The 57,671-nt window shown below is 52.0% G+C and carries 52 protein-coding genes (1 of these 52 only partly in view); 21 read left to right on the forward strand and 31 right to left on the reverse strand.

What is annotated here, in order from left to right; all coding sequences use genetic code 11:
* The 5 genes from fnr to MON40_RS10510 form a co-directional block, all read left to right on the forward strand.
* Positions 1-436 carry the 3' portion of a fumarate/nitrate reduction transcriptional regulator Fnr gene (fnr, locus tag MON40_RS10490; RefSeq protein ID WP_039862757.1) on the forward strand. The gene continues 299 nt to the left of window position 1, outside the view, so the window shows 436 of its 735 coding nt (coding positions 300-735); its start codon lies off the left edge, out of view; the stop codon is at positions 434-436.
* Positions 437-515: 79 nt separating this feature from the next.
* Entirely contained in the window at positions 516-1,589 is a 1,074-nt protein-coding gene (locus MON40_RS10495; protein WP_242925904.1) for an MBL fold metallo-hydrolase, read from the forward strand.
* Between the two features lie 547 nt (positions 1,590-2,136).
* The gene (locus tag MON40_RS10500; RefSeq protein ID WP_003776691.1) at positions 2,137-3,729 is read left to right on the forward strand and encodes an L-lactate permease; all 1,593 of its coding nucleotides are present in this window, start codon (positions 2,137-2,139) and stop codon (positions 3,727-3,729) included.
* Between the two features lie 93 nt (positions 3,730-3,822).
* Complete coding sequence (locus tag MON40_RS10505; protein ID WP_003756620.1) at positions 3,823-4,173, forward strand: helix-turn-helix domain-containing protein; 351 nt, start codon at positions 3,823-3,825, stop codon at positions 4,171-4,173.
* The gene (locus MON40_RS10510; protein ID WP_242925905.1) at positions 4,077-4,973 is read left to right on the forward strand and encodes an IS3 family transposase; all 897 of its coding nucleotides are present in this window, start codon (positions 4,077-4,079) and stop codon (positions 4,971-4,973) included. Before MON40_RS10505 ends, MON40_RS10510 begins: the two co-directional genes overlap by 97 nt.
* Positions 4,974-5,322: 349 nt before the next feature.
* Here MON40_RS10510 and MON40_RS10515 read toward each other — a convergent pair whose 3' ends face one another.
* The 16 genes from MON40_RS10515 to ilvE form a co-directional block, all read right to left on the reverse strand.
* Entirely contained in the window at positions 5,323-5,976 is a 654-nt protein-coding gene (locus MON40_RS10515; protein ID WP_003780593.1) for a cysteine hydrolase family protein, read from the reverse strand.
* Between the two features lie 599 nt (positions 5,977-6,575).
* A complete protein-coding gene (locus tag MON40_RS10520; protein ID WP_003776688.1) occupies positions 6,576-7,172 on the reverse strand; it encodes a DUF6630 family protein in 597 nt (198 codons plus the stop codon).
* An 88-nt stretch (positions 7,173-7,260) separates the two neighbouring features.
* Positions 7,261-8,841, reverse strand: coding sequence for a bifunctional phosphoribosylaminoimidazolecarboxamide formyltransferase/IMP cyclohydrolase (gene purH, locus MON40_RS10525; RefSeq protein ID WP_003776686.1), 1,581 nt, complete (start codon positions 8,839-8,841; stop codon positions 7,261-7,263).
* A gap of 111 nt (positions 8,842-8,952) precedes the next feature.
* On the reverse strand, positions 8,953-9,432 hold the full coding sequence (locus MON40_RS10530) for a hypothetical protein (RefSeq protein ID WP_003776684.1): 480 nt from the start codon (positions 9,430-9,432) through the stop codon (positions 8,953-8,955).
* 375 nt (positions 9,433-9,807) lie between these two features.
* Entirely contained in the window at positions 9,808-11,034 is a 1,227-nt protein-coding gene (locus MON40_RS10535; protein ID WP_003776682.1) for a chloride channel protein, read from the reverse strand.
* Between the two features lie 55 nt (positions 11,035-11,089).
* Positions 11,090-11,911 (reverse strand): hypothetical protein, encoded by an 822-nt coding sequence (locus MON40_RS10540; RefSeq protein WP_003776680.1) that lies wholly within the window; start codon positions 11,909-11,911, stop codon positions 11,090-11,092.
* A gap of 100 nt (positions 11,912-12,011) precedes the next feature.
* Positions 12,012-12,875: a DMT family transporter gene (locus tag MON40_RS10545; protein ID WP_003761865.1), complete on the reverse strand. Its 864-nt coding sequence runs from the start codon at positions 12,873-12,875 to the stop codon at positions 12,012-12,014.
* 46 nt (positions 12,876-12,921) lie between these two features.
* Entirely contained in the window at positions 12,922-13,695 is a 774-nt protein-coding gene (locus MON40_RS10550) for a glutamine amidotransferase-related protein (protein ID WP_003776678.1), read from the reverse strand.
* Positions 13,696-13,726: 31 nt separating this feature from the next.
* Complete coding sequence (locus MON40_RS10555; protein WP_003761869.1) at positions 13,727-13,966, reverse strand: Fis family transcriptional regulator; 240 nt, start codon at positions 13,964-13,966, stop codon at positions 13,727-13,729.
* A 179-nt stretch (positions 13,967-14,145) separates the two neighbouring features.
* Positions 14,146-14,769, reverse strand: coding sequence for a LysE family translocator (locus MON40_RS10560; protein ID WP_242925906.1), 624 nt, complete (start codon positions 14,767-14,769; stop codon positions 14,146-14,148).
* Positions 14,770-14,880: 111 nt separating this feature from the next.
* A complete protein-coding gene (locus tag MON40_RS10565) occupies positions 14,881-15,252 on the reverse strand; it encodes a hypothetical protein (protein ID WP_003776673.1) in 372 nt (123 codons plus the stop codon).
* 39 nt (positions 15,253-15,291) lie between these two features.
* Complete coding sequence (gene dusB / locus MON40_RS10570; RefSeq protein WP_003776671.1) at positions 15,292-16,296, reverse strand: tRNA dihydrouridine synthase DusB; 1,005 nt, start codon at positions 16,294-16,296, stop codon at positions 15,292-15,294.
* Positions 16,297-16,429: 133 nt separating this feature from the next.
* A complete protein-coding gene (locus tag MON40_RS10575) occupies positions 16,430-17,104 on the reverse strand; it encodes a site-2 protease family protein (protein WP_003776669.1) in 675 nt (224 codons plus the stop codon).
* Positions 17,105-17,230: 126 nt separating this feature from the next.
* A complete protein-coding gene (locus tag MON40_RS10580; protein ID WP_003776667.1) occupies positions 17,231-18,538 on the reverse strand; it encodes a hypothetical protein in 1,308 nt (435 codons plus the stop codon).
* Between the two features lie 156 nt (positions 18,539-18,694).
* A complete protein-coding gene (locus tag MON40_RS10585) occupies positions 18,695-21,430 on the reverse strand; it encodes a right-handed parallel beta-helix repeat-containing protein (protein ID WP_003776666.1) in 2,736 nt (911 codons plus the stop codon).
* Between the two features lie 717 nt (positions 21,431-22,147).
* Positions 22,148-23,146, reverse strand: a complete 999-nt coding sequence (ilvE, locus tag MON40_RS10590) for a branched-chain-amino-acid transaminase (protein WP_003776663.1) — start codon at positions 23,144-23,146, stop codon at positions 22,148-22,150.
* 387 nt (positions 23,147-23,533) lie between these two features.
* Here ilvE and MON40_RS10595 point away from each other — a divergent pair, with 387 nt between their 5' ends.
* Both MON40_RS10595 and lapB read left to right on the forward strand, forming a co-directional pair.
* Positions 23,534-23,878, forward strand: a complete 345-nt coding sequence (locus MON40_RS10595) for a LapA family protein (RefSeq protein WP_003776658.1) — start codon at positions 23,534-23,536, stop codon at positions 23,876-23,878.
* 12 nt (positions 23,879-23,890) lie between these two features.
* On the forward strand, positions 23,891-25,060 hold the full coding sequence (lapB, locus tag MON40_RS10600) for a lipopolysaccharide assembly protein LapB (RefSeq protein ID WP_003776656.1): 1,170 nt from the start codon (positions 23,891-23,893) through the stop codon (positions 25,058-25,060).
* 62 nt (positions 25,061-25,122) lie between these two features.
* Here the strand turns inward: lapB and MON40_RS10605 are convergent, their stop codons facing one another.
* Complete coding sequence (locus MON40_RS10605) at positions 25,123-25,917, reverse strand: thymidylate synthase (RefSeq protein ID WP_003776654.1); 795 nt, start codon at positions 25,915-25,917, stop codon at positions 25,123-25,125.
* Between the two features lie 531 nt (positions 25,918-26,448).
* On the opposite strand from MON40_RS10605, the gene gdhA reads away from it, so the two are divergent.
* Entirely contained in the window at positions 26,449-27,786 is a 1,338-nt protein-coding gene (gdhA, locus tag MON40_RS10610) for an NADP-specific glutamate dehydrogenase (RefSeq protein WP_003776652.1), read from the forward strand.
* 310 nt (positions 27,787-28,096) lie between these two features.
* On the opposite strand, the gene nagZ is transcribed toward gdhA, so the two are convergent.
* The 7 genes from nagZ to MON40_RS10645 form a co-directional block, all read right to left on the reverse strand.
* The gene (nagZ, locus tag MON40_RS10615; protein ID WP_039862753.1) at positions 28,097-29,185 is read right to left on the reverse strand and encodes a beta-N-acetylhexosaminidase; all 1,089 of its coding nucleotides are present in this window, start codon (positions 29,183-29,185) and stop codon (positions 28,097-28,099) included.
* A 70-nt stretch (positions 29,186-29,255) separates the two neighbouring features.
* A complete protein-coding gene (locus MON40_RS10620) occupies positions 29,256-30,776 on the reverse strand; it encodes a Na+/H+ antiporter NhaC family protein (RefSeq protein ID WP_003776647.1) in 1,521 nt (506 codons plus the stop codon).
* 189 nt (positions 30,777-30,965) lie between these two features.
* A complete protein-coding gene (locus MON40_RS10625; protein WP_003741735.1) occupies positions 30,966-32,519 on the reverse strand; it encodes a DegQ family serine endoprotease in 1,554 nt (517 codons plus the stop codon).
* 171 nt (positions 32,520-32,690) lie between these two features.
* A complete protein-coding gene (nth, locus tag MON40_RS10630) occupies positions 32,691-33,323 on the reverse strand; it encodes an endonuclease III (protein WP_003758214.1) in 633 nt (210 codons plus the stop codon).
* A 112-nt stretch (positions 33,324-33,435) separates the two neighbouring features.
* Positions 33,436-34,824, reverse strand: a complete 1,389-nt coding sequence (nhaC, locus tag MON40_RS10635; RefSeq protein WP_003776644.1) for a Na+/H+ antiporter NhaC — start codon at positions 34,822-34,824, stop codon at positions 33,436-33,438.
* 180 nt (positions 34,825-35,004) lie between these two features.
* The gene (locus tag MON40_RS10640; protein WP_039862751.1) at positions 35,005-35,637 is read right to left on the reverse strand and encodes an alpha/beta fold hydrolase; all 633 of its coding nucleotides are present in this window, start codon (positions 35,635-35,637) and stop codon (positions 35,005-35,007) included.
* Between the two features lie 228 nt (positions 35,638-35,865).
* Positions 35,866-37,089 carry a sugar MFS transporter gene (locus MON40_RS10645; protein ID WP_003776640.1) on the reverse strand — a complete coding sequence of 408 codons (1,224 nt, stop codon included), beginning with the start codon at positions 37,087-37,089 and terminating at the stop codon, positions 35,866-35,868.
* 251 nt (positions 37,090-37,340) lie between these two features.
* Here MON40_RS10645 and MON40_RS10650 point away from each other — a divergent pair, with 251 nt between their 5' ends.
* The 3 genes from MON40_RS10650 to MON40_RS10660 all read left to right on the forward strand — a co-directional run bounded on the left by MON40_RS10650 (position 37,341) and on the right by MON40_RS10660 (position 39,957).
* A complete protein-coding gene (locus MON40_RS10650) occupies positions 37,341-37,751 on the forward strand; it encodes a YqaA family protein (RefSeq protein ID WP_003776639.1) in 411 nt (136 codons plus the stop codon).
* Between the two features lie 104 nt (positions 37,752-37,855).
* Positions 37,856-39,049, forward strand: a complete 1,194-nt coding sequence (locus MON40_RS10655; RefSeq protein WP_003776637.1) for an amino acid aminotransferase — start codon at positions 37,856-37,858, stop codon at positions 39,047-39,049.
* Positions 39,050-39,153: 104 nt separating this feature from the next.
* Entirely contained in the window at positions 39,154-39,957 is an 804-nt protein-coding gene (locus MON40_RS10660) for a glycosyltransferase family 2 protein (RefSeq protein ID WP_003776635.1), read from the forward strand.
* A gap of 104 nt (positions 39,958-40,061) precedes the next feature.
* On the opposite strand, the gene MON40_RS10665 is transcribed toward MON40_RS10660, so the two are convergent.
* The 5 genes from MON40_RS10665 to pip all read right to left on the reverse strand — a co-directional run bounded on the left by MON40_RS10665 (position 40,062) and on the right by pip (position 43,415).
* A complete protein-coding gene (locus MON40_RS10665; protein WP_003776633.1) occupies positions 40,062-40,598 on the reverse strand; it encodes a DUF4189 domain-containing protein in 537 nt (178 codons plus the stop codon).
* Between the two features lie 90 nt (positions 40,599-40,688).
* Complete coding sequence (locus tag MON40_RS10670) at positions 40,689-41,231, reverse strand: DUF4189 domain-containing protein (RefSeq protein WP_003766712.1); 543 nt, start codon at positions 41,229-41,231, stop codon at positions 40,689-40,691.
* An 83-nt stretch (positions 41,232-41,314) separates the two neighbouring features.
* Complete coding sequence (locus MON40_RS10675) at positions 41,315-41,830, reverse strand: DUF4189 domain-containing protein (protein ID WP_003780634.1); 516 nt, start codon at positions 41,828-41,830, stop codon at positions 41,315-41,317.
* Between the two features lie 91 nt (positions 41,831-41,921).
* Positions 41,922-42,455 carry a DUF4189 domain-containing protein gene (locus tag MON40_RS10680; protein WP_242925907.1) on the reverse strand — a complete coding sequence of 178 codons (534 nt, stop codon included), beginning with the start codon at positions 42,453-42,455 and terminating at the stop codon, positions 41,922-41,924.
* A gap of 24 nt (positions 42,456-42,479) precedes the next feature.
* Positions 42,480-43,415 carry a prolyl aminopeptidase gene (pip, locus tag MON40_RS10685; RefSeq protein WP_039862749.1) on the reverse strand — a complete coding sequence of 312 codons (936 nt, stop codon included), beginning with the start codon at positions 43,413-43,415 and terminating at the stop codon, positions 42,480-42,482.
* 157 nt (positions 43,416-43,572) lie between these two features.
* Between pip and MON40_RS10690 the strand changes: the two genes are divergently transcribed.
* The gene (locus tag MON40_RS10690; protein WP_003776627.1) at positions 43,573-44,052 is read left to right on the forward strand and encodes an LPS-assembly lipoprotein LptE; all 480 of its coding nucleotides are present in this window, start codon (positions 43,573-43,575) and stop codon (positions 44,050-44,052) included.
* Complete coding sequence (gene holA, locus MON40_RS10695; protein WP_003776623.1) at positions 44,052-45,053, forward strand: DNA polymerase III subunit delta; 1,002 nt, start codon at positions 44,052-44,054, stop codon at positions 45,051-45,053. Before MON40_RS10690 ends, holA begins: the two co-directional genes overlap by 1 nt.
* Positions 45,054-45,186: 133 nt before the next feature.
* Here holA and MON40_RS10700 read toward each other — a convergent pair whose 3' ends face one another.
* On the reverse strand, positions 45,187-45,339 hold the full coding sequence (locus MON40_RS10700) for a hypothetical protein (protein ID WP_167317429.1): 153 nt from the start codon (positions 45,337-45,339) through the stop codon (positions 45,187-45,189).
* Here MON40_RS10700 and MON40_RS10705 point away from each other — a divergent pair.
* Together MON40_RS10705 and MON40_RS10710 are read left to right on the forward strand one after the other, a co-directional pair.
* The gene (locus tag MON40_RS10705) at positions 45,338-45,757 is read left to right on the forward strand and encodes a hypothetical protein (protein ID WP_003767286.1); all 420 of its coding nucleotides are present in this window, start codon (positions 45,338-45,340) and stop codon (positions 45,755-45,757) included. The genes MON40_RS10700 and MON40_RS10705 overlap by 2 nt on opposite strands.
* 97 nt (positions 45,758-45,854) lie before the next feature.
* Entirely contained in the window at positions 45,855-46,379 is a 525-nt protein-coding gene (locus MON40_RS10710) for an RDD family protein (RefSeq protein ID WP_039862835.1), read from the forward strand.
* A 288-nt stretch (positions 46,380-46,667) separates the two neighbouring features.
* Here the strand turns inward: MON40_RS10710 and MON40_RS10715 are convergent, their stop codons facing one another.
* On the reverse strand, positions 46,668-48,311 hold the full coding sequence (locus tag MON40_RS10715) for a lactate permease LctP family transporter (protein ID WP_003776615.1): 1,644 nt from the start codon (positions 48,309-48,311) through the stop codon (positions 46,668-46,670).
* Between the two features lie 396 nt (positions 48,312-48,707).
* Here MON40_RS10715 and MON40_RS10720 point away from each other — a divergent pair, with 396 nt between their 5' ends.
* From MON40_RS10720 to MON40_RS10745, 6 genes are all read left to right on the forward strand, one after another.
* Entirely contained in the window at positions 48,708-49,487 is a 780-nt protein-coding gene (locus tag MON40_RS10720; protein ID WP_036492635.1) for a FadR/GntR family transcriptional regulator, read from the forward strand.
* 124 nt (positions 49,488-49,611) lie between these two features.
* Entirely contained in the window at positions 49,612-52,464 is a 2,853-nt protein-coding gene (gene gcvP / locus MON40_RS10725) for an aminomethyl-transferring glycine dehydrogenase (protein ID WP_003776611.1), read from the forward strand.
* 125 nt (positions 52,465-52,589) lie between these two features.
* On the forward strand, positions 52,590-53,444 hold the full coding sequence (locus MON40_RS10730) for a carbon-nitrogen hydrolase family protein (protein ID WP_039862746.1): 855 nt from the start codon (positions 52,590-52,592) through the stop codon (positions 53,442-53,444).
* Between the two features lie 231 nt (positions 53,445-53,675).
* A complete protein-coding gene (gene rbsK, locus MON40_RS10735) occupies positions 53,676-54,578 on the forward strand; it encodes a ribokinase (protein WP_003776608.1) in 903 nt (300 codons plus the stop codon).
* A gap of 378 nt (positions 54,579-54,956) precedes the next feature.
* On the forward strand, positions 54,957-55,517 hold the full coding sequence (locus MON40_RS10740; RefSeq protein WP_009311093.1) for an adenine phosphoribosyltransferase: 561 nt from the start codon (positions 54,957-54,959) through the stop codon (positions 55,515-55,517).
* 170 nt (positions 55,518-55,687) lie between these two features.
* Entirely contained in the window at positions 55,688-57,532 is a 1,845-nt protein-coding gene (locus MON40_RS10745; RefSeq protein WP_003776606.1) for a lytic transglycosylase domain-containing protein, read from the forward strand.
* The last annotated feature ends 139 nt before the right edge of the window (positions 57,533-57,671 follow it).

Below are 57,671 nucleotides of genomic sequence, written 5' to 3' on the forward strand. Positions count from 1 at the left end.
CCATGTCCACAGCTGCGACGCGGTGGCTTTGGAAGACAGCGAAGTGTGTGAGCTGCCCTTTACCCACATCGAAGAACTGGGACACAACATCCCCAGCCTGAGAAGCCATTTTTTCAGATTAATGAGCCGCGAAATCGTGCGCGACCAAGGCGTGATGCTGCTTTTGGGCAATATGCGCGCCGAAGAGCGTCTGGCGGCGTTTTTGCTCAATCTGTCCCAACGCCTTTACTCGCGCGGATTTGCCGCCAACGATTTCATCCTGCGGATGTCGCGCGAAGAAATCGGCAGCTATTTGGGGCTGAAACTTGAAACCGTCAGCCGCACGCTGTCCAAGTTCCACCACGAAGGCTTGATTTCGGTCGAACACAAGCACATCAAAATCCTCGACTCGCAAGCCCTCAAAAAAATGGTGTCCGGCTGTTCGCACGCCATCTGATGGATACCGAGACTATTTTCAAACAGAATCCAAGGTCGTCTGAAAAATTTTCAGACGACCTTCTTCATAAAAACCAATTATGAAACACAAGAAAAAACTCATTGCCTTGACCGCTGTCTGCGCCCTGCTCGCCTACTGGCTCTATCCCGACCAACATCCCGTTTACCCCGCAAGCGACCATTACGACCCGAAAACGCAAACCTTCTTCAACCCCGAACCTCAGCAGAAACCGACCGGCCTGACCGGCGCATTTTGGAAGATCCTGACCGACCCGCAGGCAACGCACCCGCCCAAACCTCTGCCTACCGTCAAACCTGATTGGCAAACCTTCCTCGCCGCACCCGAAAGGAAAAGCCGCTTCGTCTGGTTCGGGCATTCTACCCTATTGATGCGGATCGGCGGGCAAACCATCATTACCGACCCCGTTTTCGGCAATTCCGTCTCCCCCATCCCCATCACCATGAAACGCTTCCAGCCTGCCCCCGCAGAAATCGACGAACTGCCGCCCGTCGATGTCATCCTGATTTCACACAGCCACTACGACCACCTCGAAAAAGACAGCGTGCAGGCACTCAATTCAAAAGGCAACAGCCATTTCATCGTCTCACTCGGCATGGGCGTACTGCTGAAAAAATGGGGCGTGCCGCAAGAGCGCATTACCGAACTCGATTGGTGGCAAAGTACCGAACGCAACGGCATCCGCTACACCGCACTACCTGCCCGCCACGATTCATCCCGAACCCTGACCGACCACAACCAAGCCCTGTGGTCCAGCTTTGCCATCGAACACGGCAGCGAAAAATTCTATTTTCACGGCGACTCGGCACAAGGCAGCCATTTCGACAAAATCGCCGAAAAATTCAACGGGTTCGATATCGCGTTCATCGAAAACGGGCAATACAGCGAACATTGGCCCAACAATCACCTCTTCCCCGAGCAAACCGCCCGCTATGCCGCACAGCTTGCTCCCAAACGCTTCATGCCCATCCACTGGGGCGCCTACGCCATGGCACTGCACGCTTGGAACGAACCCCTGCTGCAAAGCCTCCCGCTGGCACGCAGCTTGGGCGTAAGTCCGCTGACCCCTCTAATGGGGCAAGTCTTCGATGCCGATACCGCCACGCAAGACTGGTTTGCCGAACCTTTACAATAAAGCTGCCCAGGGGTCGTCTGAAAACAAATACAGCAAGTTCCATCAAGTCATAAATATAGTGGATTAACTTTAAACCAGTACGGCGTTGCGTTGCCTCGCCTTAGCTCAAAGAGAACGATTCTCTAAGGTGCTGAAGCACCAAGTGAATCGGTTCCGTACTATCTGTACTGTCTGCGGCTTCGTCGCCTTGTCCTGATTTAAATTTAATCCACTATACCGACGAAGCGGAAGCTGTTTTCAGACGACCTTTTTTGAATTTACCTGTTGCAGCATTTCCAACACTCTTCCCCTTCTCCCATTTATCCGTTTTGCAATATTCTGATAATAAAAAACTAATTTCCCCTCAGCCGAAAACCTTATTTTGCAACGCGCGGTTCGCGTATAAATCACTTGACCGATTACATCGTATTACGTAAAGTATGCGGCATTCTTTTGAATTGGTATTACCAATTTATTTGGTAATTACTCTCAGATTAAGGTTCGGTATCTCTCCCGCATCCGACATCATGATAAAAATTGATAAACAACGCCGATTTAAGGATTCACCATGGCACTATTCCTCAGCATTTTTCCCATCATCCTGCTGATTTGGCTGATGGTTAAGAAAAACAGTATGCCTTCCTACATCGCGCTGCCGATTACCGCCGCGCTGATTTACGCCATCAAGCTGTTTTATTTCAAAGACGACGCTATGCTGCTCAACGCAACCGCAGCGTCCGGCCTGGTTTCCACACTGACGCCGATTACCGTGATTTTCGGTGCGATCATGTTCAACCGTATGATGGAAACCACCGGCTGTATCGATATTATCCGCAAATGGCTGGCGACCATCAGCCCGAATCCTGTGGCGCAACTGATGATTATCGGCTGGTCGTTCGCCTTTATGATTGAGGGTGCATCCGGCTTCGGTACGCCTGCTGCGATTGCCGCCCCGATTCTGATGAGCCTGGGTTTCAACCCGTTGAAAGTGGCGATTTTTACGCTGGTCATGAACTCGGTGCCGGTATCTTTCGGCGCGGTGGGTACGCCGACTTGGTTCGGTTTCGCACCATTAAACCTGAGTGCCGAAAACATCCTTGCCATCGGCAGACAAACCGGCGTGATGCACTTCTTCGCAGGTTTCGTCATCCCAGTCATCGGCTTGAGCTTCATCGTGCCTTGGTCTGAAATCCGTAAAAACTTGGGCTTCATCGGTATCGCCGTTTTCTCTTGTACCATTCCTTATGTTGCATTGGCGATGGTCAATGAAGAATTCCCATCACTCGTTGCCGGCGCAATCGGCCTGATGGTATCCGTATTCGCCGCCAACCACGGCTGGGGTTTGAGCAAAGACCATCCGAAAGACCCGAATGCCGAAAAAGTACCTTTCGCCCAAGTCGCCAAAGCACTTGCCCCCCTGGGTATGCTGATCGGTATGCTGGTGGTTACCCGTATCAAACAGCTCGGCATCAAAGGCCTGCTAACCAGCAAAGAAGAATGGTTCAGCTTCCAACTGCCGTTTGATTTGAGCAAAATCACCGTCAGCGACTCTTTGACCATTACCTTCGGCAATATTTTCGGACAAGGTGTCAATGCGTCTTACCAAACCCTCTACGTTCCCGCATGGATTCCGTTTGTCTTTACCGTTTGGATTTGTATCCTGCTTTATAAAACCAAATTCAAAGATGCATGGGCTTTCTACGCTGCAACGTTCAACCAAACCAAAAAACCGCTGCTTGCCTTGATGGGCGCGCTGATTATGGTTCAACTGATGATGGTTGGCGGCGACGACTCCATGGTGAAAATCATCGGTAAAGAGTTTGCCGCAATGGCAGGCGAACACTGGGTTTACTTCTCCCCTTACCTTGGCGCTATCGGTGCATTCTTCTCCGGTTCGAACACCGTATCCAACCTGACATTCGGCCCGATTCAGCAACAAATCGCCCTTGATACCGGCCTGTCCGTGACCCTCATTCTCGCCCTGCAATCCGTCGGCGGCGCAATGGGCAACATGGTCTGCATCAACAACATCATCGCCGTATGTACCGTACTGGACGTGAAAAACGCCGAAGGTGCGATTATCAAGAAAACCGTCATCCCCATGGCGATTTACGGTGTGATTGCTGTCGCCATAGCAATTATTTTCTTCCCTCTAAGGTAAGCACCTTGTAACGTAAAAGGTCGTCTGAAAAAATGTGAACTGCACCCCAAAAGTTGGACACATCCCCTCCAACTCACAAGGTGCAGTTTTTTTATGAGCAAATATACATTACACTTCAAATACCAAGCCGTACTCCACTACCTGCATATACGCAGCCAACAACGTACCGCAGACCACTACGGCATTTCCCGAACCCACCTGAGACGATGGATACGCGCCTATCAAGAAGGCGGTATCGGCGCACTCGAACATCCCCAATCCAAAACCATGCCCCAACACCGCAAAAACCCCTTCATCGCAGATAAACCCGACCAAGAAAAAACACAGGCAGAGCTTATTGAAGAACTGTGCTATATGCGCGCAGAGGTCGCCTACCTAAAGGAGTTAAAAGCCCTCAGCCAAAAGCAGACCGCAAAGGACAAAGCCAAACCGTCCAAACACTGAGGGCGCAACACCCGCTCAAATACCTGCTGCACATCGCAAACCTGCCCAAAAGCAGCTTTTACTACCACCACCAAGACCAGCCCGACACCGACGCAGCCGACAAAGCCCTCCTTGTCGAAACCTACCGGCGGCATAAAGGACGCTACGGACAAAGGCGCATTGCCGCAGCATTGGGTTGGAACCGCAAAAAAGCGGCGCGGTTGATGAGGCAGCTAGGGCTGAAAGCCCTCATACGGGCGAAAAAAGCCTACCGCCATCCCGCCATGGGCGAAATATCGGAACACCTCCTCAAACGCCTATTCAAAGCTGAAAAGCCTAACGAAAAATGGCTGACCGACGTGACCGAACTCAAAGGAAAGGACGGCAAACTGTACCTCTCGCCGATATTGGACTTGTTCAACCGAGAAATCGTCGCCTACGCCATGAGCCGCAGAGCCGACAGCGAAATGGTGAAGGAAATGCTCGAAAAAGCCGCCCCCCGTCTGACTGCTAAAGGAACGATGCTGCATTCGGACCAAGGTGTGCTGTACCGTACGGCGGGGTATAGGGAATTGCTTGCGGAGTATTCCATGGTTCAAAGCATGTCGCGAAAGGCGAACTGTTGGGACAATGCGCCGATGGAAAGCTTCTTTGCGGTGTTAAAGACGGAGTGTTTCTATAACGCAGGTGAATTGACGGTAGATGAATTGATGAAGCAGATAGATGACTATATGGATTACTACAACCGGGAGCGTTGCAGTTTGAAATTGAAAAAGCTGAGTCCTGTCGCATACAGAACCCAGCTTGCACAGAGCGCCTGAATAGGCTTTTATGAGTGTCCAAGATTTGGGGGCCAGTTCAATGTTCAGACGACCTTTTTTATGAAGCAAACAGTTAGTCAATACCCCCTTCCCTACCATCATATAGTGGATTAAATTTATAGTGGATTAAATTTAAATCAGGACAAGGCGACGAAGCCGCAGACAGTACAGATAGTACGGAACCGATTCACTTGGTGCTTCAGCACCTTAGAGAATCGTTCTCTTTGAGCTAAGGCGAGGTAACGCCATCCTGGTTTAAAGTTAATCCACTATAAAAAATGCAGATAAAAAACGGGCCGCCAAAAGGCGACCCTAAGAAACTCTTGCAGCTGGGAGTAATAGCAAGAGATTACGACACTTTAACCTGGTTTATGCCGGAGAAACGACGCATCAGCTCTGGAATGGCTTCGGCATTCGAAGCAACAGTGATGCCCATTTTCCGCATTTGGTAGATAGTCTCGATGGTGCTTTCAGGCGCATAGCCGTGGCAGGCACCGAGATTGACAATAATATGAAGATTATCGCTGTACCAAGACAATTGCTTGGCCGTATTGGCGACAGTTTCTTCGATGGCCAATCCGCCAATAATGACAGTATCGGCTTTTTGTTCGTGCAGCCATTCCAACAGACCTGTGCTGTTTGCCTCATTGGCTTCATGAAAACAAGCACCGTGAACATGTTTACCGCTTAATTCGAGCGCATGATCGTAATCTGCCGGAGAGGGCAAGCCTTGGAGCAGATGCGTTCCGCGACAACCTCCGGCGCATTGGCTGAAAAAACCGGACGGTCGACCAAACATGACACCGTTGCGATTGACGACGGTCGCACAAATGCTCTCCGGATCAATGCTCACATTCTCAATTAAAACCCTTTTATCTGCCAACGCTGCCTGGCGGTTAAGTTCATTAACCATATTTTCCGGACGCAACAAAAAATGGGTTGCATTAGCAGCCATACAGGTAAAGCGAAATTGCGGTTGGATGTCGATTGCAACGATAGTCATAAGATATGGCTCTCTATATTTAATTCTGCAAACAGAATCAGGATTGCTCCGTTCAATCACTGATCAGACAAATGGTTTAATTTAACGATAATCGGTGTATTTATGATGAACGGTATAATATCAGGATAATCGTTGTATAGCTAGTAAATATTTTAAGATTTGTAACAATACTCGCAGTAAATATAATTTTTGTTGTATTTAAGGTTAACACTCTAATCAATTATCATTTTTAAGCGATTATTTTTATTCATTAATTTTTTATTAATTCCATGATTTCCCTGTATTTTCAAAATATGGGACACCATGAATAAAACTGTTGTTTAAAAGAAAAATCTGCCCCTGGAAAACGAAAAATTGTTGGCAATATCCCTATCGCAAGCTGATTTTGCTCCCCAACGGCAAAAATAAACGGCACAAAAATCTTGCCGCATCCGACAAGCGCAGACTCAAACAAATAAACGCGCAACACAGTTTCTACCCGTGTTGCGCGTTTTATAGTGGATTAACTTTAAACCAGTACGGTGTTGCCTCGCCTTGCCGTACTGGTTTAAAGTTAATCCACTATATTATCGCCCCCCGCTCATCGCGAACGGGACAAATCAACAAATCTCCACTTCCAAATCCAAGCGTCGTGCCGTTGCCTGTACTGCTTCGACATCATCCAGCCAAAAAATCGCAAACAGGTAACCATCATCACCGGTCGGTACGTCACACAACACCAAACCATCCCTCTCCAATGCCGCTTGTACATAAGGAAACAGTTCTTCACTATAAGTCTCTTCGGGATATTCCCATTCCCATTCATCCCAACCTAATAGATTCCGGACAATCGCTTCCATCTCTTCTGGTTCAAATTTCCAATCTGAATACCATGTTGCGCCATATCTGCGCAAGACGCAGAAGATATCCGCCCACTCTTCCCCGTACCCCAAGTCATCCATTGACTCTTCATTTTCATCTACACGGATATAAAAATTCTTAACCTGTTCCAGCTCCGCACCGGAACCATCGTCATTCTCCCCTGAAGGCCATCCCCTCTTCCGTAACGTAGCCCAAAGGCTTTCTTGAATCTGATAAACCCATTCGCCCCGCTGCAAAACAGCCAAATCGTCTTCCGTCACTTCCAACCATTTAAACAATGCCCACAAATCCGCTTTTTGTTCAGGCGTAGCAGGATAGAAAATTGCTTCGTCCATGTCGTGTTCCTAATATCAAAATACAAAAACAGGTCGTCTGAAAACGGTTAAACATTTTCAGACGACCTTTACTTCAATCAAACTTGAATCAATGCCTAAAATGGCGAATACCCGTTACTACCATCGCAATGCCGTGTTCGTCCGCTGCGTCGAAAACTTCCTGATCGCGCATCGAGCCTGCGGGGTGGATGATGGCTTTGATGCCCTGTTCGGCGATGACGTCCACGCCGTCGCGGAAGGGGAAGAAGGCATCGGAGGCGGCACACGCGCAGTTTAAGTCCAGGCCTGCGTCTTGCGCTTTGCGGGCGGCGATGCGGGTACTGTCCACGCGGCTCATTTGGCCTGCGCCGATGCCGTAAGTTTGACCGCCTTTGCCGAACACGATGGCGTTGGATTTGACGTATTTGGCGACGTTCCAGACGAACAGCAAATCGTTCCATTCCTGCTCGGTCGGTTGGCGTTTGGAGACGACTTTCAAATCGGCGCGGCTGATGCGGTGGATGTCGGGCGTTTGTACCAACAGTCCGCCGCCGACGCGTTTGAATTCAAAGCGGTTCGCGCCTGCTTCCAGAGGCACTTCCAATACGCGCACGTTTTTCTTGGCGGCGGCGATTTCGAGGGCTTCGGCGGTGAACTTCGGCGCCATCAGGACTTCCATAAACTGATTATCGGTAATCTGTTTGACGGTTTCGCCGTCCACTTCGCGGTTGAAAGCGATGATGCCGCCGAACGCGCTGGTAGTGTCGGTGGCGTAGGCGAGTTTGTAGGCGGTCAATGTATCAGCTGCAACGGCGACACCGCACGGATTGGCGTGTTTCACAATCACGCAGGCGGGCGCGTCGAAGGATTTGACGGCTTCCCAAGCGGCATCGGCATCGGCGATGTTGTTGTAGGACAATTCTTTGCCTTGCAGTTGTTTGTATGCGGCGAGGCTGCCTGCGGCGGGATACACATCGCGGTAGAACGCGGCGCGTTGGTGCGGGTTTTCGCCGTAGCGCATGTCTTGCACTTTAATCCAGCTTTGGTTGAACTGGCTGGGGAATTCGCCGATTTCGGGCGTGCCGCTCAACACGTCGTCTGAAAGCGAGGTTAAGTAGTTGGAAATCATGCCGTCGTATTGGGCGGTGTGGCTGAACGCCTTGCGCGACAGATTGAAGCGGGTTTTGTCGCTCAACGCGCCGCCGTTGGCTTCCATTTCGGCGGCAATGGCGGGGAAGTCGGCGGTGTCGGTAACGATGGCGACGTGTTTCCAGTTTTTCGCGGCGGAGCGCACCATGGTAGGGCCGCCGATGTCGATGTTTTCAATCGCGTCTTCCAGCGTGCAGTCAGGCTTGGCGATGGTGGCGGCGAAGGGGTAAAGGTTGACGCACACGAGGTCGATGTTGCCGATGCCGTGCTCTTCCATCTTGGCGACGTGTTCGCCCAAATCGCGCCGCCCCAAAATACCGCCGTGTATTTTCGGATGCAGCGTTTTCACGCGGCCGTCGAGCATTTCGGGAAAACCGGTGTAGTCGGCGACTTCAATCACGGGAATGCCGACATCGGCCAGCAGTTTCGCCGTGCCGCCGGTGGAGAGGATTTCGACACCGAGTTTGTGCAGGGTTTGGGCAAATTCGACGGCGCCGTTTTTGTCGGACAGGCTGATCAGGGCGCGTTTGATGGAAGGCATGGGGATTCCTTTTTTGAAGGTTTAATCGATACACGCTGCTAGCGCAAAAATGAAACAAAACTTGATGAGATGTTTAGCTCCGATGGCGTTCTCTTGAGCAATTCAATAAATTTATACCTTACGGCAAGCGATATCTTGTCTATCGCCCTGCATACGGACGCTTAGGCTGTCATTCCCGATTTTTTTAATCTGCATTTGCAATTTAATTGCGTCACCAATATCGTTTCTCAAATGAGCAAACATTTCCTTATCCACTTTACGCCACGGGATGGTGCGAATTTTAGCTATGCTATGTTGTCTTTGAACATCGGTGGTTTTAATGTTCAAACCAATTTTTCCTCCGTTCACCGTCCAAGTACCGTCTGCAAACACCCGATAAGCTAGGGTTTCATCATCAGGTGAAGGAAAATTCGCATCCACAATCGCGCTTACTTTTTGCTCACTGCCAAAAGTAAACGTCCTCAGGGTTCCATTATCATCAACGCACTGCCATTTACCGAGTAGTTGCGCTTCCTTAACAACAACAGGTTTTGCCAACACAGGCGCAGCAGCAAAGGCAGCAAGAAGAAAAATCAGGTGTTTTTTTTGCATAACAGTTTCTTTCTATAAAATCGGGAGTGAATAAGCTACTTTCTTAGTTTTCCAACTGCCTTATACAAGTTTGAAGACACTGGCGGTCAGTTTGACAGAATACGTCTTCAATCTTGGCAAAACATTATGGGATGAATTTTCAGGGCGGTATTATCCCCTAGTTTCGGGTTTTTGGCAGCAGTTTTCTGGAAATATTGTTGACAATTTTTCTAGAAAAAAGGTCGTCTGAATTGATTTTCAGACGACCTTTCTGCCGTTCCCTTCCGTCATTATTGCCTGCATAAGGCTAACGATTCAGATATGCCCGTCCTGCGGCTGACAGCTCGAACAAAACCCGCGCCGACGGTTTTCAGACGACCCTTTTCCCCGCCCTGCTTATTCAAACCCCATTTTCCTTGCCGTTGCCACTGCGCCCGCCATCGTGATGCACAAAGGCATCAGCAGAGCGGCGGGGGCGTAGGTGAGTTCGAGGATGAAGACTATGGCGGTCAGGGGCATTTTGAGGGAAACGCCGAGAAAAGCCGCCGCGCCGATGACGGCGGCACTTTCAGACGACATGGCGGGGAAGAATGTGTTCCACGCGGCTGCGGCGGCAAAGGCGATGGTGCTGCCGAGCATCATGGACGGGGTAATCAGCCCGCCGTATGCGCCTGCGGCGAGTGCGAGCAGGACGACGAACCATTTGACGGCGGTCATTTCCAAGCTGTACCGCCAGTCGGTCATGCCGCCGAACGTAAGCTGGTTGCCCGCCTTGCCGTTGCCCAGTATTTCGGGAAACCAAACGGAAACGATGCCGATAAGGGCGAACAAGGCAATCGCCAAAGGAATGATTTTCGGGTCGTTGCGCTTGAAGAAGGGAAATTTTTTGGCACTGCGCTGAAACCATACCGCCGTTGTGCCCAAAACGGGACCGATGGCGGCGGCAAACCACAGCAGCGGGATGTTCACATCGAGATGGGCGGGATGGTATTGCTGCACATCGCCCAAGCCGATGCGGGCGACGGCGGTGGCGGTAACGGAAGTCAGCAATGCGGCGGCTACTGCCTGTTGCGTCCAAATGCCCAACATGGCTTCGAGGATGAAAAGTGTGGAGGCGAGCGGGACGTTATAGACCGCCGCCAAACCTGCACCTGACGCGCAGGCGAGCAGCAGGCGCGTGTCGTCTTCGCCCAGACCCAAACGCCTGCCGCCGACGGATGCAAACGCGGCGGTCATTTCACGCGGGGCGACTTCGCGTCCGAGCGGGGAACCGAGTCCGACGGTGATGATTTGCAGCAGCGCATGGGAAACGGTGGTCAAAAACGGCAGCCCCTGCAAGGGCTGCTTCAAGGCTGCCTTGATTTCGATTTGCGGCCTGCCGAAACGTTTGATCGACCACCAGCCGAACCCTACCGCGACGCCGCACAAAATCAATACGAGGATGCGGCGTTCAGACGACGTTTGAACCACGCCTTCCCGAAAGGAAACATGCCCGCCGCCCGCGCCGTAACCGTAAGCCGTGTGCTGGATAAAGTGCATAAGCTCCGTCAAGGCAATGCCGACCATGCCGCCGACGATGCCGGTGAGGATGAGGGCTATCCAAAGTTTGTGCGTATGTTTCATGGGGATTTTGTTTTTGAGACAGGGTTCGGCGGTTTCGTTAAAAAATCAAACGGCCTCAATATTTAATATTGAGCGGATAGCTTTTCGGCGCAACGTGTGTCTTGCCGTTGTAAGGAATCGCATATTTCTGATTTTTATAACGTTTTTTACCACCCACCCCCTTCACCGTTGCGCTTAATGCCCAAACGCCTGAGACTGAAGGACGGCTTTTGTCCAAGGTAATTTTCGCATCGATGCTGGCATAGCTGTTTTCACAATTACGTTTTTCCCGCCCTTTGTATTCATCACAATTGCCATAATGTGCGCCATTATCTCTACCGTTGATAATGAAGCTTTTACGGACACGGTTGCTGTTATCGGTAAACAGGAAATTTTCTCCGGTCATCGTTTCGCCCTGACCTGTATAGCCTGATTCGACAGTGTAGCCCCAGTTTTGCTCACCCATTTGGACAAACCGCCAATCCTTATTCTCCGGCACATCCCCCCATGCGCCGATTTCATCGCTTCCATGTTGTTTGATTGCCCACTTTCCGTCTGTTTTTTCCAAAACAAACAATTCCGCCAGACCCGAAGAAGCATGCGCGTCCCGTTTGACTTTGAGCTTCATATCGTAGGCAAAACCCGTGTACAACACATAGCGCGTGGCTTTACCGTTGCGCGTTACGCTATGGTCGGCAACGGGTTTCATACAATACATAATATTGTCAGATGCTGTCTCACTGTCTTTCGGCGGCTCAGTAAGCTGACAGTTGTGCGCCGCAAGCGGTCGGTTGTAATACTGGGCAATAGCTGCTTGGACGGCAGCTTTGTCGTTATTGGGCGCAGCCGATGCCAAAACGGGGCTAGCGGCAAGCAACAGGGCAATCATATATTTCATCGAAAATCTCCTGATATTTTTAAAACCACATTAAAACAAGATACTCGCGTACCTTCTCAGGTCGTCTGAAAACCTGATTTAGACGTTTTCAGACGACCCCTTACGCATTCTTTCCTCTGTTCGACAGCCATCCTGCGACAAACGTCGCGGCGATGACGATGAACACGCCCAAAGCGGACACGGCGGACAAATGTTCGCCCAGAATCCATACCGCCATGATGACGCCGACGACGGGTTCGAGCGAAATCAAGAGGCCGGAGACATTGGCAGGGACTTTGTTCATGCCCTTGTTCCATAAGAGATAGGCAAGCCAACTGCATCCCACCCCCAAATACAAAACCGACAGCACGCCGCCCCACGACCAGTGGACTTCATAGCTCTGAGCCAACACCAGCGAAAACGGCAGGCACAACACCGCCGCCGCCGCCATGGAAGCAGAAGTAAATGCGGGCGCACCGATGCGGGCAATCATCTGCTGACTCGGCCGTATCACGCCGGCGAAACCGAATCCCGCAAGCAGAATCAGCAAACAGCCGAACCAATCGACCGCGCCGCCCTCTTCCGCACCGCCCAGCACCATCATCCCGATGCCGGCAAACGCCGCTGCCCCGCAAATCCAGTGGTAAATCTTGGCTTTATCGTTAAAAACGAAATGGCCGACAAACACTACTAACAAGGGTTCCAGCCCGACCATGGTAATCGCGCTGGCGGCGGACGTGTATTTCAAACCGATAAACTGAAGCAGCAACACCACGACGTAGTTAATAAAGGCGATACACAACAACGGCTTCCACTCGCGGCGCGGAATCTTGCCGAAATGGCGGTAACAGGAAGGCAGCACCATCAACGCGGCAATCAACAGCCGCGCCTCGACCATCAACGCGGCATCAAGCATCTCGTAAGTATATTTGGCGGCGATAAACGAGCTGCCCCAAATCAATAAGGAGAGTATTTGGTAAATCATGGCTCAAGTCGTCGGATAAAAGGATGCACTGATGAAAGGCGGGACATCACGCCCCACTCTGCCCCGATTCGGTCAGCGAATCCAAAAAGGCAAAGAGTTTCGCGTTCATCTGCGTAAAATCGAAACGCTCGATTTCATCGGGATGCTGCACATAAGCCTGCGTCCTGCTTTGCGCCGCCAAGTTTTCGCGCCCGTCGGCAGCAATCAAGAGGCCGACGGCGGCGCGGTCGAATTCCAAATGCGCCTGAAACGCATAATGCTTGGGAGAGAAGCGGACAATCTGGCGCGGACAACCTTTGCTCGCCGCCAATACTGCCGCCCCATCCGTCAGTCCAGGCATATCCCCGTGCCAATGTCCCGCAAGGAAAGACGCGCCCAACAAGGCGGTATGCGGGTCGTTCAAACCTTCCTGCGTCAACTCGACCGGATACACGCCGATTTCACGGTGCGGGCTACGCCCGTGCCGTGCGCCGTAGGCGACGGACAAAAGCTGCGCGCCCAAGCACACGCCGACAATGTACTTGTCCGCCGCCACCGCCTGACGCATCAGGCGCAGCTCGGCTTCAGGGTCGTAATACGGAAAAGCCTGCCTGTCTTCATCGGGCGACTGCGGCCCGCCCATGACAATCAGAAAATCGATACCGTCCGCATTTTCGGGCAACGCTTCCGACTCATAAACCTTAGTCAACGCCGTACGATGCCCGCGCGACCGCGCCCAATCCCAATACGCGCCCGGCACTTCAAAATCCTCGTGCAGGATGAAATGGACGTTCAGCGTTTTCCCCCGCGTACCGCCGTCATGGCGAAGTTCCTGCTTCATCAGTTTTCTCCCTTTGCAACAAGACCGATATTTACAGCAAACCGTGTTGCAACAGTTTCTTACGCAGCGTATTGCGGTTCAATCCCAAAATCACCGCTGCTTTGGACTGATTGCCGCCGCATTGTTCCATCACACACGCAAGCATCGGCTTTTCCACTTGGTGCAACACCATGTCGTACACACCGCAAGGCTCCGTACCGTTCAAGTCTTTGAAATACTGTTGCAAATTCTGTTCAACGCATTGCGCAATATCGGGGATGGGTTGTTTCATAACATATCCTCCTTCGTTGTTTTTAAAGATGACAGGTCGTCTGAAACGGGGTTCAGACGACGTTTGTTGAGTTTGAATTAAATAGATTGTTTTTTATTTCGATAAAACTGTGTTTTCAGACGACCTGATATTGCCGCCATTTCCGGATAAGAATCATCCTGTTGGCCCGACAACCCAAGCTATCCGCTGATAACCTTAATCCCCAGCAAAGCCAACGTTCCACCGCAAAATCGGTCTATCCAATGACCGAAACGCTGAAAACGTTTGCTCACGGCAGGGGCGGACAACATCAGCGCGACAAGGCCGAGCCAAACGAACAGCATCAGCGCCATCCATACGCCGTAAACCCCCATCTGCCACATCGGCGTATCCGGCGACAATACGACAGTAAACAGCGACAGCATATACACGACCGCCTTCGGGTTCAGCACATTGCACAACACCCCGCGCCATATCGTTTTCCATGTCGGTTCATCCGCCATATGGTCCTTACGGATTTCGACCGTCCCGCCCGCAGCTTTCGCGCGCAAACCTTTATAGCCGATATACAGCAGATACAGGCCGCCGACGATTTTGACCGCGGTCAGAAGCGGGGCGGACTGAGCCACCAGCGTGACCAAGCCGAGTACGGAATAAATAATGTGGATACCGAATCCCAACGCAATGCCCAGCGCGGTCAACATTCCGGCAGCCCGCCCCCGGCTCAACGCCTGCTGCGAAACGAGTACAAAATCGGGACCGGGCGACATGCACGCCAAAAAATGTACGCCGGTGATAATCCAAAAGCCATGCCAAAAAGTCATACTGAAGCCTTTTGTATTAAAGAGGGGGTTGTAGAAAGGCGCATCAGCCTTTAAGAATGAATGAAGATTAACCATCAAGCCTTCACCATGCCGGATTACAGTCCACGCAACCTACTCCCCCAAGCAGGTAATCTTGCCAACCTTTTCTCCGTCCGGTTCGATTTCTGCTACATGATCTCCATATTTATCATCCCAAAAGAAACGCCCGTTTTTCTCATACCAAGGTTCGCCCAGTACATACCAAGCCTTGTCCAAACTGTCACCGGGGCGGATGGTTTCGCATGTCGCTCTACTCTTAAACGCACTCAACATACACGCATCATGTTGACGACAATCGGGATTCATGCACCTGCCCTTGTCGTCATTCCAATTGCGATCCATTAATTTACAGGCTATCAAATTATAGTCATAAGCATAAAACCCGTATCCTGTCATCAACAGCGCAGCAATACCTAAGCTTTGTAAACGCGGCGTTAATTTCATATTTACTTCTCGCAAGATAAAAAGGTCGTCTGAAACGCCCTAACCTTCACGATAATCACACACCCAGCGGTCGGTTTTCTCCGAAAGCGCCTCAAGATAGGCGGCAAGGGTATCGTATTGTGCCGCTGCGCTGTCCAAGCGGTTGATGTCCCGGCGTGTCTGCTCGCCGTCGGGCATTTCGTCGATGTACCAGCCTATGTGTTTGCGGGCGATGCGCACGCCGGCGACTTCGCCATAAAACGCGTGCATGGCGCGGATGTGGTTCAAAATGGTGTCGTTGCATTCTGCCAAGCTCAAGGCAGGCGGCAAAACGCCGTGTTCGGCATAATGTTTCAAATCGCGGAAGAGCCACGGCCTGCCTTGTGCGCCGCGCCCTATCATGATGCCGTCGGCGGCGGTTTGTTTGAGGACGGCGGCGGCTTTTTGCGGCGAAGTGATGTCGCCGTTGACCCAGACGGGGATTTTCAGACGACCTTTGGTCTCGGCAATCAGATCATAAGCCGCTTCGCCTTTATACATTTGCGTGCGTGTGCGTCCGTGGACGGCAAGGGCGGCAATGCCGCGATCTTCGGCGATACGGGCGATGGCAGGCAGGTTTTTGTGGTCGTCGTGCCAGCCCAAACGGGTTTTGAGGGTAACGGGAACGTCCACCGCGCGGACGACGGCTTCGAGAATGGCGGCAACCAGCGGCTCGTTTTGCATCAGCGCGCTGCCGGCTTGAACATTGCAGACTTTTTTGGCGGGACAGCCCATGTTGATGTCGATAACCTGCGCCCCGAGGCTGACGTTGTAACGCGCGGCATCCGCCATCTGCTGCGGATCACTGCCGGCAATCTGGACGGCAACGATGCCGCCCTCATCGGCAAAATCGCTGCGGCGCAGGGTCTTTCTGGTATTTCTAAGCGTCGGGTCGCTGGTCAGCATTTCGCACACCGCCCAACCTGCGCCAAAATCTCGGCAAAGTCGGCGGAACGGTTTGTCCGTAATGCCCGCCATCGGGGCGAGTGCAATGGGATTGTCGATAATGTAGCCGCCGATGCGCATGGTCAAACCGCCGTATGGAAAGGGCTGCCATTGTACAATTTTTAAGCAGGGTTTCCAATGGGATTTACTTTGACGGATAGGAAAAAAGGTCGTCTGAAAAAGTTCAGACGACCTTTGTTTTCCATTTACCTTGCTATTTTACTAAGTCGGCTATACCTGCCAAAATCAATGCGGCAAAGATAGAGACTGAACTCCCTATCATCAGAGAAAATAAGTCAATCAAACCCGACAACGCGCCCGTAAGAAGCAAAGCCAAAACAATCCATGTTCCATAAGGTTCGATTTGACGAAACTTCATAGACCATTTTGCATTGAGGAAAGAGTCAAGAATGACGCCACCATCGAGCGGCAAAATCGGAAGCAGGTTAATGACGATCAAAACTATATTGATTGTCATACCAAACTGGGTCATGATCATTAATGGGTCAACATACGCCTCAGGGACAGCGCCACCTAAAAACGAGAGCATCGCCCAGAAATACACCAGAATCAGATTGGTTACCGGACCGGCAACTGCAATCCATCTCCGCGCGCTGCGCACATTCTTAAAATTGCGGGCATTAATCGGTATGGGGCGTACCCAGCCGTAAACAAACGGTGTTAACGCCAGGCTCAATGCAGGTACGATGATTGTTCCTATCAAATCGATATGCGCCATCGGATTTAATGTCAACCGTCCGAATTGTAATGCGGTGGGGTCGCCACAGCGATATGCAACATAACCGCGTGCAATCTCACGCATGACCAAGGAAAGCATCACCGGTGGGATAGCAAGCAGCACATAACTGAAATCAAAGTTTCCAAACATAGTTTTCCTTAAAAAGGTCGTCTGAAAAACTCAGACGAAATACACCAAGGGCGCATCGTAGGTAAACACTGTCAAATTTGCAATAAGCAGGCCGCTCGAGAATCTCGGCGGCCTGTCGGCAGATGATTATTCTTCAGTTGCTGAATGTTCTTCAGTATTTTCTTCGGAATCAGTTTCTGCCTCTGGATCATAACCCGATGGCAACAATAATCTAGATATGATGGGTACTGTCAACTCTTTTATGTCGATGACTTTTTCGCTTGCAGGCTTAAACTTGAATACGGGTTTGCCGTAATTGTGGTAAATACTTTCCATAACGATGTTCAACGCCTGAGTGTTGCTTTTGCTGTTGACCTGCGTATAAATACGCGTTGCCAACAATCTGCCTTTTCCATTCAGATAGTAGTCATAATAGAGAGGCATGCCGACCATCTTTTCAAAGCCGGAGTGCATTGAGAGGCCTTTCTCTTTTGTACTGTCTATAAACTCGCCAAAGAATTTTTCAACTTTCTCGTAGCCTTCAGCCGTAGAGCCTTCCTCCGGTTTTTTCTTCAGAGCATCAAATTCTTTTTTGAATTCTTTAGCGAAAGCGTTGATAAAGAGCGGGTCATATTCGTCTTTATGGGTGTAATGGATGCGGTATTTTGCTTTGTTTTGCTTACCGAATTCATCCATATTTTCAAGGCGGTATGCCTCAGCAGGAGCAGCTTTGCTGGCTTCAATATAGGCTTTGAATGCCGCCTTTGCGGCATGACGCAAAGGAATGCCTTTGACCATCTCTTCATCTTTAAGCTGTATGCTGATAGGTTGCTCTTCAGCCAAACGCTTACGGATCTCTTCGCTCGTAAAGATGCTCATAATCATCGAACTGAGCAATGGCTGGTCAATAGTCAGACTGAGATTTTCACCATCAATCAGCATGGGAGATTGGATATTCAATTGCTCATTACGATGGTTAATCGAGATAGCAGGAATCCACTCGGCTTTTTTGGCAGGCAGGTCAATGGCTATATGCGATTTCAAACGCACACCTTCCAAATAACGTCCGACAACCGGATATTCTTGCCATTTATCGATCATTTCAGGGAACCATTTATCATTGTCGGTGTCCAGCAAGGCTTCTTTCAGCTTGGTCTGATCTTCTTCCGAAAGTTCGATTCCGTCTTCGTTCAATTCTTTGACTTGTTTGTCAAGTTCGGCTTGATCCTTCTTTGTTTCTTCCAAACGGGCTTTTTTCTCGCTTTCCGGCGCTACCCCTGCTTCGGCAGTAGAAGTATGAAACTTCACTTCGCTATCAATGTTATAGCTGTAATCATCCGTATAGACGCGATCAAGGGAAATTGCCATCATTTCATGGGCAGATTTGTTTTCAAGGCTGCTGCATGCGCTCAAACCAAATGCCGCCGCCAATACTAGACAAAACGTCTTTTTCATTTACTGTTCCTTAAAAAAACAATCCAATGGGAATGTAAATGACTTTTAACACAAATAATTTAATGTGACAACATCATTGTATTGTTCGGTTTCTAAAAACGCTGAAAGGTCGTCTGAAACGGCAATTTACCGTTTCAGACGACCTTTTAAACACCATTACAAAATGCCGTTATGGTAAGTCTGATCATCAATCATGGTCGGATATTTCGGGTGGTTGGCATAAACAGTATCGTGGATTGCTTCAACTTTGTTATGCACATGACCCAATACATCAGAAAGCGCGATGTCCTTATCGGTTGTATTCACATCTTTCAATTGGTCGCCATTATGGGTATTGCTGCCGGCAAAGGTATCGACATCTGCCTCATGCTTCAACCAAGTCGCATACAGTTTGCCTTTGATGTCGGTATGCAGGGTATTGTTGGCAACATTCAACGTGGCTTTTCCTACGCCGTCACCGGTACTGTTGACATCCACAATGGCATCGTTCAGTTTGCCGTGGAGAGACAACGTATTGTTGGTCACGTTGTACTCTTTGGCATTGGTACGCATATAGGCGAATTCACGATAACCGGCCGACTCTTCGCGAACGGTAATATTGTTGTTGTTTAACGTTATCGAACCATGCAGGGGGACATCCGAGCGGTGTTCTTCAAAATAGAACGGCACGGCTCCCGGTGCAATTTTTCCGATATTGGCAGTATTGTCGCTGATATTGATGGTGCCCGTACCGATACCGTCGTGTTTGCTGACATGATCATATGTGTTGTTAATCACTGCCATCAGGTATTTGGTGGACTCACCGTCGATTTTGTTGTCGGTAATATTCAGCGTGTAATCCATTTTGTTTTCATGGTTACGGAATTCGATGCCATAAGTTTGGATGTGGTTTTGGTACACTGCCAAATTTTTAATGGTATTGCCGCTGATGTCGTAATAACCTTTATCCGCCGTATGCAAATCGCGCAATTGGGTATTGGTTTGCACTTGGATGCCGGAATACATATGGTAATACCTACCTAAATCATCATCCATATAAAGACGGAAATTCGGGTCTTGCGTAATAACGTTGTCTTTAATTTTCACGTTATCCATGGAAAATTGGCGGTTGTAGGCAGCGATACCATACAGACGGTCGCCATTTAAGACATTGTTTTCGATAACGATACCGGTGCCATCATGCACATCCAAACCTTTACGGTAGTTATGGTCGGTCGTATTGTTGCGGAAAGTAATGCCGTAGTTGTAGCTGCCTGCCATGGCAGTCATGCCATAACCTGTACCGCCATCAGCCTCGTGACCGTTCCACTCCAATCTATTGCCTTCGCCGACAAAGTTCTTTTGATATCCGACCATCGCGCCGGCAACACGGTTGTGGTGCAGATAAGAGTCGACAATACGGTTGTTCTCACCCAAAGGCAGATGGTCATATTGTTCGTTGATTTCACCGCTTTGGACGCGTGCTTTGTAAGTTTGGCTCTTACCTGCTTCCCGAACCAATGCATCAGTCGATGTAAACATCACACCGGCACGGTTGACTCCGGATACTTCGACTTTGCTGATTAAAGTATGATCGGCATCGTTGACCAAAATGCCGCTGACTTTTCCGAAGTAGCTCAAGCCCTTCCGGTAAAAGTCCGGATTGGTATATTTAACAGAAAGATTCGCAATCGTTTTATGGCTTTGTCCATCCACCAAAATACCGGCAAATGCGCGAATATCATCGTGATTGGTATTGGGGTTGAACACACCGACCTGCGCTTTATCAAAGGTGATCAGCGTTTTACCCATGCCTGAACCAAAAATACCTTTGACACCTGAATTATTGCCATTGATGACAATTTGATCGGAAATATAGTAAGTACCGTCCATGAACAGCATGGCTTTTTCTTTGTGTGCCGCAGTCAATGCCGCTTTGATGGCTGCCAAGCTGTCTTTTTTCCCGGTCGGATCTGCGCCAAAATCATTGACGTCGATGTATCTGCCAAATTCTTTCGATTGATGAACGGTGTAGTTGGAAACCTCCCCTTCTTTTACTTCATCTTGATGATTGGCTTGATGTTCAGCCTGCCTGGCAGTATGGGCTTCATTGGATTTTGAAGTATTGTGTCGAGCCGTTTCTTTATTGTCACCAGCCTGATTGTCTTCATGTTTGTGGGCAACCGTTACCGCTGGTGCTGAATGTGCCGCTTTACCGTTGGTTTGATGATGGTGTGCGACATCATTTTCAGTATGTTGCGCTTTCTCGGCAGCCTGTTTTTCAGCCAGGATTGCTTTGGTTTTAGCGGCAATTTCCGCTTGTTTGGCTGCATGTGCGGCTTTTGATTTTTCTAACGCTTCAGCCTGTCTTGCTGCCGATGCTGCTTTGGCTTTTTCCAAGGCTTCGGCTTGACGTACTGCAGCGGCGGCTTTTGCCTTTTCCATAGCTTCTGCATGTCTTGCAGCGGCGGCGGCAACAGCTGCCTGTCTGGCAGCTTGGTATTTTGCCATGACCTGCTCTTTGGCTGCTTGAGCTTCTGCCTGTTTGCGTGCAACAACATCAGCACGGAGAACCTGAGACATGATGGCCATTTCTTTGCTGGTTAATTTACTGCGGTCGGCAACCGGCGCCGGTTTGGTATTTTTTGAAGTATTGACTGCGGCAGTATCGGCAGAGGGCGTATGTTGCAGACCAAAAATTTTATCCTGTCCCCTCAATTGTTTAGGGAGGGCTGCTGCCAGATTCAGACCGCCAAAAGAATGGTCGTAAATCAATTTGTTCAATGCAGAAGGAGCATGGCCGGCATGATCTTGGCTTGCGGCTACTGCATGATTAGATTGAGAAGTTTGACTTTTAGTGTGAACTCTTGTTTGTCCGAGATTGAAGAAAGAGTACGTGGTTTTAGTTGACATAATATATTTTCCCTAGTTTAAAAGCCGCAGACTTGCGTCTGAGGCAACGAAAGCAATGCTTTCCTACCCTTTTTCAGCGATTTTTATATGTCGTTTGAATGATTTGAAATCATTTCCATCGTCATTTAAATAGCTGTAACGATTATTACTCATTCTAAAACCTCAAAACCTGACGCTCTTTTTTTAATCCTTCCGCCTTTTAAACATAAAACCGCACTTAAATATCCCTATAACATTCAGACGACTTTTCATGATCTTGTAAAAGTCATTCCAAAGCTCTCACTTTGGAACAGTCATCTTGTAATGTCACATTAATATATTAAACACTGCTTTACATTAAAAAACGAAAACCTAAGTCTATCAGAGTTCTAGAGTATCTATTTAGTTCACTGCGATGTCGATTTAAGTCCCTTTTTTCGACATTTTTCAGCAACTAAATATACCAAACGAGTAATGAAATGATTTTAGCATATTGAATTGGTATAATTACATTTTCATAACTTAGCAAATATTAAAATTTTTTAATTATTTGAAAAATAGAAAAATTTTTTTATTTTTTAGTTCAAATAGTGACTGTTTTTCACAACAACGCACCAAACATCGGGATATTTTTTTACAAATGGCACGACAAAATCTGTTTACAAAATAAAAAGGTCGTCTGAAAAGAAATTTTCTTTCAGACGACCTTTGGATCTGTTCTATTAATACGAAATCAAATCAGCACACTTCAACCAACCAGCCATGTTTGTCTTCCGCCAAACCGTATTGGATGTCGGTCAAGGCTTTGCGCAAAGCGTAGCCGCGTTCTTGGCTTTTCACTTCGATTTCTTTGCCGTCGATGACAAAAGAGGTTACGGGCGAAATGACGGCGGCGGTACCGGTCAGAATCGCTTCCGCGCCCTCTTCGACTGCGGCTTTGAGTTCGTCCACGGTGAAGTTGCGTTCGCTAACGGTGTAGCCTAAGTCTTTGGCGACGGTCAGTACAGAATCACGGGTTACGCCGTGGAGGAATTCGTCGGTCAACGGTTTGGTGATGATTTCGTTGCCTTTAATCAGGATAAAGTTGGACGCGCCGGTTTCCTGTACGTCGCCGTTCGGGCAGAACAGGACTTGGTTTGCACCGTGTTCGGCTTTTGCCTTCAACACCCAAGGCATGGCGGAGGCGTAGTTGCCGCCGCATTTGACGCGGCCCATGTGCGGTGCGCAGCGGATGTGTTCGGTTTCAACCAAAATTTTCACGGGTGAACCGGCTTTGAAATAGTCGCCGACCGGAGACGCGAGGATATAGAGCAGCGCAGTTTCGGACGGCGAACCGGCTTTGCCGATAACGGGGTCGGTACCGATGAGCGTCGGGCGCAGATACAGCGCGGCAGGCGCATCGGGAATTTCGTCGGCGGCGCGTTTGACCAATTCGATCAGGGCATTCAGATAGGCTTCGGTTTCGGGGCGCGGCAGGTGCAAAATATCTGCGCTTTGCTGCATACGGGCGATGTTTGCCGTCGGGCGGAACAAGACGATTTTGCCGTTTGCCTGACGGAATGCTTTTAAACCTTCAAAGCATTCGCTGCCGTAATGCAGGGCGTGCGCGCCGGGCGCGAGGGTGAGGTCTGAGGAAGTTTGCCATTCGGTCGGCTGCCATTTGCCGTCCTTGTGGGCGATAACGGGCATTTGGGCGTGGAAGATGCTGCCGAACACGGCGGGTACGGGTCTGCTCATGGTGATTGCCTTTCTTATTCTGTTTGGTTCTGTTTAGATATTAAAAGTTGAAAGATACGCCTGTACGGATGGTTTTGACAAGTCCGAATACTTGTTTCGCAAACAGCTTTCGCCCAAGCCCTTGCCTGATAACGAAATACGGAAAACCATCCATTCCGATACGCATACGAATTGTCGGCAATCATGCCTACCGTGTACTACATATATATAATGAAGCCTAAGGTCGTCTGAAAACTGCTGCACATCCTATCCGAAACAATCCAAATCGTTTAAACTAAGCCGCATCTGCGGCAAACGGGTTCGGAAACGGAATCCCTATCGACCGCCTATTGAATTTTCAGACGACCTTTTCAAAACTTTCCGACAGGCATACCGCCGGAGACATCCATGAAACTGATTTATACCATTATCAAAGTCATCATTTTATTATTGTTTTTACTGCTCGCCGTCATCAATACCGACAGCGTCGCCTTCCACTACCTGCCCGGTCAGAAAGCCGATTTACCGCTGATTGTCGTCCTCTTCGGCGCATTTGTCATCGGCATCGTGTTCGGCATGTTCGCCCTGTTCGGCAGACTTTTGGCGCTGCGCAGCGAAAACAACCGCCTGCGTGCCGAAGTCAAAAAACACGCGCATTTGAGCGAAAAAGACCTTGCCGCCCCCGTACCGCAGCAACCTGCGCCGCAAACGACGACCCCTGCCAAACAACCCGTACAAACGCCCAAGCCTTAAAAAAGGAATCACATGGACAACGAATTGTGGGTCATCCTCCTGCCCATTACCCTTTTGCCCGTCTTCTTTGCCATGGGCTGGTTTGCCGCCCGCATTGACATGAAAACCGTGTTAAAACAGGCGAAAAGCGTGCCTGCCGGCTTTTACAAAAGTCTGGACGCATTGGTTGACCGCAACAGCGGCCGTGCTGCCCGCGAACTGGCGGAAGTCATCGACCAGCAGCCGCAGTCTTACGACCTCAACCTGACCTTGGGCAAACTCTACCGTCAGCGCGGCGAAAACGACAAAGCCATCAATATGCACCAAGCCCTGCTCGACTCGCCCGATACCGTCAACAAAAAACGCGCGCGGGTATTGTTCGAACTCGCGCAAAACTACCAAAGCGCAGGCTTGGTTGACCGTGCCGAACAAATCTTCATCGGCTTGCAGGAAGGCAACATGGCGCGTGAAGCCCGTCAACACCTGCTCAGCATCTACCAGCAAGACCGCGACTGGGAAAAAGCCATCGAAACCGCGCAACTCCTCAGCCACGATGAGCAGACCTACCAATTTGAAATTGCACAGTTTTATTGCGAACTTGCCCAAACCGCGCTGTTCAAATCCAATCTTGACGCCGCCCGTTACAACGTCCAAAAAGCCTTGGACGCCAACAAAAAATGCGCCCGCGCCAACATGATTTTGGGCGACATCGAAACCAAACAGGGCAATTTCCCCGCCGCTGTCGAAGCATACGGCGCCATCGAGCAGCAAAACCATGCCTACCTGAGCATGGTCGGCGAAAAACTCTACGAAGCCTACGCCGCCCAAGGCAAACAGGAAGAAGGGCTGAACCGGCTCATCGGTTACATGCAGACTTTCCCCGATTTAGACCTCATCAACGTCATTTACGAAAAAGCCCTGCTGCTCAAAGGCGAAAGCGAAGCCGCCCAACTTGCCATCGACCTCGTGCGTCAAAAACCCGACCTCAACGGCGTATACCGCCTGCTCGGTTTGAAAATCAGCGACATGAATCCCGCATGGAAAGCCGACGCCGACATGATGCGTTCCGTCATCGGCCGCCAACTCCAACGCAGCGTCATGTACCGCTGCCGCAACTGCCACTTCAAATCCCAAGTCTTCTTCTGGCACTGCCCTGCCTGCAATAAATGGGAAACCTTCACGCCCAATAAAATCGAAGTGTGAAGTAAACCAACAAAAAGGTCGTCTGAAAAAAGTTTCAGACGACCTTTTACCTATTCCCTGCCCTACACCGCCACGGCGGCCTTGATGTGCGGATGCGGGTCGTAGCCTTCCAACTCGAAATCTTTAAACTTAAATGCAAACAAGTCTTTGACTTCCGGATTGATTTTCATCACCGGCAGCGTGCGAGTGTCGCGGCTCAATTGCAGTTTTGCCTGTTCGAAATGGTTGCTGTACAGATGCGCATCACCCAAGGTATGGATAAATTCGCCCGCCTCCAACCCGCAGACTTGGGCAATCATCATGGTCAACAGCGCGTAACTGGCAATGTTGAACGGTACACCGAGGAAAATGTCCGCGCTGCGTTGGTAAAGCTGGCAGGACAATTTGCTGTTGGCAACGTAAAACTGAAACAGCGCATGGCAGGGCGGCAATGCCATTTCATCCACCAGCGCGGGATTCCATGCCGACACAATCAGGCGGCGGGAATCGGGGTTTTTCTTGATTTGCTCCACGACGTTGGCAATTTGGTCGATATGGCGGCCGTCGGGAGCAGGCCAACTGCGCCATTGGTAGCCGTACACAGGCCCCAAGTCGCCGTTTTCGTCCGCCCATTCGTCCCAAATGGAAACATTATTATCTTTCAAATATTTGATGTTGGTATCGCCTTTGAGAAACCAAAGCAGCTCATGGATAATCGAGCGTAAGTGCAGCTTTTTGGTGGTCAGCAGCGGAAAGCCTTGACTCAAATCGAAGCGCATTTGATAGCCGAACACCGAACGAGTGCCTGTACCGGTACGGTCGGATTTATCGGTACCGTTTTCGAGAACGTGGCGCATTAAATCGAGGTAGGCTTTCATTGGTGTCCTTTAAGGGTGTGTGTTGTTGGAGATGATTTGGGGCGTATTGTATAGCAATTTGTCGATTAACAGCATAATCAAGGTCGTCTGAAAACTGGAAACTAGATTCAGACGACCTTTACATTATCCGTTATGGATTGTCCTGAAACACGTTTTTCTACCTGAAACAAAATTCGTTTTTTAAGGTGTTATTTTCTTTCCTAATCCTGTTTTCCAAGGGTAATTTTCGTAAAATTGTTGACAATATTGACTGTTTTCACATGAAAATTTGCGCTGAATCGAATTTTTTACACTCTCTCGTTTCAAATTTCTAGTTTAATTACTTAAAATATATAACCAACTTATTTTAAAATGATGAAATTTTCAAAAATATTTTTATATTTTATTGGCTATATATATCAAATAATAAAATTCTCAAAAAAATAATGTCAACAATTTTCATCAAAACTGCTTGGCAGGCAAAAAAATTAGGTTTATATTGCTTTCCACAAATTCATCATCCTTTCCAATCTAATCCACAGGGAGCATAAAATGACCGATTTGAACGCCTTGTTTGCCAACCTCAAACAACGTAACCCCAATCAAGAGCCGTTTCACCAAGCGGTTGAAGAAGTATTCATGAGCTTGGGCCCGTTTTTGGCAAAAAACCCGAAATACACCCAACAAAACCTGCTTGAACGCATCGTCGAACCTGAGCGCGTCATTATGTTCCGCGTCACTTGGGTGGACGACAAAGGACAAGTCCAAGTCAACCGCGGCTACCGTATTCAAATGAGCTCCGCCATCGGTCCTTACAAAGGCGGCTTGCGCTTCCACCCGACCGTCGATTTGGGCGTATTGAAATTCCTCGCCTTTGAACAAGTGTTCAAAAACGCCTTGACCACCCTGCCTATGGGCGGCGGCAAAGGCGGATCCGACTTCGACCCCAAAGGCAAATCCGACGCCGAAGTGATGCGTTTCTGCCAAGCCTTTATGAACGAACTCTACCGCCACATCGGTCCGAACACCGACGTACCTGCTGGAGACATCGGCGTAGGCGGCCGCGAAATCGGTTTCCTCTTCGGTCAATACAAAAAAATCCGCAACGAATTTGCCTCCGTCCTGACCGGCAAAGGCCTCGAATGGGGCGGCAGCCTTATCCGTCCGGAAGCGACCGGCTACGGCACCGTGTACTTCGCCCAATCCATGCTGCAAACGCGCGGCGATTCGATTGAAGGCAAACGCGTGCTGATTTCCGGCTCCGGCAACGTCGCGCAATACGCCGCCGAAAAAGCCATCCAGCTGGGCGCGAAAGTGCTGACCGTTTCCGACTCCAACGGCTTCGTCCTCTTCCCCGACAGCGGCATGACCGAAGACCAACTCGCCGCACTTATCGAGCTGAAAGAAGTCCGCCGCGAACGTGTTTCCACCTATGCCAAAGAACAAGGTTTGAAATACTTTGAAAACCAAAAACCGTGGGGCGTTGCCGCCGAAGTCGCCCTGCCCTGCGCGACCCAAAACGAATTGGATGAAGAAGCCGCCAAAACCCTGCTGGCAAACGGCTGCTACGTCGTTGCCGAAGGTGCGAACATGCCTTCTACTTTGGGCGCGGTCGATCAGTTCGTCAAAGCGGGCATCCTGTATGCACCGGGCAAAGCCTCCAACGCCGGCGGCGTGGCAACTTCAGGCTTGGAAATGAGCCAAAACGCCGTCCGTCTGGCTTGGAGCCGCGAAGAAGTTGACCAACGCCTGTTCGACATCATGCAAAGCATCCACGAATCCTGCCTGAAATACGGCACTGAAAACGGCAAAACCAACTACGTCAACGGCGCGAACATCGCCGGTTTCGTCAAAGTCGCCGATGCGATGCTGGCGCAAGGCATTGTGTAAGTCTCATTGTCCTGACTTTAGGCTGTGGAAAGGTCGTCTGAAAACCTTGATTCAAGGTTTTCAGACGACCTTTTTTACTGTTCGGAACTGCTTATAGCGGCTTCAAAGGCAGACACACAATAAAGCGCACCTTAGTATGATTTCAAACCTGCCTCGTTTTTTATAGTGGATTAAATTTAAATCAGGACAAGGCGAGGCAACGCCGTACTGGTTTAAAGTTAATCCACTATAAACGGACAAAAGGTCGTCTGAAAAAGCCAAATTCAGCTTTTCAGACGACCTTCTTTCATGTTTTCTAAATCAAACGCCTTTAAAACGCTTCGCCGACTTTCACGCCGCCGGCGGTGTCTTTAGGCGTGGCAAGTTGCGCGGTCATGGCTTGGGCGGCTTGGAAATCGAGCGTTTGCATCACGGCTTGGGCGGCTTCCTTGCCCAATGTGTTCGCCATGTATTGCCAGCGGCTTGCCAAATCGGGATTTACGGGGATTTGGAAGCCGTCGCGCAGTTCGTCCACGAGGTCGGGACGGTTGCAGACAAGGACGATGTCGCAGCCTGCCGTAAAGGAAGCGTTTGCACGTTCTTTGATGCCGCCCGCTGCGCCTGCGCCTTCCATCGTGAGGTCGTCTGAAAAGATAACGCCTTTAAATCCGATGTCTTGGCGCAGGATTTGTTTGAGCCATTTTTCAGAGAAACCGGCGGGATTGCCGTCAATTTGCGGATAAACGACGTGGGCGGGCATGACCGCCGCCATGCCTGCGCTGCTTAAGGCGCGGAACGGAATCATGTCGGCGGCTTCGAGTTCGGCAAGGCTGCGCATGTCTTCGGGTTGCACCAAATGGCTGTCGCCTTCGACGAATCCGTGTCCGGGGAAATGTTTGCCGCAGGATTTCATGCCGCCTCGGTTCAGACCTTTTTGCAGGGCAAGGGCAAGTTGGGTCACAGTGTCAGCGTTGCGGTGGAAGCTGCGGTTGCCGATGACGGGGCATGTTCCCCAATCGAGGTCGAGGACGGGCGTGAAGGAGAGGTCTATGCCGCAGGCGGTCAGTTCCGTCGCCAATACCCAGCCGACCTGCTCGGCTTTTTCTTTGGCGGCGGCTTCGCCTTCGGCATTCCAAATCTGCCCTAAAGTGTTCATGGCGGGCAGTCGGGTGAAGCCTTCGATAAAGCGTTGCACCCTGCCGCCTTCGTGATCGACGGCGATGATGAGTTCGGGCGTGCGCAGTGCTTTGATTTCTTGAACCAGGGCTTTGAGCTGCCCGACGTTTTGGAAGTTGCGGCGAAACAGGATGACGCCACCGATAGACGGATCGAGCAGGCGTTGTTTTTCTTCCTCGGTCAGACAATAGGCAGCGACGTCTGCCATAACGGGACCGCGCGGGATGGAATGGGGAGCGTTCATTTTTGGATTCCTTAAAATGTTTTCAGACGACCTTAAAGTACCAAAGGTCGTCTGAAAACGGGAAAACACGTCAGGCAGCTTTGCCTTTTTTATCTTTCAGTATGAAGATGAGGGCGGTCATGACGACGCCGGTGGCGAAAAAGCCCAGCCAAGCCGATTGCGTCATGCCCAACACGAGGTAGCCTGCCGCTGCCGCGCCTGCGACGGTCAGGGCGTAAGGCAGTTGCGATGTAACGTGGTCGATGTGGTTGCAATGCGCACCGGTGGAAGACAGGATAGTGGTGTCGGAAATGGGCGAACAGTGGTCGCCGCACACCGCGCCTGCCATCACGGCGGACATACACGGGATAACCAACGATGCATCGACTTTAACCGCCATCGCTGCGGCAATCGGCAGCATAATGCCGAACGTGCCCCAGCTTGTGCCCGTGGCGAACGCCATCACACTGGCGAGCAGGAAGAGGATGACGGGCAGGAAGCCGGGATGGATATTGTCTGCAACCAGCGTGGAGAGGTAGTCGCCGGTGTGCATTTCGCTGACGACGGTGCTGATGAGCCAGGCAAGAATCAGGATGGTAATCGCGCCGAACATCGAAGATATGCCCTGACGGACAGCTTTGGGATAGTCGGCGGCCTTGATGGTGCCGAGCGTGCAGAGGACGACGGCGAGTACGCCGCAAGTACCGCCGAACACCAGCGAAGTGTTTACATCGGTATTTTCAAACGCACCCAAAATGCTGAAGGTTTCGCTTGCCTGCGCACCTGTGTAAATCATGGCGGAAACGGTGGATGCGATCAACACCAAAACAGGGATAATCAGCGCGTAAACCCTGCCTTTAGGGCCGTCCGAGCCGGCGGATTCGTCATGGGTTTCCTGCAATGCCGCTTTTTCAAGGCGCGCCATCGAGCCGATGTCAAAGGAAAACCATGCGACGACAAACACCATGATCAGCGCGAACAGGGCGTAATAATTCATCAGGCTCATGGCGACGAACACACCCATCGGCGTGTATCCGGTGATGTGGTAAGTAACGAGCAGACCTGCCAGCGTGGCGATAATCGATGCGCCCCAGCTTGAAACCGGCATCAGTACGCACATCGGCGCGGCGGTGGAATCAAGGATATACGCGAGTTTGGCGCGGGAGACTTTGAATTTGTCGGTAACGGGACGGGCAATCGCGCCGACGGCGAGACTGTGGAAATAGTCGTCGATAAAGGTAACGAATACGAGGCAGGCAGTCAGCATTTTTGCGCCGCGCCGCCCTTTGATGTGTTGCTTCGCCCAATCGGCAAACACCTGATTGCTGCCCGAAAAAGTTAAAAGAGAAGTGAAAATACCGAGCAACAATAAGAAAATCAGGATTTTAGGTTTTCCCAGCGACCAATCGCCGTCTGCCCAAGCCAGTCCGACCACCATGTCTTTCAGGTGTGTCAGTCCGTCAATCGGGCTGCCGCCGACCAAAAAGGCAACGCCGACCAAGATACCGATGCCCAAAGACAGCAGCACGCGGCGGGTGATGACGGCAAGCGCCAATGCCAAAAACGGCGGCACGACGGATAAAAACGAATGTGAATAATCAATCAGGTGCATAATATTTTTATTAATAGGAAGTCAATCGGAGCGGAACGTTTTCAGACGACCTTTGAATGCGATTGTTGACAAAGCCAAAAGAGCAAAACCATCAAAAAACAAACAAATCAATAAGTTGCTAAAATTACAAAATACCCGCCACCTTAGGATGGCGGGTATTCTATCATTGAATGGCGCTTGCGTTGCACCTTATTGCAGGGTCAGGGCGAGGAAAAGCGTATTGCCGTCGCGCTGAACCAGCAGCGGCACATTTTTGCCCGCGCCTGCCAACGCGCTGCGGAAGCTCGATTCGTCGTTGACGCTGATTTGGCTGACGGCGAGGATTTCGTCGCCGCGTTTGAGTCCGGCACGTTCCGCCGCTCCGCTGACGCGGGAAACAATCAGGCGGCTTTTGCCTGCACCTTCATCGACGCGCAGGGTCAGTCCCGTATTATCGACGGTAAAGCCGTCCGCCGGATTTGCCTGCTGCGGCTGCTCGGTAGCGCGTGAAGACGTTTCGTTCTGCTCCGCCATGCTGCCGAGTTTGACTTTCACATTGATTTTCTCGCCTTTGCGCCATACTTCCAGCGAAACTTCCTTACCCGGCAGCATCGAGCCGACCATAACCGGTAAATCGCTGGACACGCGCACTTCTTCGCCGTTAACGCTGCGAACGATGTCGCCCACTTGCAATCCTGCCTGCATGGCAGGGCTGTTCGGCATCACTTTGGCAATCAACGCGCCGCTGGCTTTGTCCAAGCCGAACGATTTCGCCAGATCGTAAGACACTTCCTGAATAATCACGCCCAACTGACCGCGCTGAACCTTACCGCTGGTTTTCAACTGCTCGGCAACATTCATCGCCACATCAATCGGAATCGCGAAGGAAATGCCCATAAATCCGCCGCTTCGGCTGTAAATTTGGGAGTTGATTCCGACTACCTGACCTTTCAGGTTAAACAGCGGGCCGCCGGAGTTACCCGGATTGATGGCAACGTCGGTTTGGATGAAAGGCGTGTAGCTTTCGTTCGGCAGGCTGCGTCCTTTGGCGGACACGATGCCCGAAGTAACGCTGTTGTCAAAGCCGAACGGCGCACCGATGGCGGCAACCCATTCGCCCGGTTTCAAATCTTTCGGATTGCCGATTTTGACGACGGGCAATTCTTCCGAAGCGTCAATCTTCAGCAACGCGACATCGGATTGCGTATCCGATCCGATCAGCTTGGCGGTGTATTCGCGTTTGTCGTTGAGCAGGACTTTGATATTGCCCATGCCGGCGACGACGTGGGTATTGGTCAGGATATAGCCGTCTTTACTGATGATGAAGCCGGAGCCGAAGTTCAAATCCTCGTCGGCAGACTGGTCTTCCGGCATATCGGGCATATTCGGGACAAGGCGTTTGAAAAACTCGTAAAACGGGTCGTTGTCAGGGAACTGGCTCAAATCCATGCCCTGCTCTTCAGACTGCCCGCTGCCTGCGGCACGCCCTGCGGGGGAGGCTTGAATATTGACCACCGCCTGACCTTCGTTTTGCACCAATTGTGCGAAATCGGGCAGCAGCATACCGACGCTGCCGTCGTCTTTGGAAGGTTCGATTCTTTGTACGAATTCTTCGCTTTTACTGTCGCCGCCGAAGAAGCCGCTGATTTTGTCACAGCCGCCCAAGGCCAGCGCAGAAGCCGTTACCAAAGCAAAGTATCTGTATTTGTTCATTTTTTCGCGCACCGCGTTTCCTTTTCCGAATAACGGATTGTGTTCTTGCATCTTAAAAACCGGGGGTCGTCTGAAACTTTTATCGTTTTCCAACCCGATAAGGTCGAATTTTACCTTTTGCCCATATTTTTTCAAGCATTTCATTTTAAATAAAAAAATGCCGTCAGAAATTTTAACCTGATAGAAAGGTTGTTTTGTTGATTGTTTACAATTTATCAATGTTTACATCAACTTCGCGCCATACTCGCACAAATCATTAATGATGCACTTCCCGCATTGCGGCTTCTGCGCCTTGCAGGTGTAGCGTCCGTGCAGAATCAGCCAATGGTGCGCATCCATCAAAAACTCTTTCGGCACAAAGCGCATCAGCTTGTCCTCTACCTCGCGCACATCCTTGCCCGGCGCGATTTTGGTACGGTTGGATACCCTGAAGATGTGCGTATCGACCGCCATGACGGGATGGCCGAACGCCGTGTTCAACACCACGTTTGCCGTCTTGCGACCCACGCCCGGCAACGATTCCAAAGCCTCGCGGTCTTCCGGCACTTCACCGTTGTATTTTTCCAGCAGGATGCGGCAGGTCTGCATGATGTGTTTGGACTTGGTTTTATAAAGCCCGATGGTTTTCGTGTATTCCATCACACCGTCCAAACCCAAATCCAACATCGCCTGCGGCGTATTGGCAACCGGAAACAGCTTCGCCGTCGCCTTGTTCACGCCCACGTCGGTCGCCTGCGCCGACAGCAAAACGGCAATCAAAAGCTCGAAGGGTGAATTGAAATGAAGCTCGGTGGTCGGATGGGGATTGGCAGCGCGGAAACGCTCGAAAATTTCTTGGCGGATCTGTTTGTTCATGGGGGTACGGGTAGGATTGGTGTGTGTCTTTATCGTTTGCCCGATTATAACGCAAAAGGTCGTCTGAAAACCTATGCCGAAGGTTTTCAGACGACCTGTCTATCCCGTCGCTTTACGCGGTTTCTTTCTTGCTCAACGTCAGACCCGTCCAGCCGAACAGCAGCGTCAAAATCAGGCTCAGATAGCAGAAGAAGGCATAAGGCAGGTATTCCCAAACGGGTACGCCGAGGGCGTGGCTGATAAATACGCCGCAGACGCTCCACGGCACAAGCGGATTAATGACCGTACCCGCGTCTTCCAGCGTGCGCGAAAGGTTGCGCGAATGCAGTCCGAGCTTGTCGTACACGGGTTTGAAGGTTTCGCCGGAAAGCAAAATACTCAAATATTGTTCGCCGATGAGGAAATTGACGCCGACCGACGTGGCGGCAACGCTGAAGGTGGCACGTCCGGCGGTAGTCAGGAACGCGCGGATGGCGTCCAACAGCGACGGAATCACGCCGAGCGTAAACAATAATCCGCCCAAACTCATGCCGAGAATCACGATGGTTTGCGTGAAGAACATGCTTTCCAAACCGCCGCGCGAAATGAGTTTGGCGATGTCTTGAAACGCTTCGCCTTCAAGTTTGTAGCCGCCGTAAAACCATGTGCCGAGCTGGTTCAAGTCGGGCGTGCTGTGGAAATAAGTTACCGCAAGCGCGGCGAGGATGGTGAAAAGCATAGCGACGACGGCGTTGATACGCAACAACGCCAACACGACCAACAGCGCAAACGGAATCAGCGAATAGCCGTGCACCAAGCCCGTCGCTTCGAGCTGGCTGCGGAAGGATTCGACGCTGTTCAAATCGTGGGCGGCAACATTGGGCAAGAGCCACAGCATCAATGCTGCGCTGATGAGCCACGCGGGAATGGTGGTGTACATCATGTTTTTGATGTGTTCGAACAAATCAATGCCGACGATGGAGGCGGAAATGCCCGTGGTATCGGAGAGCGGGGACATTTTGTCGCCGAAGAACGCGCCGGAAACAATCGCGCCAGCCGTCATCGCCAAATCGGCATGAAACGCCGCCGCCATGCCCATAAAGGCAACGCCGACAGTGGTGCAAGTGGTCAAACTGCTGCCGATGGACACGCCGATGACGGAACAGAGCGCAAAGGCGGAGAAATAGAAATAAGTAGGGGAAATCAACCCGAAACCGTAATACATCAGAGTCGGAATCGCGCCACTCATCATCAGCGCGCTGACCATCAGCCCGATGAAGAAAAACAGGTAAATCGCGCCCATGCCCTGCCCCACCGCACCGACCATGCCTTTTTGCATGTCGTTATATTTCAACCCGCGCGCGAGGCCGTAGAGGATGAGGACGGTAATGGCGGCGATGATGGACATATGGGGCAGCCAGCCCAGCGAAATGATGGTATAACCCATCGCTCCGATTAACGCCGCAACGACGGCAAGCGCCTCTTTGCGCGGCATATCGAGCAGTGATTTGAATGCAAACATATTGCTTTGCCTGTTTTGTATGTATTTAACGAAGTTTAGCACACGGGGTCGTCTGAAAAACCGCTTTTCAGACGACCCCGTGATTTTTTATGAATGTAATAACGGATTTTAGTTGATGCGATATGGTTTTAAATTTAATTTTTTGAAACAAAATATCCTTATTTTCAAAATAAAGCCGTATTATTTCTTTTTATCATGATTAAATTGCCCCTCGCGCAAAAATGTTGCGGTCTGCTCGGCGGTAATGTGTTTAAACAGCATACCGCTGTGGCTGACGGGCAAGATAACGTGGTCGCGCATATTCGGGCAGCGGGTTTCGCTGACCAAAACCGTACCGTCGTGTTCGCCGTGCAAGCCCAATACGCGCCCCAGCCCGAGCGGCTTGTTGCCGGCGATGCTGCCCAGTTCGATATGTTCGGGCAAATCGGGCGTGCCGCCGTCAAGCGCATCGCGATACGCGCCGCCGAGTACAGGCGTTTTCAATCCGAGCCGGAACACCCTTTGCGCAGCCCTGCTGCCTTGGTGGGGCGTGCCGAAGGTAACGATGCGTCCGGTAATTTTTTCGGGATGGGCGGCGGCAAAGTGGCGCAACACCAGCCCGCCCAGACTGTGTCCGGCAAAATGCAGAGGCTCGCCCGTATCGTGTTTTTCAACAAACTCTGCCAACGCCTGCGTGTGCTGCGGCATGGTGTGCCAGACGCTGTAATAACCGAACAGGGCAACGTCAAAGCCCTGCTTTGCCAGCATATCCGCTAAAGGTTTCATCACCCAAGAGTGCATGTGCAGTCCGTGCAATAAGATGATTTTCGACATGAAGACCTCCTGTATTTTTGCCGCCAGCATTATGCCATAAGTCAGTCAGACCGTATTGCGGACGCATTTTGTCTTTTGAAAACGGGTTTAAGCTCCGGTTAAAATCTGTTGCCGTATTTTCAGACGACCTCGGTTTGGGCGGGTCAGGTTTACAAGTCCGCCGCAAAGAAAAGGTCGTCTGAAAACCTGATTTCCAAGTTTTCAGACGACCTTCCGTTCAAACCATGCTTACTCGTCGGCTTTATAACCTTTGAGGGCAAAGAAGACGATGTAGAGGTAGCACACGGCAGGTGCAACATAAGAAATCATCATACCGAAATCATCAGCAATCTTACCTTGCAAGACGGGAATCAGCGCACCGCCAACGATGGCGGTACAAAGAATACCTGAAGCAGAATTGGTGAATTTGCCGAGATTTTTGGTCGCCAGCGAGAAGATGGTCGGGAACATGATGGAGTTGAAAAAACCGATGGCAATCAACGCCCACATGGCGATGTCGGCATTGCCTTTACCAACCATGATGGCAATGACGAGCAAGGCGGTGGCAACCGAGGCATTAAAGGCAAGGTAGCGGTTCGGCGCGACTCGAGCCATCACCGCCGAACCGAGGAAGCGTCCGACCATGGCACCGCCCCAGTAGTACGACAGCAGTTTTGCACCTTCGGCATGGCTCAATCCTTTCAGGAAGCCCAAAATATTGACCATGAAAGAGCCGATGGATACTTCCGCGCCAACGTAGCAGAAAATGCCGACCACACCGAGAATAAGGTGTTTGTATTGCCACACACTGGTTTTGCCGTCGTGATTGTGTTCGCTTTCCTCAACGGCAATTTTGCGCGCATCGGGCAGACGGATCATTTTTACGAAAACGGCGAGGAGGATCAACAATCCCGCCAAACCCAAATAAGGGATTTGGACGGAGGCGATTTGCTCGGCTTTGCTGGCTTTCTGAGCCGCATCTGCCAAAATGAAATGTGCACCGATTATCGGAGCAATAGTCGTACCCAATGAATTGAATGCCTGCACCAAAGTCAGCGTAGCGGATTCTTTGCCCGGTTTCGCCAGCAGGGTCACATACGGATTACCCGCAACCTGCAACAGGGTGACACCCGAAGCAAGAATGAAGAGCGCGCCCAAGAAAGTCGGGTAAGATTGGCTGTCTGCAGCAGGATAAAACAACAAGCATCCGACGGCGGTCAGCAAGAAGCCGCCGATGACGCCGTTTTTATAGCCGATTTTACCGACGAGATGCCCCATCGGAATCGACATGATGGCATAGGCGGTAAAGAAGCAGAACTGAACCAGCATCGCCTGAAAATTAGTTAGCGTGAAAATTTTTTGCAGATGCGGAATCAAGATGTCGTTCATGCAGGTAATGAAACCCATCATGAAGAAAAGCGCGGTCAGGACGACCAGCGCGGAATTATGGTTTTGTTGTGATGGCGTAGACATGATTTGCCTTTCGATTTATTGGAATTGACCGTACAAACAGTTAATATCCGTTAATAACGGGCCGAATCATACTGGCTTTTGCCATTCTTGCAAACACTGAAAACACGCCGACTACATAGAGTTTCAGCAAGATTCTGTCCGATAACGCATTTTTATAGACAGAATCCGTCTGAATTTTACAATTAACCTACCCGCAAACGACTTAAAATCTTATTTCAGACGACCTTTGACCTGACGCAAACTTATCCGCCATGCCCCTCATTTACGCCTATCTCGGACTTGCCGCCTCCGCCTTTACCTCCGCCACCATCCTGCCCGGCACATCCGAAGCCGCCTTCGCCGCGTTTATCTATAACTATCCCGAACAGGCATACGGCGCGTGGTTGTGCGCCGGACTGGCAAACGGCTTGGGCAGCATGGTTTCCTATTGGATGGGGCGGCTGATTCCGTCCAAGAAAAGGTCGTCTGAAAAGACCCTGCGCCTGCTCCGACGCTGGGGCACCCTGCCCCTTTTGTTTGCCTGGCTGCCCGTCATCGGCGACGCGCTGCCCATTGCCGCAGGCTGGCTCAGGCTCAACCCCTACACCTCCGCACTCATGCTCCTGACCGGAAAAATCCTGCGCTACGGCATCATCCTCGCCGGTATCAAAGGCATGATGTAAACCATTTGCGCAAAACCTGCCGCATTCATTTTCAGACGACCTGAAACAGCGTAAAATCCCAAAGGAAATATCCCATCCCTTCATTTTTTTCAAAGCGAGAAATCATGTTCTTCAAGCACATCGAAGCCGCCCCCGCCGACCCCATCTTAGGCTTGGGCGAAGCATTCAAAGCCGAAACCCGTCCCGAAAAAGTCAACCTCGGCATCGGCGTTTATAAAGACGCATCCGGCGCGACCCCCATCGTCAAAGCCGTCAAAGAAGCCGAAAAACGCCTGCTCGAGAGCGAAACCACCAAAAACTACCTCACCATCGACGGCGTTGCCGACTACAACGAGCAAACCCAAATCCTCCTCTTTGGAAGAGACCACGAAATCGTCGCCAGCCGCCGCGCCAAAACCGCCCAAAGCCTCGGCGGCACAGGCGCATTGCGTATTGCCGCCGAGTTCGCCAAACGCCAGTTGAACGCACAAACCGTCTGGATTTCCAACCCCACATGGCCCAACCACAACGCCATCTTCAAAGCCGTCGGCATCCAAGACAAGCCCTACCGCTACTACGACGCCGCCAAACACGGCCTAGACTGGGACGGCATGATTGAAGACCTCGGCCAAGCGCAAAAAGGCGACATCGTCCTGTTGCACGGCTGCTGCCACAACCCCACCGGTATCGACCCCACGCCCGAACAATGGGAAACCCTCGCCAAACTCTCCGCCGAAAAAGGCTGGCTGCCCCTGTTTGACTTCGCCTACCAAGGCTTTGGCAACGGCCTCGAAGAAGACGCATACGGCTTGCGCACCTTCCTGAAATACAACAAAGAATTGCTCATCGCCAGCTCCTATTCTAAAAACTTCGGCATGTACAACGAACGCGTCGGCGCATTCACCTTAGTCGCAGAAGACGAAGCAACCGCCGCCCGCGCCCACAGCCAAGTCAAAACCATCATCCGCACCCTCTACTCCAATCCCGCCTCCCACGGCGCGAACACCATCGCCCTAGTGTTGAAAGACGCGGATTTGAAAGCCCGATGGATTGCCGAACTCGACGAAATGCGCGGCCGCATCAAAGCCATGCGCCAAAAATTCGTCGAACTGCTCAAAGCCAAAGGCGCAGCTCAGGACTTCGACTTCATCATCGAACAAAACGGCATGTTCTCCTTCAGCGGCCTCACGCCCGAACAAGTCGACCGCCTGAAAAACGAATTCGCCATCTACGCCGTGCGCTCCGGCCGCATCAACGTCGCCGGCATTACCGATGACAACATCGACTACCTGTGCGAAAGCATCGTAAAAGTGTTGTAATCCGCATCAGGCAATACCAAAAGGTCGTCTGAAAACCCAATATACCGTTTTCAGACGACCTTTCCCCACCATTTGACACAACAACCCCCTTAAAGCATCACATTATGAGACCCACACTAGACGTCATCATCCCCTGCTACAACTCCGCCGCCACCCTCCAAGCGGCTGTCGAAAGCGCCGTTTCCCAACCCGCCGTCGAAAACGTCTGGCTGATTGACGACGCCTCCATCGACGACACACGCCTTATCATGAGCGACCTCGCCGCCATCCATCCCAAAGTCCGCTGCGAATACATGCTCGAAAACGGCGGTGCCGCCAAAGCCCGCAACTGGGGCGCCATGCAAAGCCAAGCCGACTTCATCGCCTTCCTCGACGCCGACGACGTCTATGAAAACAACGTCCTCAATGCCGCCTACCTCGGCTTGGAAGCCTATTCCTACCTCAGCCTGGTCCGCCTCAAATTGCGCCCTATCGGCTTTCCCGAACACTACCTCAACCACCCGCAATTCCCCACCGCATGGGAACGGCTTCAAATGACCGTCGGCGGCAACACCGTATTCCGCCGCAGCATCTTTCTCGCCTGCGGCGGCTTTCCGCAAGACGAACTCTTCCGAATCTTCGGCGGCGAAGATGCCGCACTCGGCATCGCACTGACCCGCGACAGCGTCGTCGGCTACCTCTTTGAAGAACGCGACCCCGCCGTCAGACACAACTACCGCCCCGGCATCCACGCCGAGCGTCTGCTCGATGCCGAACTTTTCGGCAAAACCGTCTCCGGACTGACCATAGACCACCAAAACGAAGCCGAAGCCGTCACCCGCCGCATCAGCCGCCGCCTGCAAGAAGTCAAAGCACACTCGACCTTCGAAGAAGCCGGCACCATGCCGCTCTATCCCGAGTACGAATAAGCGGGCATCAACACCAAACCCCGCCTGAACGGCTGCATTACATTGCTTGCAGCAAAAAGGTCGTCTGAAATCTTGTTTTCAGACGACCTTTTTGCTGGATTTGATTATTGCAATTGAGGCAGGGAGCAGCCTTCGGGCATGATGATTTCGCATTCCGTTGCCCCTCTGTTTCTGCATTTTTGCAAAGCCTCCTGTTCGACCGTTCCTTGCGGACCTGCCGCATCGGCTAAAATAAACAGGTTGTTTTTCACTTTTCCTTTTGCTGCCGCGAGGCAGCCGTTTCTTACCCATGTGATGGCTTTGCAAGGCGTATTGCGACTGCCTTGCTGGCAATGTTTGACTGCTTCTCTTTTTGCTTCGGCTAAAGAGTTATGATTCAACGAACCGGCAATATGCCCTGCTTTTTGACTGTATGCCAAAGCCCCAAATTTAGAAGGTACCAAGACGTCATGGTAAATGATTTTTTTAGGAGGCGGGGTGCTGCGGCTTGGCTGTGGCGGTGCAATATTGTAATGAATCCACTCGCCATTATTGCCCTGAAATCGGCAGATACCTGTGGCAGAATCAAATTGACCGGGACAGCCATTGGCATAAACATTAAAACTTACCAAACCCAATGCTATCAAAAACAGTTTCTTCATAAATTTATCCTTTCTCCCAGCTCATCTTTAACTTGGCTTAGAAAAGGTCGTCTGAAAATAGTTCTCAGACGACCTTTTAAATAAAATTGATTATTGCAATTGAGGCAGGGAACAGCCTTCGGGAAGAGAAATCTCACAATTCGTTACCTTCGGATCCGCCCTACATTGCGCTAACGCTTCCGCCTCCGCCAATCCTTTTTCTTTTCCTACATAAAAAGACTTCCATTTTCCAGGATTATTGATTTCTTTACCTTTTGCAGAAGCAATGCAGCCGTTGCGTACCCAAGAAACCACTTTACACGGAGCATTTTTATTACCCTGCTTGCATTGCTCCAGTGCTTCCTTTTTTGCCTCCGACAGCGAATTTTTATTCAGCACACCTGCCCCATAGCCAGTTTGCATGTTCATAGCTACCGCACCGAATTTAGAAGGGACTTTCACGTCGTAGTAGATAATTTTTTTAGGAGGCGGGGTGCTGTTGCCTGATTGGGGAGGCGGCACATTGTAGTTGACAACCTCCCCGTTATGTCCTTGTATCTGACAGATGCCCGTATCAGGAAAATACCTGCCGGGGCAGTTGGCATAAACATTAAAACTTACCAAACCCAATGCTATTAAAAACAGTTTTTTCATAAAGGCATCCTTTTTCGGATTAATACGATATCGGAGGTCGTCTGAAAAAGTTTTCAGACGACCCTTTAATCAAAAAATAACAATTAAGGGAAAGAACAACCTTCAGGAATGGTAATTTCACAGTTTTTCAATCCCGCTTTATTACATTGTTTCAATGCTGCGGGTTCTGCCTGCCCTGGCTTTTCCCTAGCTGTATAAAATACTCTGAATTTCTTACCTTCTTTGCCCGTTGCCGCTGCTAAACAGGCATTACCTGCCCAAATGGCAACTTTACACGGAGCATTTCTCCCGCCCTGCTCACACGCTTTAATTGCTTCATGTTTAGCCTCCTCAATAGAATCTTTATTTAAAGCCCCGCTCGAAATACCTGTTTTTTCATTAGTAGCTACTGCACCGTATTTAGAAACATAGACTATTTTTTTCGAAGGTGTTGTGCCGCGACTGCCTGACTGAGGTGGAGCCATATTGTATTGAACCAATTCCCCATTATACCCCTGAAATCGGCAGATACCTGTGGCAGAATCAAATTGACCAGGACAGCCATTGGCGTAAACATTAAAACTTACCAAACCCAATACGATTAAAAACAGTTTTTTCATAAATTTATCCTTTCTCCCAGCTCATCTTTAACTTGGCTTAGAAAAGGTCGTCTGAAAATAGTTCTCAGACGACCTTTTAAATAAAATCTGATTATTGCAATTGGGGCAGGGAACAGCCTTCGGGAAGAGAAATCTCACAATTCGTTACCTTCGGATCCGCCCTACATTGCGCTAACGCTTCTGCCTCCGCCAATCCTTTTTCTTTTCCTACATAAAAAGACTTCCATTTTCCAGGATTATTGATTTCTTTACCTTTTGCAGAAGCAATGCAGCCGTTGCGTACCCAAGAAACCACTTTACACGGAGCATTTTTATTACCCTGCTTGCATTGCTCCAGTGCTTCCTTTTTTGCCTCCGACAGCGAATTTTTATTCAGCACACCTGCCCCATAGCCAGTTTGCATGTTCATAGCTACCGCACCGAATTTGGAAGGAACTTTCACGTCGTGGTAGATGATTTTTTTCGGGGGTGGCGCACTGCGGCTGCCTGAAGAACAGTTCGGGTTATAACCATAACTGCACAATGCAGAATTGTTTTGCAACGCCCCTCTGGTTGCATCATAGGTAGGGTCGGCATTTACATCAAAACTTATTAAGCCCAATGCGATTAAAAACAGCTTCTTCATCAATTTGTCCTTTCAAATCATGCCTCACCACGCCGCGCGTTCCCTCATATCTTCCACCGCTTCCACCAACGCCGCCGCCAATGGAGGATCAAACGACGAATGTCCCGCCTGAATCACGCGCAGTTCGGCTTCGGGGAGCGCCTGCGACAGTTCCCACGCGCTTTGCATGGGGGTGCATAAATCATAGCGGCCTTGCACGATGATGGTCGGGATATGTCGGATTTTGTCCGTGTTCGCCAAAATCGCTTTGTCGCCCTTCAGCCAGCCTTCGTTGACAAAATAATGGTTTTCCAAACGGGCGATGGCGAGCGATTGGTAGGCGTCTTCATCGACGTCTTGCGGCTCGAAGCGGATCAGGTAGCTTTCCCAGTCTGCCCAGGCTTTGGCGGCTTTCAGACGACCTGCTTCGTCTTTGCCGAACAGCATTTCGTGATACGCCGCAATCAGGCCGCCGCGTTTTTCTTCGGCGACGGGCGCGAGGAATTTCTGCCATTGCGCGGGATAAATCTGGCTGACGCCGCCTGCTTCGTCGAGCCACGCCATTTCGGACGGGCGGCACAGGAATATCCCGCGCAAGACGAGTCCGGCAACGCGTTCGGGATGGGTTTCGGCATACGCCAGCGACAAGGTGCTGCCCCATGAGCCGCCGAACACCAGCCATTTTTGAATGCCCAGCATTTCGCGGACTTTTTCGATGTCGGCAACCAAATCCCAAGTCGTGTTGTCGTCGGTGCAGGCGTAAGGCAGCGAACGGCCGCAGCCGCGCTGGTCGATGATGACGATGCGGAACACGTCGGGATTGAAAAAGCCGCGGCAGGCAGGCGATGCGCCCGCGCCCGGGCCGCCGTGCAGGAAGATGACGGGCAGTCCGTCGGGATTGCCGGATTCTTCCCAGTAGATTTGATGGACGTCCGATACTTGCAGCAGGCCGCTGCGGATGGGTTCGCGGATGGGGTGCATGATGTTTCTCCTGTTGTCTGACGTTGGGATTGTACCCATCGGGCAGGCAAACGACAAACGGCAAGGGGTCGTCTGAAATCAGCTTGCGCCGCCGCGTTTCCCGACCGCCCGACTATCCGCTATAATTCCCCGATACCCGCGCAACCGAAAGAATGAAATGAACAAAATCCTGATGACCGCCGCCGTGCTGCTTCTGTCCGCCTGCGGCTTCCACCTCAAAGGCATGGGCGGCACCGCACGCACGCTGCCGTATCCCGCTTGGCACATCCAAAACGCCTCCGTCATGCAGAAGGCTTTGGAAAACGCCCTGCGCCGCGCTGACGGCAAACCCGTTTCCGCCGCCGAAGCGCAAATGACGTTGAACATCAAGGGCATCGAAACCCGTCAGGACATCTACACCATCACCCGCGCCGCGTTGGTCAACGAATACCTGCTGACCCTGCGCGTCGAAGCCCAAGCCATGCGCAACGGCGAGCCAGTGGGCGAACCGATTACCGTCCTCGTCAACCGCACGATGGACTACAACGACAGCGAAGTGTTGGGCAAACAGGAAGAAAGCGAAACCATCTGGGCGGAAATGCGCGCCGACGCCGCCGACCAAATCGTCCGCCGCCTGACGTTCCTGAAAGCGTATTGATGGCGGTCATGAATATCGAACAGGTCAACGCGGATATGCCGCTTTCGCCGCTGTACATCATTCACGGCGAAGAAGACCTGTTGCGCATCGAAGCCCTCGACACCCTACGCGCCGCCGCCAAAAAACAAGGCTACCTCAACCGCGAAGTCTTTACGGCGGACAACGGCGCCGACTGGGACGAACTCCTGCAAAGCGCAGGCAGCGCGGGGCTTTTTGCCGACTTGAAACTTTTGGAAATCCACATTCCGAACGGCAAGCCCGGCAAAACCGGCGGCGACGTGCTGCAAACCTTCGCCGAACGCCTGCCCGAAGACACCGTTACCCTGATTCTGCTGCCCAAGCTCGAAAAAGCCCAAACGCAGGCAAAATGGTTCACCGCGCTCGCCGCCAAAGGCACCGTACTCGAAGCCAAAGCCATTACCGCGCAAGCCCTGCCGCAGTGGATAAAGGGTCGTCTGAACAAGGTCGGACTCAATATCGAACCCGACGCGCTCGCCCTGTTTGCCGAACGCGTCGAAGGCAACCTGCTCGCCGCCCGCCAAGAAATCGACAAACTCGCCCTGCTGCACCCGCAAAACCATACCGTCAACATCGCCGATGCCGAAGCCGCCGTCGCCAACGTCGCCCGTTTCGACGTGTTCCAGCTCTCCGGCGCATGGATGAAAGGCGATGCCCTGCGCGTCGCCCGCCTTCTGGACGGACTCGAAGAAGAAGGCGAAGAACCTGTCTTGCTGCTGTGGGCGGTTGCCGAAGACATCCGCACCCTCATCCGCCTGACCGCCGCGCTCAAACAAGGGCAGAGCGTACAATCCGTCCGCAACAGCCTGCGCCTGTGGGGCGACAAACAAACCCTCGCGCCGATTGCCGTCAAACGCATTCCCGCCGTCCGCCTGATCGAAGCGCTGAAAACCTGCGCCAAAATCGACCGCATCATCAAAGGCGCGGAAGACGGCGACGCGTGGACGGAGTTCAAGCAGTTGGTGACGGGGCTGGCGGTGTAATTTCATCGGGTATGGATAGGTGCTTTTCGTGGCAAGGGCGCGCCTGTTCAAAAAGCGTGAAAGTTTGTATGCCGCATCGCTTCTGTACGCGCCCAAACGGCAAAAATACTGTAAAATACCGTTAAACATAAAGTTATGATATTTGAGGTCGTCTGAAATCCGTCCACAACCCGATGCAGCGGATAGACAAGCATTTCGGCGCGTTCAGAGATACGCCACCGCTTGCCCGTCCACTGCAACCCCTTTTCAGACGACCTTCCACCCTTACAAGGAACTGCAACTTCATGGACAACCAAACCAAACTCCGCATCGGCGGCCTGCTCGTGCTGACCACCGCCGTTTTAAGCCTGATCATCGTCTTAATCGTCGATTCGTGGCCGCTCGCCATCCTGCTTGCCGTCATCATCGTCGCCGCAGCCGCCGGCGGCTTTGTCTGGACTTCGCGCCGCCAGCAGCGCCAGTTTCTCGAACGCCTGAAAAAATTCGACATCGACCCCGAAAAAGGCCGCATCAACGAAGCCAACCTGCGCCGTATGTACCACAGCGGCGGCCAACACCAAAAAGACGCGATAACGTTGGTCTGCCTGTCGCAAAAATGTTCGGCCGACGAAGCGCACGCCATGTTCAAAAAACGTCCGACCCGTCAGGAAATGAACCAAATGGCAGCCCAGCAGGCGCGCGGACAAAAACGCCCCCACCGCTGATTCTTCCCAAACAAAGGTCGTCTGAAAACGGATGCGGCGGTTTCGCCCGAACCAAGCATTCCGTTTTTCAGACGACCTTTTTACCGAGCAGACCGCCATGACCGCCCTTCCCCCCGCCCCCGTCAAACGCCGCCTTGCCGCCCTGATGTACGAATTGCTGCTGACCGGCGCCGTGACCGCCATCGCCGCCATCCTTGCCGGCATCGCCGCGATTTTCCTCAACCCCGTCTCCCAGCTCCTTTCCAGCTTGGTTACCTGCGTTATCTTTGTAGGAAGCTGGTGGCTCTACTTCAAAACCAACTGGACGAAAACCGGCCGCACCCTCGCCATGCAGACGTGGAAAATCGGGCTGCACGGCAGAAACGGCACGCTGCCGCCATTGTCGCAACTGCGCATCCGCTTTATTTGGTCGTGTATCTTCGTCGTCTTCATCCCCCTGCTCGCCTACGCCGGCCTGCGCCACCTGCTCGCCATCCCGCCCATACCCGCCTTCGGCGCCGCCCTTATCTGGCTCATCCTGCCGTGGGGCTTTGCCTTGCTGAACCCAGACCGGCAGTTTTTATACGATTTCTTGGCGGGAACTCGATTGGTCGATTTGAAACAGGAAACATCCGAAAGCTGAGTGTTCTACTATTTCGCCACACAGACAAAAGGTCGTCTGAAAACGAGGCAAGCCCTTGCCGTTTTCAGACGACCTTTTTATCCGCCGTCGTTCTTGTTTGAAACCCAACCCCTCTTTTACCTTAAGCTATCTTCGGTTCACGCATTACCCTACTGTTTAAACGAAACAAAAATGACAGCAAACCCAATGGCACGTCTTGAAGTCTTGAATCAAACCGGCAACAACAAAAAGGTCGTCTGAAACCCAAATTGGATTTCAGACGACCTTTTTTATTTCAAGCCGGTTGGCTTATTTGTTGAAGAAAACCAGCGTCCACGGCAAGACATAAGCTTGCAGCAGGGTCAGCAGGCCGACGAAGGTACAGAAAATCAAGCTGTGTTTCACGGTAAAGCGGAACAGGTTGGATTCTTTGCCTTCCAGACCGACTGCCGCGCAGGCGATGGCGATGGATTGCGGCGAAATCATTTTGCCGGTTACGCCGCCGGTGGTGTTGGCAGCGACGGTCAGCTCGGGCACGACGTTGATTTGATGCGCAGTGCTGGCTTGCAGCGAACCGAAGAGCGCGTTGGCGGAAGTGTCCGAACCGGTCAGGAATACGCCCAGCCAGCCGAGGAACGGCGAGAAGAACGGGAATACGGTACCGGTAGCGGCGAGGACGAGTGCCAATGTGGACGACAGGCCTGAATAGTTTGCCACGAATGCGAAGCCGAGTACCAAGCCGATAGACAGGATGGACAGACGCAGTTCTTTGAGCGTTTCAAAGAAAGTGCTGACGGCTTCGGAAGGTTTCATTTTCAGCAAAACGGCGGAAACGATGGAAGCAAACAGGATTGCCGTGCCGACTGCGCCGAGGAGGTCGATTTTGAACACGGCGGCGTATGGTGTCGGTTCGCTGACGATGGGCGCGGCTTTTTGTACCAAGTTGTGCAGCATCGGCCAGTCGAATTTGATGGTGGCAACGCCCAAAGCCTCTTTAACGCCCTTAATCGTCCACACGCTGACGAAAACGGTCAGGATGGCGAAAGGCGACCAGGCTTTGATGATTTGTCCGGCAGTGTATTCGCCCGCTTTGCGCTCGGCCGGTTTTTTCATGCCGTTGAAGGTGAAGATTTCTTTAGGCTGCCATTTTTTCAGGAAGGCAGACAGGCAGACCAGGCTGACCAATGCGGAGGTCACGTCGGGCAATTCCGGACCGATGAAGTTGGCGGTAATGAACTGGGTAGTGGCAAAAGACACGCCCGCCACCAATACGGCAGGCCAAGTTTGACGTATGCCGCGCATACCGTCCATCATGGCGACCAACCAGAAAGGAACGATAATCGACAGGATCGGCAGTTGGCGGCCGGCGACCTGACCGATGTGGTAAGGGTCGAGGTTGGACACTTGACCGGCAACCAAGATTGGAATACCCATCGCACCGAAAGCCACAGGCGCGGTATTGGCAATCAAACACAAACCGGCGGCGTAGAGCGGATTGAAGCCCAAGCCCACCAACAAAGAGGCGGTAATCGCCACCGGCGCGCCGAAGCCTGCCGCGCCTTCGAGGAAAGCGCCGAAGGAGAAGCCGACCAGCAACATTTGCAGGCGTTGGTCTTCGGTAATCGAAATCACGGAAGCGCGGATGATGTCGAACTGCCCTGTTTTCACGGTAATTTTATACAGGAACACGGCGGTAACGATAATCCATGCAATCGGCCACAAACCGTAAGCAAAGCCGTACAGCGCGGAAGAAACCGCCATGCCTGCAGGCATTCCGAAGCCTAATATGGCAACGCCAAGCGCAATCAGCAGCGTATAAAGCCCCGCCTGATAACCCTTGAGCTTCAGGACGGTCAGTGCGACGAAGAAAAAGATAATGGGCAGGAGGGCGACGGCTGCCGTCAAATATAGGCTGCCGCCCACTGCGGTATAGTTTTGAATCCAAGTATCCATAGGGAAAATCTCCGAATATTTTTCTAATATATTTTCTTAAATTGGTAAAACCAATTTTGAGAACGGAGGACACTTTACGAAACTTTAATATGGCGGTCAATTATTTTTTCAGGCGACCTGACTGCATCGGCGCAAATTTGTTATTTAATTTTAAATAAAACAAAATATTATATGAATTGTAAAAATGTAGCCTGATGTAGTTTTAAAACACATACGGGTAGGACAAGCCATATTGACGGGATACGGGGCGGTTAATTAGAATACGGCGACATTGGTCATGCCAATTTGGTCATGCTAATTTTGACACAGGTTGCCATTTCAAACGACCTGCCGCATCACATTATCGGATTTGAGTCTTCTTCGCAGAAAAAACATGATGGAAAAGAGGGAATTACAATGACAAAACTGGTTCGTCCGCAAAAAATCAGCGACCAAATATTGTCGATATTGGAGGAACGCATCGCGGCGGGCATTTACGAAGAAGGCGGCAAAATCCCGCCCGAGCGCACGCTGGCGGAAGAATTCGGCGTATCGCGCCCGTCGGTCAGGGTCGCGCTGAACATCCTGATTGCGCGGCAGGTTTTGGAAGCGCGTCAGGGCGACGGCTATTACGTTTCCGTCAAACCGCAGCAGGATTTCCTCCAAAGCTGGCAAGAATTGCTCGGCAAACATTCCAACTGGGAAACCGACGTTTTCGATTTCAGCTGCCACATTGAAGGCTGCATGGCGTCGCTGGCTGCCGAGAGGCGCACCGATGCCGATTTGAAACGGATTGATTTTTGGCGGCAAAAATTCGAATCCGCCTGCGAAAGCGGCAATCTGGAACATCAAAGCGAAGCCGACGTGAGCTTTCACCAAACCATCGCCGACGCCGCGCACAACATCCTCTTCAGCCACCTCTCCGGCGGCCTGCTCAAAATGCTCTACCGCCAGACGCGCAGCAGCATCATCTATTCCAACCAAACCGAAGACCCGCGCCCCAAGCTGATTGCGCAACACCGCGCCATCTACGAAGCCATCTTGGAACGCCGCCCCGCCGATGCCGCCGAAGCTGCCAAAATACACTTAAACTACGTCGCCAACAGCATCTTGCAAAACAGGGCATACCAAAGCCGCAACGAACACGCCGACACGCTGGCGCAGAAAGACTTGAAGCGGGTGCAGGACTGGAAGTAGCTTCCTGCCTGATGGAAATGGTACGCAGACACAAAACCCGATTATCCGCCCGCAACCGCAAGGTCGTCTGAAAACCCAAATACCTGCCTTCGCGGCAGATTCCTACAACAAAAAAGGAGTAGAAATGAAACTATCCGAACTGTTCAACCCCAACGAATTTGCCGCGCGTCATTTGAGTTTCGGCGATGAGGCTGCGCTTTTGGAAGCGCTCGGCGAGAAGAGCATGGACGATTTTGTCGGCAACACCGTGCCGCAAAGCATCCGTATGCCGTCCGAACTCGACCTGCCCGAAGCCCTGACCGAGGCTGACGCTTTGGCGAAGCTGAAAGGCATTGCGGCGAAAAACGTGATCAACAAATCCTATATCGGCTTGGGCTATTACCCGACCCGCGTGCCGAACGTGATTTTGCGCAACGTGTTGGAAAATCCGGGCTGGTACACCGCCTACACGCCGTATCAGGCGGAAATCGCGCAGGGGCGTTTGGAAGCGCTGCTGAACTTCCAGCAGGTGTGTATCGATTTGACCGGTTTCCCCGTGGCGGGCGCGTCTTTGTTGGACGAAGCGACCGCCGCGGCTGAAGCGATGGCGATGGCGCACCGCGTGGGCAAGGTGAAATCCGAGCGTTTCTTCGTGGACGAGCGCGTTTATCCGCAGACTTTGGACGTGATGAAAACCCGCGCCAAATATTTCGGCTTTGAATTGGTGGTCGGCGATTTTGCCAAAGCGGATGAAGGCGAATACTTCGGCGCGCTGTTCCAATACGTCGGCAAAGACGGCGACGTACAAGACTTGCAAAGCGTTATAGGTCGTCTGAAAACCAAAGGCACGATTGTCGCCGTTGCCTCCGACATCATGAGCTTGGTCTTGCTGAAATCGCCTGCCGAATTGGGTGCGGACATTGCGTTGGGCAACACGCAACGCTTCGGCGTACCGATGGGCTTCGGCGGGCCGCACGCCGCTTATTTCGCGTTTAAAGACGAGTTCAAACGTTCCGCTCCAGGTCGAATCATCGGCGTATCCAAAGACGCATCGGGCAAACCCGCGCTGCGCATGGCTTTGTCCACCCGCGAACAACACATCCGCCGCGAAAAAGCCACGTCCAATATTTGTACTGCGCAGGCATTGCTGGCGAACTTGGCGGGCATGTACGCCGTTTATCACGGCCCCGAAGGTGTGAAACGCATTGCCAACCGCATTCACGCGCTGGCTTCCGTCTTTGCCGACGCGCTGGTTTCAGACGGCCTGAAAGTGGTTCACGAAGTCTTCTTCGATACCGTTACCGTCGATTTCGGCAGCAAAGAAAAAGCGGACAAGGCGTTCCAAACCGCTTTGGAACTGGGCTACAACCTGCGCCGCGTCAGCGACACCCAAATCGCCGCCGCCTTCCACGAAACATCCGTGCGCGAAGACCTTGCTGTGTTGTACTACGCCTTCACCGGCAACAACACTTTCACGCTTTCAGACGACGTCAAAGGTCGTCTGAAAACCGAATTCCTGCGCCAAGACAATATCTTGCAACATCCCGTGTTCAACCGTTACCACACCGAACACGAAATGCTGCGCTACCTGAAGAAACTCGAAGACCGCGATTTGGCGATGAACCGCAGCATGATTTCGCTGGGCAGCTGCACCATGAAGCTCAACGCCACCGCCGAAATGCTGCCGATTACCTGGACGGAGTTCTCCGACATCCACCCCTACGCCCCTGAAGCCCAAACCGCTGGCTACCGCGAACTCTTGACCGACATGGAAAACAGCCTAAAAGCCATCACCGGCTTTGACGCGATTTCCTTCCAGCCCAACTCCGGCGCGCAGGGCGAATACAGCGGGATGCTCGCCATCCGACGCTATCAGGAAGCCCAAGGCGAAGCGCAGCGCAACATCTGCCTGATTCCCAAATCCGCCCACGGCACCAACCCCGCCACCGCCGCCATGCTCGGTTTGAAAGTCGTCGTCGTCGATACCGACGAACACGGCAACGTCAACATCGATGATTTGAAAGCCAAAGCCGAACAACACCGCGACGCCTTGTCCGCCATCATGATTACCTACCCGTCCACCCACGGCGTGTACGAAGAAGGCATCCGCGACATCTGCCGCATCATCCATGAAAACGGCGGACAGGTTTACATGGACGGCGCCAACCTCAACGCCCAAATCGGCATCATGCAGCCCGCAGAAGTCGGCGCGGACGTGTTGCACATGAACCTGCACAAAACCTTCTGTATCCCTCACGGCGGTGGCGGCCCGGGCATGGGCCCCATCGGCCTGAAAGCCCACCTCGCCCCATTTGCCCCAGGCCATACCCTGACCGACATGCACAGCGCAAGTGCCGAGCAAACCGCCGTTGCCGCCGCTGCGTTCGGTTCCGCGTCCATCCTGCCGATTACCTGGATGTACCTGACCATGATGGGCAAACAAGGCATGGAGCAGGCAACGCGCTGGGCATTGCTCAACGCCAACTACGTCGCCAAACGCCTGAGCGAAGACTATCCCGTTCTCTACACAGGCAAAAACGGCCGTGTCGCGCACGAATGTATCGTCGATTTGCGCCCGCTCAAAGCCGAAAGCGGCATTACCGAAACCGACATCGCCAAACGCCTGATGGACTACGGCTTCCACGCCCCGACCGTCTCCTTCCCCGTTGCCGGCACGCTGATGATCGAGCCGACCGAAAGCGAGAGCAAAGCCGAACTCGACCGCTTCATCGCCGCCCTGAAACAAATCAAACAGGAAGTGTTGAAAGTCGAACGCGGCGAATGGCCGAAAGACGACAACCCGCTGGTCAACGCCCCGCACACCGCCGCCGACGTAACCGGCGAATGGGCGCACCCGTACTCCCGCGAAGAAGCCGTCTTCCCGCTGCCCTTCGTGCGCGAAAACAAATTCTGGCCGAGCGTCAACCGCGTGGACGACGTGTACGGCGACCGGAATCTGGTCTGCACCTGCCCGCCGATGGAAGCGTATGAAGATTAAGGTTTGATATGAAGAAAGGTCGTCTGAAAATTTCAGACGACCTTTGTTTTAAAAACCGATAAATGACGCCCTACCCTTTTCAGACGACCTCCCCGCCACAAACCCGCCCCGACAGGAAAACCGCCATGCAAAACATCCGCGCCGCCGCCGTACAAATGATTTCGTCCACCGACCCCGATGCCAATATCGACACCATGAAACGCCTCGTGCGCCAAGCTGCCGAGCAAGGCGCGGATTGGGTGCTGTTGCCCGAATATTGGCCGCTGATGGGGCGCAAGGATACCGACAAACTGGCTTTCGCCGAACCTTTAGTCGGTGGCAATTTTAGCGAAACCTGCCACACTGGTTTTGGCGAAACTCGCTACGCTCGTTTTCAGACGACCTTAAGCGAGACAGCGGCTGAATGCGGCGTGGTGCTGTTCGGCGGCACGATTCCGCTGCAAAGCCCCGATGCGGGCAAAGTGATGAACACGATGTTGGTGTACGACCGCGACGGCACGCAAATCGGGCTGTATCACAAAATGCACCTGTTCGGTTTTTCAGGTTTGGGCGAACGCTATGCCGAGGCGGACACCATCAGCGCGGGCGGCGATGTACCGAAATTGACTGCCGACGGCGTGCCGCTTGCCGCGGGCGTGTGCTACGACTTGCGCTTTCCCGAGTTTTTCCGCGCCCAGCAGCCGTTTGACGTTTTGCTACTGCCCGCCGCCTTCACTTACACGACAGGCAAAGCGCATTGGGAATTGCTGCTGCGCGCCCGCGCGGTGGAAAACCAATGCTACGTCATCGCCTCGGCGCAAGGCGGCGAACACGAAAGCGGCAGGCGCACGTTCGGTCATAGCATGATTATCGATCCGTGGGGCGAAATCTTAGACGTATTGCCCGAAGGCGAAGGCATCGTCATCGCCGATTTGGACACTACAAGGCTGCAAAGCGTGCGCACCAGGCTGCCCGCGTTGCAACACAGGTTGTTAAAATAAAAACAATTCCTCCCCAAACGTCACCATTTCTGCTTTAAATCCTATGATATGTTGATTTTATCGCAACAAAATTAATCCAAAGTAATATGAAATTGACAATTAATTTTGCATTTATAATATTAGCAGGTACAATTTCAGACTATTTATTTGGGCTAGTCATACATTGCACAACAGCAGACAAAAATAAGGCTGTTCAACAGCCTAGTGCATTTTATAAAAGGGATATCAAGGATGCTCCAAGCTAAAATCGTCGTTATCGGCAGTATCAATATGGATTTAGTCACCCGCGCTTCAAAATTTCCCAGAGCGGGTGAAACATTGCTGGGCAATTCATTTCACCGCTTCATGGGCGGTAAGGGCGCAAACCAAGCGATTGCTGCGGCGCGTTTGGGGGCAGACGTCTGTATAGTCGGCGCGGTCGGCGATGACGATTTCGGCTATGAAATGACCACCAACCTCTGTCGCGAAGGCATCTTTACCGAACACATCCAAACCCTCACCGGCCTGCCCAGCGGCATGGCAAACATTACCGTTGCCGACGATGAAAACGCCATTATCGTTATCGCCGGAGCCAACATGGGGCTGACGGTTGCCGACATCGAAAACGCTGAGCAGCAAATCGCCTCCGCCGATGTGGTTTTGAGCCAGCTCGAAATTCCGATGGACTGCGTCATCACCGCCGCAAAATTGGCGAAGAAATACGGCAAACCCTTTATCCTCAACCCGGCTCCCGCCCAATTCCTGCCTTCGGAATTATGGGAATTGGTCACCCTTCTGACCCCCAACCGCTACGAACTTGCCGACTGCCTCGGCCTGTCGCAAGATTTGAATCCCGAAGAGCTGATTCTAAAAGCCCCCTGCCCCGTCCTGATGACCATGGGCGACAAAGGCGCAGTCTATAAAGACGGGAAAGACAGTTTGCGTTATGTTTCCAGCTTTAAAGTGGACACTGCCGATACCACCGGCGCCAGCGACGCATTCAACGGCGCATTGTCCGTCTTCTGGAATCAAGGCATCGAAACCGCCGTCCGCAAGGCATGTGCCGCCGCCGCACTTTCCATTACCCAAGACGGCGCGCAAAACGGGATGCCTTTCAAAGAAGAATTGGAACAATTCCTCGCCGCGCATCAATAAATCCATATTCACGTTATGAAACATCAAAAGGTCGTCTGAAACCCATCTTCCGGCGTTTCAGACGACCTTTATTAATCTTAAAGATGATTGAGCCGCATTATAGTGGATTAACTTTAAACCAGTACGGCGTTACCTCGCCTTGGCTCAAAGAGAACGATTCTCTAAGGTGCTGAAGCACCAAGTGAATCGGTTCCGTACTATCTGTATTGTCTGCGGCTTCGTCGCCTTGTCCTGATTTAAAGTTAATCCACTATACCGTGTCGCACGCCATGTCATGAATGCTTCGGGGAATGGTTAAACCGCCCCGATGGATTTGGCAACAGACGGTCTGACGGCTACAATATCATGTTAAAAACTTTTCATTTGGGAACACGCAAAATGTTGGTTCATCCTGAGGCGATGGGCGTCGCCGCATTGGCGGACAAAATCCGCAAAATCGAAAACTGGCCGCAAAAAGGCATTTTATTTCACGACATTACACCGGTGCTTCAAAGCGCGGAATATTTCCGCCTTTTGGTGGACTTGCTGGTTTACCGCTATATGGGTCAGAAAATCGATGTCGTGGCAGGCTTGGACGCACGCGGCTTCATCATCGGCGCGGCGTTGGCATATCAGTTGAACGTCGGCTTCGTCCCCATCCGCAAAAAGGGCAAGCTGCCTTTTGATACGATTTCGCAAAGCTACGCGCTGGAATACGGCGAAGCGACGGTCGAAATCCACAAAGACGCGGTCAAACCCGGCGCGCGCGTGCTGCTGGTCGATGACCTGGTCGCAACCGGCGGCACCATGCTCGCAGGCGTGGAATTAATCCGCAAACTCGGCGGCGAAGTCGTTGAAGCGGCGGCGATTTTGGAATTTACGGACTTGATCGGCGGCAGCAAAATCCGCGAAAACGGCGTTCCCCTGTTTACCCTGCTGCAAAACGAAGGCTGCATGTAAACTTTGCCCATGCCTCAAAGGTCGTCTGAAACAGCCATTCCGCTTTTCAGACGACCTTTTTGTTGTCCCTGATTACGCGGTTAATGTAAATATCGGTTTCAGATTCGGATAATGCCGCCAAATCGTTTAAAATACGGTTCTAATTGATTCTAATAAAGATACGGCAAGTAATGAACGCACAACGCATATTTTCCCTCTCGCTCAGCCTGATTGCCGCAGCCGTCTTGTCGGCGTGCGTCTCTGAAAACGACACCTCATCCAAAGAGCCTGCCTCTTCTCTGACCGAACCCGCCTCCATCCCCGCCCGCCGCGCGGAAGGCGAATCCAAAGTATTGTCCGATTACGGCCAATACCAAGGCGCGCTGGACGCTGCCAAACGCGGCGACGATATGTGGGTGCAACAATTCTTGGCGCAAGCGGGCGACAGCGCGATGGCTGAAAATGTCCGCAACGAATGGCTCAAAAGCCTCGGCGCGCGCGGACAATGGGATGTGTTCCGCCAAGAAAACAAAAAGCTGAATGCGGCGGGCCGGGTGCAGGAAGTGCAATGTTATGCCGAACTGGGCAGCGGCAGCTACAACATGGCGGCAGAGCTTGTGCGCGTTACCAACAAGCTACCCGCGGGCTGTACCCGCTTGGTCGAAAGCGCGGCATCGGCAGGTCGTCTGAACAACAACGACGCATGGCGCCGCGTACGCGGATTGTTGAGCAACAGCCAAACCAGCGACGCACGCAGCTTGGCAGCCGCATTGGGCAGCCCATTTGAGGGCGGCTCGCAAGGTGCGCGCGAATACAGCCTTTTGAACGTCATCGGTAAAGACGCGCGCAAATCCTCCTCCGCAGCCTCCACGCTGTCCGGCATGGAATCCGGCTTAAGCCGCGAGCAAAGCAGCTTCGCATGGGGCGTATTGGGACTCTACCAAGCGCAAAATCAAAACATGCAGACCGCGTTGAGCTACTACAACCGCGTTTCCGACCGCAAACAACTGACCGACGAGCAGTTTGAATGGTACGCCCGCGCCGCCCTGCGCCTGCAACGCTGGAACGAATTGTCGGGCATCATCCAACAAATGCCCGACAACCTGCAAAAAGACCCGACTTGGCAATACTGGCTGGGCCGCAGCTACGCCGCACAAGGCAACCAAAGCCGTGCTAAAGAAATGTACGAAAAAGCCGCTGCAAGCGGACGCAATTTCTACGCCGTCTTAGCAGGCGAAGAACTCGGCCGCCGCGTCAATACCAAAAACAACGTTTCCGACGCCGATAAAAAAGACGTCCGCCGCATGGCAGACGACGGCGCCATCAAACGCGCGCTGGTTCTGTTTAAAAACAGCCAAAGCAGCAACGATGCCAAAATGCGCCGTCAGGCGCAGGCAGAATGGCGTTTCGCCACCCGCGACTTCAACGAGGACAACCTCCTGACTGCCGCGCAAGTCGCCTTTGAAAACCAGTTCTACGACATGGCGATCAACAGCGCCGACCGGACCGAGCGCAAACTCAACTACAACCTGCGCTACCTCTCTCCGTTTAAAGAGACCACCGTCCGCTACGCCTCGCAAGCAGGCATCGATCCCGCTTGGGTTTACGGTCTGATCCGTCAAGAAAGCCGCTTCGTCATGGGCGCGCAATCCAGCGTCGGCGCGCAAGGCCTGATGCAGGTTATGCCCGCCACCGCCCGCGAAATCGCCGGCAAAATCGGCATGAGCAGCAGCGAACTCTACACCATGGACGGCAACATCCGCATGGGTACATGGTACATGGCAGATGCCAAACGCCGCCTGCAAAACAACGAAGTGATGGCAACCGCAGGCTACAACGCCGGCCCCGGCCGCGCCCGCAATTGGCAGGCTTCTATGCCTCTGGAAGGCGCGATTTACGCCGAAACCATCCCTTTCACCGAAACCCGCGACTACGTCAAAAAAGTCATGACCAACGCGACCTTCTACGCATCTCTGTTCAATGAGCCGCAAACTTCGTTGAAACAGCGTATGGGAACCGTTCCGGGTCGTTACTGATTGACGCGGCTGCATCCGATCAGATTGTTTGACAGATACGGAAGCCAAACTTGAAAAGGTCGTCTGAAAGCATGTTTTCAGACGACCTTTTTTAGTGGAGGACGATAAAAACAACCGCGAATCAACCGATTCATCTTCA

The organism is Neisseria macacae ATCC 33926, from assembly GCF_022749495.1.
Classification (GTDB): domain Bacteria; phylum Pseudomonadota; class Gammaproteobacteria; order Burkholderiales; family Neisseriaceae; genus Neisseria; species Neisseria macacae.

Bases quoted from the DNA above. Each gene is read 5' to 3' on its own strand.
- MON40_RS10560 (WP_242925906.1), bottom strand. From the start codon at position 14,769: ATGACTTTTTGGCATGGCTTTTGGATTATCACCGGCGTACATTTTTTG.
- MON40_RS10705 (WP_003767286.1), top strand. From the start codon at position 45,338: ATGGACAACCAAACCAAACTCCGCATCGGCGGCCTGCTCGTGCTGACC.
- MON40_RS10625 (WP_003741735.1), bottom strand. From the start codon at position 32,519: ATGCAAGAACACAATCCGTTATTCGGAAAAGGAAACGCGGTGCGCGAA.
- nagZ (WP_039862753.1), bottom strand. From the start codon at position 29,185: ATGAACGCTCCCCATTCCATCCCGCGCGGTCCCGTTATGGCAGACGTC.
- ilvE (WP_003776663.1), bottom strand. From the start codon at position 23,146: ATGAGCAGACCCGTACCCGCCGTGTTCGGCAGCATCTTCCACGCCCAA.
- MON40_RS10690 (WP_003776627.1), top strand. From the start codon at position 43,573: ATGAACAAAATCCTGATGACCGCCGCCGTGCTGCTTCTGTCCGCCTGC.
- MON40_RS10640 (WP_039862751.1), bottom strand. From the start codon at position 35,637: ATGTCGAAAATCATCTTATTGCACGGACTGCACATGCACTCTTGGGTG.
- MON40_RS10715 (WP_003776615.1), bottom strand. From the start codon at position 48,311: ATGGATACTTGGATTCAAAACTATACCGCAGTGGGCGGCAGCCTATAT.
- MON40_RS10505 (WP_003756620.1), top strand. From the start codon at position 3,823: ATGAGCAAATATACATTACACTTCAAATACCAAGCCGTACTCCACTAC.
- MON40_RS10545 (WP_003761865.1), bottom strand. From the start codon at position 12,875: ATGATTTACCAAATACTCTCCTTATTGATTTGGGGCAGCTCGTTTATC.
- MON40_RS10515 (WP_003780593.1), bottom strand. From the start codon at position 5,976: ATGACTATCGTTGCAATCGACATCCAACCGCAATTTCGCTTTACCTGT.
- MON40_RS10660 (WP_003776635.1), top strand. From the start codon at position 39,154: ATGAGACCCACACTAGACGTCATCATCCCCTGCTACAACTCCGCCGCC.
- MON40_RS10710 (WP_039862835.1), top strand. From the start codon at position 45,855: ATGACCGCCCTTCCCCCCGCCCCCGTCAAACGCCGCCTTGCCGCCCTG.
- MON40_RS10665 (WP_003776633.1), bottom strand. From the start codon at position 40,598: ATGAAGAAACTGTTTTTGATAGCATTGGGTTTGGTAAGTTTTAATGTT.
- MON40_RS10680 (WP_242925907.1), bottom strand. From the start codon at position 42,455: ATGAAGAAGCTGTTTTTAATCGCATTGGGCTTAATAAGTTTTGATGTA.
- nhaC (WP_003776644.1), bottom strand. From the start codon at position 34,824: ATGTTTGCATTCAAATCACTGCTCGATATGCCGCGCAAAGAGGCGCTT.
- MON40_RS10575 (WP_003776669.1), bottom strand. From the start codon at position 17,104: ATGTTTGGAAACTTTGATTTCAGTTATGTGCTGCTTGCTATCCCACCG.
- MON40_RS10675 (WP_003780634.1), bottom strand. From the start codon at position 41,830: ATGAAAAAACTGTTTTTAATCGTATTGGGTTTGGTAAGTTTTAATGTT.
- pip (WP_039862749.1), bottom strand. From the start codon at position 43,415: ATGCACCCCATCCGCGAACCCATCCGCAGCGGCCTGCTGCAAGTATCG.
- lapB (WP_003776656.1), top strand. From the start codon at position 23,891: ATGGACAACGAATTGTGGGTCATCCTCCTGCCCATTACCCTTTTGCCC.
- MON40_RS10580 (WP_003776667.1), bottom strand. From the start codon at position 18,538: ATGAAAAAGACGTTTTGTCTAGTATTGGCGGCGGCATTTGGTTTGAGC.
- MON40_RS10605 (WP_003776654.1), bottom strand. From the start codon at position 25,917: ATGAAAGCCTACCTCGATTTAATGCGCCACGTTCTCGAAAACGGTACC.
- MON40_RS10555 (WP_003761869.1), bottom strand. From the start codon at position 13,966: ATGAAACAACCCATCCCCGATATTGCGCAATGCGTTGAACAGAATTTG.
- MON40_RS10645 (WP_003776640.1), bottom strand. From the start codon at position 37,089: ATGTCTACGCCATCACAACAAAACCATAATTCCGCGCTGGTCGTCCTG.
- MON40_RS10740 (WP_009311093.1), top strand. From the start codon at position 54,957: ATGTTGGTTCATCCTGAGGCGATGGGCGTCGCCGCATTGGCGGACAAA.
- MON40_RS10540 (WP_003776680.1), bottom strand. From the start codon at position 11,911: ATGAAATATATGATTGCCCTGTTGCTTGCCGCTAGCCCCGTTTTGGCA.
- MON40_RS10720 (WP_036492635.1), top strand. From the start codon at position 48,708: ATGACAAAACTGGTTCGTCCGCAAAAAATCAGCGACCAAATATTGTCG.
- MON40_RS10595 (WP_003776658.1), top strand. From the start codon at position 23,534: ATGAAACTGATTTATACCATTATCAAAGTCATCATTTTATTATTGTTT.
- MON40_RS10565 (WP_003776673.1), bottom strand. From the start codon at position 15,252: ATGAAATTAACGCCGCGTTTACAAAGCTTAGGTATTGCTGCGCTGTTG.
- gcvP (WP_003776611.1), top strand. From the start codon at position 49,612: ATGAAACTATCCGAACTGTTCAACCCCAACGAATTTGCCGCGCGTCAT.
- MON40_RS10620 (WP_003776647.1), bottom strand. From the start codon at position 30,776: ATGCACCTGATTGATTATTCACATTCGTTTTTATCCGTCGTGCCGCCG.
- MON40_RS10520 (WP_003776688.1), bottom strand. From the start codon at position 7,172: ATGGACGAAGCAATTTTCTATCCTGCTACGCCTGAACAAAAAGCGGAT.
- gdhA (WP_003776652.1), top strand. From the start codon at position 26,449: ATGACCGATTTGAACGCCTTGTTTGCCAACCTCAAACAACGTAACCCC.
- MON40_RS10495 (WP_242925904.1), top strand. From the start codon at position 516: ATGAAACACAAGAAAAAACTCATTGCCTTGACCGCTGTCTGCGCCCTG.
- MON40_RS10650 (WP_003776639.1), top strand. From the start codon at position 37,341: ATGCCCCTCATTTACGCCTATCTCGGACTTGCCGCCTCCGCCTTTACC.
- MON40_RS10500 (WP_003776691.1), top strand. From the start codon at position 2,137: ATGGCACTATTCCTCAGCATTTTTCCCATCATCCTGCTGATTTGGCTG.
- purH (WP_003776686.1), bottom strand. From the start codon at position 8,841: ATGCCTTCCATCAAACGCGCCCTGATCAGCCTGTCCGACAAAAACGGC.
- MON40_RS10700 (WP_167317429.1), bottom strand. From the start codon at position 45,339: ATGAAGTTGCAGTTCCTTGTAAGGGTGGAAGGTCGTCTGAAAAGGGGT.
- dusB (WP_003776671.1), bottom strand. From the start codon at position 16,296: ATGCGCATCGGCGGCTACATTATCGACAATCCCATTGCACTCGCCCCG.
- MON40_RS10550 (WP_003776678.1), bottom strand. From the start codon at position 13,695: ATGAAGCAGGAACTTCGCCATGACGGCGGTACGCGGGGGAAAACGCTG.
- MON40_RS10745 (WP_003776606.1), top strand. From the start codon at position 55,688: ATGAACGCACAACGCATATTTTCCCTCTCGCTCAGCCTGATTGCCGCA.
- MON40_RS10530 (WP_003776684.1), bottom strand. From the start codon at position 9,432: ATGCAAAAAAAACACCTGATTTTTCTTCTTGCTGCCTTTGCTGCTGCG.
- MON40_RS10535 (WP_003776682.1), bottom strand. From the start codon at position 11,034: ATGAAACATACGCACAAACTTTGGATAGCCCTCATCCTCACCGGCATC.
- holA (WP_003776623.1), top strand. From the start codon at position 44,052: ATGGCGGTCATGAATATCGAACAGGTCAACGCGGATATGCCGCTTTCG.
- MON40_RS10585 (WP_003776666.1), bottom strand. From the start codon at position 21,430: ATGTCAACTAAAACCACGTACTCTTTCTTCAATCTCGGACAAACAAGA.
- MON40_RS10655 (WP_003776637.1), top strand. From the start codon at position 37,856: ATGTTCTTCAAGCACATCGAAGCCGCCCCCGCCGACCCCATCTTAGGC.
- MON40_RS10730 (WP_039862746.1), top strand. From the start codon at position 52,590: ATGCAAAACATCCGCGCCGCCGCCGTACAAATGATTTCGTCCACCGAC.
- rbsK (WP_003776608.1), top strand. From the start codon at position 53,676: ATGCTCCAAGCTAAAATCGTCGTTATCGGCAGTATCAATATGGATTTA.
- nth (WP_003758214.1), bottom strand. From the start codon at position 33,323: ATGAACAAACAGATCCGCCAAGAAATTTTCGAGCGTTTCCGCGCTGCC.
- MON40_RS10670 (WP_003766712.1), bottom strand. From the start codon at position 41,231: ATGAAAAAACTGTTTTTAATAGCATTGGGTTTGGTAAGTTTTAATGTT.